This is a genomic window from Arthrobacter sp. UYEF3, from assembly GCF_040546245.1.
In the GTDB taxonomy this organism is placed as follows: domain Bacteria; phylum Actinomycetota; class Actinomycetes; order Actinomycetales; family Micrococcaceae; genus Arthrobacter.
Genome location: NZ_JBEPNK010000004.1, coordinates 113800 through 169180 on the forward strand (window position 1 = coordinate 113800; position 55381 = coordinate 169180).

At 68.2% G+C, this 55381-nt stretch carries 58 protein-coding genes (2 of these 58 running past the window's edge); 44 read left to right on the forward strand and 14 right to left on the reverse strand.

Going from position 1 to position 55381, the window contains the following annotated elements; translation table 11 throughout:
- The 4 genes from ABIB14_RS04205 to ABIB14_RS04220 all read left to right on the forward strand — a co-directional run.
- Window positions 1–98: the final stretch of a GNAT family N-acetyltransferase gene (locus ABIB14_RS04205; RefSeq protein WP_354234432.1), read on the forward strand. The gene continues 799 nt to the left of window position 1, outside the view; the window shows 98 of its 897 coding nt (coding positions 800–897); its start codon lies off the left edge, out of view; its stop codon occupies window positions 96–98.
- A 375-nt stretch (window positions 99–473) separates the two neighbouring features.
- A complete protein-coding gene (locus ABIB14_RS04210; protein ID WP_354234283.1) occupies window positions 474–2285 on the forward strand; it encodes a proline--tRNA ligase in 1812 nt (603 codons plus the stop codon).
- A gap of 22 nt (window positions 2286–2307) precedes the next feature.
- Entirely contained in the window at window positions 2308–3102 is a 795-nt protein-coding gene (locus ABIB14_RS04215) for a sulfite exporter TauE/SafE family protein (protein ID WP_354234284.1), read from the forward strand.
- 71 nt (window positions 3103–3173) lie between these two features.
- Window positions 3174–4619: a pyridoxal phosphate-dependent decarboxylase family protein gene (locus ABIB14_RS04220; RefSeq protein WP_354234285.1), complete on the forward strand. Its 1446-nt coding sequence runs from the start codon at window positions 3174–3176 to the stop codon at window positions 4617–4619.
- On the opposite strand, the gene ABIB14_RS04225 is transcribed toward ABIB14_RS04220, so the two are convergent.
- From ABIB14_RS04225 to ABIB14_RS04235, 3 genes are all read right to left on the reverse strand, one after another.
- Window positions 4616–5716 carry an aminoglycoside phosphotransferase family protein gene (locus ABIB14_RS04225; RefSeq protein ID WP_354234286.1) on the reverse strand — a complete coding sequence of 367 codons (1101 nt, stop codon included), beginning with the start codon at window positions 5714–5716 and terminating at the stop codon, window positions 4616–4618. The genes ABIB14_RS04220 and ABIB14_RS04225 overlap by 4 nt on opposite strands.
- Window positions 5717–5814: 98 nt before the next feature.
- Window positions 5815–6546, reverse strand: a complete 732-nt coding sequence (locus ABIB14_RS04230; RefSeq protein WP_354234287.1) for a VIT1/CCC1 transporter family protein — start codon at window positions 6544–6546, stop codon at window positions 5815–5817.
- A gap of 79 nt (window positions 6547–6625) precedes the next feature.
- Entirely contained in the window at window positions 6626–7744 is a 1119-nt protein-coding gene (locus tag ABIB14_RS04235) for a ferritin-like domain-containing protein (protein ID WP_354234288.1), read from the reverse strand.
- Between the two features lie 106 nt (window positions 7745–7850).
- On the opposite strand from ABIB14_RS04235, the gene rimP reads away from it, so the two are divergent.
- The 6 genes from rimP to trxA all read left to right on the forward strand — a co-directional run bounded on the left by rimP (window position 7851) and on the right by trxA (window position 14432).
- The gene (gene rimP, locus ABIB14_RS04240) at window positions 7851–8465 is read left to right on the forward strand and encodes a ribosome maturation factor RimP (protein WP_354234289.1); all 615 of its coding nucleotides are present in this window, start codon (window positions 7851–7853) and stop codon (window positions 8463–8465) included.
- Window positions 8465–9445 (forward strand): transcription termination factor NusA, encoded by a 981-nt coding sequence (nusA, locus tag ABIB14_RS04245; protein WP_354234291.1) that lies wholly within the window; start codon window positions 8465–8467, stop codon window positions 9443–9445. The genes rimP and nusA overlap by 1 nt, the downstream gene beginning before the upstream one ends.
- A 240-nt stretch (window positions 9446–9685) precedes the next feature.
- A complete protein-coding gene (locus tag ABIB14_RS04250) occupies window positions 9686–10027 on the forward strand; it encodes a YlxR family protein (protein WP_354234292.1) in 342 nt (113 codons plus the stop codon).
- Window positions 10028–10179: 152 nt separating this feature from the next.
- Entirely contained in the window at window positions 10180–13077 is a 2898-nt protein-coding gene (gene infB, locus ABIB14_RS04255) for a translation initiation factor IF-2 (RefSeq protein WP_354234294.1), read from the forward strand.
- Window positions 13078–13312: 235 nt separating this feature from the next.
- Complete coding sequence (gene rbfA, locus ABIB14_RS04260) at window positions 13313–13822, forward strand: 30S ribosome-binding factor RbfA (RefSeq protein WP_354234295.1); 510 nt, start codon at window positions 13313–13315, stop codon at window positions 13820–13822.
- Between the two features lie 160 nt (window positions 13823–13982).
- Window positions 13983–14432, forward strand: a complete 450-nt coding sequence (trxA, locus tag ABIB14_RS04265) for a thioredoxin (RefSeq protein ID WP_354234296.1) — start codon at window positions 13983–13985, stop codon at window positions 14430–14432.
- A gap of 16 nt (window positions 14433–14448) precedes the next feature.
- Here the strand turns inward: trxA and ABIB14_RS04270 are convergent, their stop codons facing one another.
- Window positions 14449–14646, reverse strand: coding sequence for a hypothetical protein (locus tag ABIB14_RS04270; protein WP_354234297.1), 198 nt, complete (start codon window positions 14644–14646; stop codon window positions 14449–14451).
- 65 nt (window positions 14647–14711) lie between these two features.
- Window positions 14712–15905 (reverse strand): pyridoxal phosphate-dependent aminotransferase, encoded by a 1194-nt coding sequence (locus ABIB14_RS04275; protein WP_354234298.1) that lies wholly within the window; start codon window positions 15903–15905, stop codon window positions 14712–14714.
- Window positions 15906–15974: 69 nt separating this feature from the next.
- Between ABIB14_RS04275 and truB the strand changes: the two genes are divergently transcribed.
- From truB to ABIB14_RS04295, 4 genes are all read left to right on the forward strand, one after another.
- Window positions 15975–16928, forward strand: coding sequence for a tRNA pseudouridine(55) synthase TruB (truB, locus tag ABIB14_RS04280; protein WP_354234299.1), 954 nt, complete (start codon window positions 15975–15977; stop codon window positions 16926–16928).
- 2 nt (window positions 16929–16930) lie between these two features.
- Window positions 16931–17284, forward strand: coding sequence for a hypothetical protein (locus ABIB14_RS04285; RefSeq protein WP_354234300.1), 354 nt, complete (start codon window positions 16931–16933; stop codon window positions 17282–17284).
- Between the two features lie 22 nt (window positions 17285–17306).
- Window positions 17307–17789, forward strand: a complete 483-nt coding sequence (locus tag ABIB14_RS04290) for a hypothetical protein (protein WP_354234301.1) — start codon at window positions 17307–17309, stop codon at window positions 17787–17789.
- 284 nt (window positions 17790–18073) lie between these two features.
- The gene (locus tag ABIB14_RS04295; protein WP_354234302.1) at window positions 18074–18505 is read left to right on the forward strand and encodes a MarR family winged helix-turn-helix transcriptional regulator; all 432 of its coding nucleotides are present in this window, start codon (window positions 18074–18076) and stop codon (window positions 18503–18505) included.
- A gap of 99 nt (window positions 18506–18604) precedes the next feature.
- Here ABIB14_RS04295 and ABIB14_RS04300 read toward each other — a convergent pair whose 3' ends face one another.
- A complete protein-coding gene (locus tag ABIB14_RS04300) occupies window positions 18605–19204 on the reverse strand; it encodes an NUDIX domain-containing protein (RefSeq protein ID WP_502909602.1) in 600 nt (199 codons plus the stop codon).
- A gap of 111 nt (window positions 19205–19315) precedes the next feature.
- Here ABIB14_RS04300 and ABIB14_RS04305 point away from each other — a divergent pair, with 111 nt between their 5' ends.
- Window positions 19316–19771 (forward strand): hypothetical protein, encoded by a 456-nt coding sequence (locus ABIB14_RS04305; protein ID WP_354234303.1) that lies wholly within the window; start codon window positions 19316–19318, stop codon window positions 19769–19771.
- An 81-nt stretch (window positions 19772–19852) separates the two neighbouring features.
- Window positions 19853–21508, forward strand: coding sequence for an HNH endonuclease (locus ABIB14_RS04310; protein ID WP_354234304.1), 1656 nt, complete (start codon window positions 19853–19855; stop codon window positions 21506–21508).
- 19 nt (window positions 21509–21527) lie between these two features.
- Here ABIB14_RS04310 and ABIB14_RS04315 read toward each other — a convergent pair whose 3' ends face one another.
- On the reverse strand, window positions 21528–21980 hold the full coding sequence (locus ABIB14_RS04315) for a hypothetical protein (RefSeq protein WP_354234306.1): 453 nt from the start codon (window positions 21978–21980) through the stop codon (window positions 21528–21530).
- A gap of 280 nt (window positions 21981–22260) precedes the next feature.
- On the reverse strand, window positions 22261–22512 hold the full coding sequence (locus tag ABIB14_RS04320) for a hypothetical protein (protein WP_354234308.1): 252 nt from the start codon (window positions 22510–22512) through the stop codon (window positions 22261–22263).
- Window positions 22513–22757: 245 nt separating this feature from the next.
- Between ABIB14_RS04320 and ABIB14_RS04325 the strand changes: the two genes are divergently transcribed.
- The 4 genes from ABIB14_RS04325 (at window position 22758) to rpsO (ending at window position 26357) form a co-directional block, all read left to right on the forward strand.
- Window positions 22758–23750, forward strand: coding sequence for a bifunctional riboflavin kinase/FAD synthetase (locus ABIB14_RS04325; RefSeq protein ID WP_354234309.1), 993 nt, complete (start codon window positions 22758–22760; stop codon window positions 23748–23750).
- A gap of 19 nt (window positions 23751–23769) precedes the next feature.
- Window positions 23770–24624, forward strand: a complete 855-nt coding sequence (gene kynA / locus ABIB14_RS04330) for a tryptophan 2,3-dioxygenase (protein ID WP_354234310.1) — start codon at window positions 23770–23772, stop codon at window positions 24622–24624.
- Window positions 24621–25895, forward strand: a complete 1275-nt coding sequence (locus ABIB14_RS04335) for a kynureninase (RefSeq protein WP_354234311.1) — start codon at window positions 24621–24623, stop codon at window positions 25893–25895. Before kynA ends, ABIB14_RS04335 begins: the two co-directional genes overlap by 4 nt.
- Before the next feature lie 192 nt (window positions 25896–26087).
- Window positions 26088–26357 carry a 30S ribosomal protein S15 gene (gene rpsO / locus ABIB14_RS04340; protein WP_354234312.1) on the forward strand — a complete coding sequence of 90 codons (270 nt, stop codon included), beginning with the start codon at window positions 26088–26090 and terminating at the stop codon, window positions 26355–26357.
- A gap of 6 nt (window positions 26358–26363) precedes the next feature.
- Here rpsO and ABIB14_RS04345 read toward each other — a convergent pair whose 3' ends face one another.
- Window positions 26364–26579, reverse strand: coding sequence for a hypothetical protein (locus ABIB14_RS04345; RefSeq protein ID WP_354234313.1), 216 nt, complete (start codon window positions 26577–26579; stop codon window positions 26364–26366).
- 22 nt (window positions 26580–26601) lie between these two features.
- On the opposite strand from ABIB14_RS04345, the gene ABIB14_RS04350 reads away from it, so the two are divergent.
- The 3 genes from ABIB14_RS04350 to ABIB14_RS04360 all read left to right on the forward strand — a co-directional run bounded on the left by ABIB14_RS04350 (window position 26602) and on the right by ABIB14_RS04360 (window position 30946).
- Window positions 26602–28851, forward strand: coding sequence for a polyribonucleotide nucleotidyltransferase (locus tag ABIB14_RS04350; protein WP_354234434.1), 2250 nt, complete (start codon window positions 26602–26604; stop codon window positions 28849–28851).
- Window positions 28852–28971: 120 nt separating this feature from the next.
- A complete protein-coding gene (locus ABIB14_RS04355; protein ID WP_354234314.1) occupies window positions 28972–30315 on the forward strand; it encodes a M16 family metallopeptidase in 1344 nt (447 codons plus the stop codon).
- 145 nt (window positions 30316–30460) lie between these two features.
- Window positions 30461–30946, forward strand: a complete 486-nt coding sequence (locus ABIB14_RS04360) for a DUF1579 domain-containing protein (RefSeq protein WP_354234315.1) — start codon at window positions 30461–30463, stop codon at window positions 30944–30946.
- Window positions 30947–31063: 117 nt separating this feature from the next.
- Here ABIB14_RS04360 and ABIB14_RS04365 read toward each other — a convergent pair whose 3' ends face one another.
- On the reverse strand, window positions 31064–31345 hold the full coding sequence (locus tag ABIB14_RS04365; RefSeq protein ID WP_354234316.1) for a hypothetical protein: 282 nt from the start codon (window positions 31343–31345) through the stop codon (window positions 31064–31066).
- A 172-nt stretch (window positions 31346–31517) separates the two neighbouring features.
- On the opposite strand from ABIB14_RS04365, the gene ABIB14_RS04370 reads away from it, so the two are divergent.
- Window positions 31518–32654 (forward strand): response regulator transcription factor, encoded by a 1137-nt coding sequence (locus ABIB14_RS04370; RefSeq protein WP_354234317.1) that lies wholly within the window; start codon window positions 31518–31520, stop codon window positions 32652–32654.
- A 37-nt stretch (window positions 32655–32691) separates the two neighbouring features.
- Here the strand turns inward: ABIB14_RS04370 and ABIB14_RS04375 are convergent, their stop codons facing one another.
- Complete coding sequence (locus ABIB14_RS04375) at window positions 32692–32961, reverse strand: MoaD/ThiS family protein (protein ID WP_354234318.1); 270 nt, start codon at window positions 32959–32961, stop codon at window positions 32692–32694.
- Window positions 32962–32968: 7 nt separating this feature from the next.
- Window positions 32969–34105, reverse strand: coding sequence for a GTP 3',8-cyclase MoaA (gene moaA, locus ABIB14_RS04380; RefSeq protein ID WP_354234319.1), 1137 nt, complete (start codon window positions 34103–34105; stop codon window positions 32969–32971).
- Window positions 34106–34171: 66 nt separating this feature from the next.
- Between moaA and ABIB14_RS04385 the strand changes: the two genes are divergently transcribed.
- From ABIB14_RS04385 to ABIB14_RS04415, 7 genes are all read left to right on the forward strand, one after another.
- Window positions 34172–35800 carry a molybdopterin-dependent oxidoreductase gene (locus tag ABIB14_RS04385; protein WP_354234320.1) on the forward strand — a complete coding sequence of 543 codons (1629 nt, stop codon included), beginning with the start codon at window positions 34172–34174 and terminating at the stop codon, window positions 35798–35800.
- Between the two features lie 26 nt (window positions 35801–35826).
- A complete protein-coding gene (locus ABIB14_RS04390) occupies window positions 35827–37044 on the forward strand; it encodes a molybdopterin molybdotransferase MoeA (protein ID WP_354234322.1) in 1218 nt (405 codons plus the stop codon).
- Between the two features lie 113 nt (window positions 37045–37157).
- Window positions 37158–37616 carry a cyclic pyranopterin monophosphate synthase MoaC gene (gene moaC / locus ABIB14_RS04395; RefSeq protein ID WP_354234435.1) on the forward strand — a complete coding sequence of 153 codons (459 nt, stop codon included), beginning with the start codon at window positions 37158–37160 and terminating at the stop codon, window positions 37614–37616.
- Window positions 37613–38140: a MogA/MoaB family molybdenum cofactor biosynthesis protein gene (locus ABIB14_RS04400; RefSeq protein WP_354234323.1), complete on the forward strand. Its 528-nt coding sequence runs from the start codon at window positions 37613–37615 to the stop codon at window positions 38138–38140. Before moaC ends, ABIB14_RS04400 begins: the two co-directional genes overlap by 4 nt.
- A complete protein-coding gene (locus ABIB14_RS04405; RefSeq protein ID WP_354234324.1) occupies window positions 38130–38597 on the forward strand; it encodes a molybdenum cofactor biosynthesis protein MoaE in 468 nt (155 codons plus the stop codon). Before ABIB14_RS04400 ends, ABIB14_RS04405 begins: the two co-directional genes overlap by 11 nt.
- Before the next feature lie 52 nt (window positions 38598–38649).
- Window positions 38650–39408, forward strand: a complete 759-nt coding sequence (gene dapB, locus ABIB14_RS04410) for a 4-hydroxy-tetrahydrodipicolinate reductase (protein WP_354234326.1) — start codon at window positions 38650–38652, stop codon at window positions 39406–39408.
- Window positions 39408–39896 carry a hypothetical protein gene (locus tag ABIB14_RS04415; protein WP_354234327.1) on the forward strand — a complete coding sequence of 163 codons (489 nt, stop codon included), beginning with the start codon at window positions 39408–39410 and terminating at the stop codon, window positions 39894–39896. Before dapB ends, ABIB14_RS04415 begins: the two co-directional genes overlap by 1 nt.
- A 68-nt stretch (window positions 39897–39964) precedes the next feature.
- On the opposite strand, the gene ABIB14_RS04420 is transcribed toward ABIB14_RS04415, so the two are convergent.
- Complete coding sequence (locus ABIB14_RS04420) at window positions 39965–41215, reverse strand: heparan-alpha-glucosaminide N-acetyltransferase domain-containing protein (protein WP_354234328.1); 1251 nt, start codon at window positions 41213–41215, stop codon at window positions 39965–39967.
- 100 nt (window positions 41216–41315) lie between these two features.
- Between ABIB14_RS04420 and ABIB14_RS04425 the strand changes: the two genes are divergently transcribed.
- From ABIB14_RS04425 to ABIB14_RS04455, 7 genes are all read left to right on the forward strand, one after another.
- Complete coding sequence (locus tag ABIB14_RS04425; protein ID WP_354234329.1) at window positions 41316–41744, forward strand: hypothetical protein; 429 nt, start codon at window positions 41316–41318, stop codon at window positions 41742–41744.
- Between the two features lie 58 nt (window positions 41745–41802).
- The gene (gene dapA / locus ABIB14_RS04430; RefSeq protein ID WP_354234331.1) at window positions 41803–42711 is read left to right on the forward strand and encodes a 4-hydroxy-tetrahydrodipicolinate synthase; all 909 of its coding nucleotides are present in this window, start codon (window positions 41803–41805) and stop codon (window positions 42709–42711) included.
- 60 nt (window positions 42712–42771) lie between these two features.
- Window positions 42772–44460, forward strand: a complete 1689-nt coding sequence (locus tag ABIB14_RS04435; RefSeq protein WP_354234332.1) for a ribonuclease J — start codon at window positions 42772–42774, stop codon at window positions 44458–44460.
- Between the two features lie 215 nt (window positions 44461–44675).
- Window positions 44676–47609 carry an FtsK/SpoIIIE family DNA translocase gene (locus ABIB14_RS04440; protein ID WP_354234333.1) on the forward strand — a complete coding sequence of 978 codons (2934 nt, stop codon included), beginning with the start codon at window positions 44676–44678 and terminating at the stop codon, window positions 47607–47609.
- Window positions 47610–47634: 25 nt separating this feature from the next.
- On the forward strand, window positions 47635–48273 hold the full coding sequence (gene pgsA / locus ABIB14_RS04445) for a CDP-diacylglycerol--glycerol-3-phosphate 3-phosphatidyltransferase (protein ID WP_354234334.1): 639 nt from the start codon (window positions 47635–47637) through the stop codon (window positions 48271–48273).
- Entirely contained in the window at window positions 48270–48812 is a 543-nt protein-coding gene (locus tag ABIB14_RS04450) for a CinA family protein (RefSeq protein ID WP_354234335.1), read from the forward strand. The genes pgsA and ABIB14_RS04450 overlap by 4 nt, the downstream gene beginning before the upstream one ends.
- A 138-nt stretch (window positions 48813–48950) precedes the next feature.
- A complete protein-coding gene (locus ABIB14_RS04455; RefSeq protein WP_354234336.1) occupies window positions 48951–49391 on the forward strand; it encodes a helix-turn-helix domain-containing protein in 441 nt (146 codons plus the stop codon).
- 85 nt (window positions 49392–49476) lie between these two features.
- On the opposite strand, the gene ABIB14_RS04460 is transcribed toward ABIB14_RS04455, so the two are convergent.
- Window positions 49477–49995, reverse strand: a complete 519-nt coding sequence (locus ABIB14_RS04460; RefSeq protein ID WP_354234337.1) for a MarR family winged helix-turn-helix transcriptional regulator — start codon at window positions 49993–49995, stop codon at window positions 49477–49479.
- 41 nt (window positions 49996–50036) lie between these two features.
- Here ABIB14_RS04460 and ABIB14_RS04465 point away from each other — a divergent pair, with 41 nt between their 5' ends.
- From ABIB14_RS04465 to dapF, 6 genes are all read left to right on the forward strand, one after another.
- The gene (locus tag ABIB14_RS04465; RefSeq protein WP_354234338.1) at window positions 50037–50255 is read left to right on the forward strand and encodes a DUF3046 domain-containing protein; all 219 of its coding nucleotides are present in this window, start codon (window positions 50037–50039) and stop codon (window positions 50253–50255) included.
- Window positions 50256–50480: 225 nt separating this feature from the next.
- Entirely contained in the window at window positions 50481–51530 is a 1050-nt protein-coding gene (recA, locus tag ABIB14_RS04470; protein WP_354234339.1) for a recombinase RecA, read from the forward strand.
- Window positions 51531–51684: 154 nt separating this feature from the next.
- Complete coding sequence (locus ABIB14_RS04475; protein WP_354234437.1) at window positions 51685–52191, forward strand: regulatory protein RecX; 507 nt, start codon at window positions 51685–51687, stop codon at window positions 52189–52191.
- Window positions 52192–52251: 60 nt separating this feature from the next.
- Window positions 52252–53814, forward strand: a complete 1563-nt coding sequence (miaB, locus tag ABIB14_RS04480) for a tRNA (N6-isopentenyl adenosine(37)-C2)-methylthiotransferase MiaB (protein ID WP_354234341.1) — start codon at window positions 52252–52254, stop codon at window positions 53812–53814.
- An 82-nt stretch (window positions 53815–53896) separates the two neighbouring features.
- Window positions 53897–54778, forward strand: a complete 882-nt coding sequence (gene miaA, locus ABIB14_RS04485; RefSeq protein WP_354234439.1) for a tRNA (adenosine(37)-N6)-dimethylallyltransferase MiaA — start codon at window positions 53897–53899, stop codon at window positions 54776–54778.
- Window positions 54779–54829: 51 nt separating this feature from the next.
- Window positions 54830–55381 carry the 5' portion of a diaminopimelate epimerase gene (gene dapF, locus ABIB14_RS04490; protein WP_354234342.1) on the forward strand. The gene runs 405 nt beyond the window's last position, so only the first 552 of its 957 coding nucleotides appear in the window; the start codon lies at window positions 54830–54832; its stop codon lies off the right edge, out of view.

Below are 55381 nucleotides of genomic sequence, written 5' to 3' on the forward strand. Positions count from 1 at the left end.
CGAGCCTGTACGTCAACGACTTCAACACCCGCGCCCGGGCCAGCTATGAACGGGTCGGGTTCCGCCAGGTGGGCACCTTCGCTACCGTACTTTTTTAGTCATCTTATTGACAGAAAGTTTGTCAGAAATCTGGTTGAAGACTCTTGTTTTGGTGGTACGGATCACATAGGTTCTAGCTAGCCGCGCCGAGCAGGTGCGAGCGCTCTCAGGAATGAAACCGCCCCTTGGCTGCAGGTCCGCTTTACGGCGGGACCGGCTAAACCGGCAGCCGGGGAACGTGCGGCTCCGGGGTCGCGGGAGCCACGCCATCACGGGATGACCAGCCGGAAACGGCCAGGGGCTTCCGCGTCATGGCGTGGCTCTTCCCTTTCCGCCGGGGAATGCGCCCGCCGGCAGACGGTAGATTGGTAGCTGGACAATTTTCGTAAATATCCAGTACGCCCCGCACTTCCTCAGAAACGGATACCTCTCCAGTGGTCCTTCGACTCTCCAAGCTGTTCCTGCGCACCCTGCGTGAAGACCCCGCCGACGCCGAAGTTGCCAGCCACCGGCTGCTGGTCCGTGCCGGTTACATCCGCCGCGCGGCCCCGGGCATCTACACCTGGCTTCCGCTGGGACTGAGCGTACTGCGCCGGGTCGAACAGATCATCCGTGAGGAAATGGCCGCCATCGGTGCGCAGGAAGTCCATTTCCCGGCGCTGTTGCCCAAGGAACCCTATGAGGTGACCAACCGCTGGACCGAATACGGCGAGGGCATCTTCCGGCTTAAGGACCGCAAGGGCAACGACTACCTGCTGGCCCCCACACATGAGGAAATGTTCACCCTGCTGGTCAAAGACTTGTACTCCTCGTACAAGGACCTGCCGCTGAGCATTTACCAGATCCAGAACAAGTACCGCGACGAGGCCCGTCCCCGGGCCGGCCTGTTGCGCGGCCGCGAATTCATCATGAAGGACTCCTACTCCTTCGACGTCGACGATGCCGGCCTGGACGCCAGCTACGCCGCGCACCGCGGCGCCTACCTGAAGATCTTTGAGCGCCTCGGCCTGGACGTCGTTCCGGTCGCGGCCACGGCCGGCGCCATGGGCGGCTCCAAGAGCGAGGAATTCCTGCACCCGACCGAGGTCGGCGAGGATACCTTCGTCCGTTCGCCCGGCGGCTACGCGGCCAACGTCGAGGCCGTGACCACCGTGGTGCCCGCGGCCATCGACTTCAGCCACGCCCCGGCCGCAAAGGTCCGGGACACCCCCGACACCCCGACGATCGGCACGCTCGTCGACGCCGCCAACGCCCTGGTTCCCCGCAGTGAGGCCGACGGCGGCGCCTGGACCGCCGCGGACACGCTCAAGAACGTCGTCCTCGCCGTCACGCTGCCGACCGGTGAACGCCAGATCGTCGTGCTCGGCGTGCCCGGGGACCGCGGCGTGGACCTCAAGCGCGTCGAGGCCAACATCGGCGCCTTCCTGCCCATCGGCGGTGAAATCGTGCTCGAGGCAGCCAACGAAGAGGACCTCAAGAAGCAGACGCTCCTGGTCAAGGGCTACATCGGCCCCGGCCTGTCCCTGGATGCCCCGCTGCTCGGGGCCGAGGGCGCCTCGAAGCTGCTCTACCTCGTGGATCCCCGCGTCGTCAGCGGCTCCGCCTGGGTCACCGGCGCCAACGAGGCCGGCAAGCACGTCTTCGGCCTGGTCGCCGGCCGGGACTTCGGCTGGGACGGCGTCATCGAGTGCACCGAGGTGCGCGAGGGCGACGAGGCCCCGGACGGCTCCGGGCCCCTGGAAACCGCCCGCGGCATCGAGATGGGCCACATTTTCCAACTCGGACGCAAGTACGCCGAAGCCCTGGAACTGAAAGTCCTGGACCAGAACGGCAAGCAGGTCGTCGTGACTATGGGTTCCTACGGCGTCGGCGTCACCCGCGCCGTGGCCGCCCTGGCCGAGTCCAACCACGATGACAAGGGCCTGATCTGGCCCCGGGCCGTTGCACCGGCCGACGTCCACGTCGTCGCGGTCGGCCGCGGCGAGGAGATCTTCGCGGCCGCCGAAAAGCTGTCCATGGAACTGGAGGCCGCCGGCCTCGAGGTCATCTACGACGACCGCCCCAAGGTATCCCCGGGCGTCAAGTTCGGCGACGCCGAACTGGTGGGCGTCCCGACCATCCTCGCCGTCGGGCGCGGGCTGGTGGACGGCGTCGTGGAGATCAAGGACCGCCGCAGCGGCGAGGCCGAGAACATCGCCGTGGACAAGGCGGTTGACCACGTGGTCAACGCCGTCCGCAACAACTGACGCGCCACGGGCGTCGCAGAGTATGGTCTCCGGCCTTGAAACGATACAGCTCGCCACGCTGATCCTCGTGGTGGTCGCCGGCTTCGCCGCCGGCTGGGTGGACGCAGTGGTGGGCGGCGGAGGACTGATCCAGCTCCCGGTCATGCTCCTGGTCCCCGGGATCACCCCGGTGCAGGCCCTGGCAACGAACAAGATGGGGTCCATCTTCGGCACCACCACCAGCGCGGTGACGTTCTACCGGCGCGTCGGGCCGGACCTGCGCACCGCCGTGCCGATGGCGGTCATTGCGCTGGCCGGCAGCTTCGGCGGGGCCGTGCTGGCAGCGACCCTGCCGGCGAGCGTGTTCAAGCCGATCATCGTGGCGGCGCTGGTCGCCGTCGCACTGTTCACCGCCCTCCGGCCCAACGTGGGCGGGCTGACCCGGTTGCGGCACGACGGCCGACGGCACTATCTCGTGGCCTGCCTGATCGGCGCCGTGATCGGCTTTTACGACGGCATGATCGGCCCGGGAACCGGATCGTTCCTGATCATCGCGTTAGTGTCCGCGATGGGCTACGCCTTCCTGGAAGCCAGCGCCAAGGCGAAGATCGTCAACATGGCCACGAATGCCGGTGCCCTGCTGTTCTTCCTGCCGCACGGTTCGCTGCTCTGGGGCCTCGGACTGGTCCTGGGCGCCGCGAACATGGCAGGCGGCTACCTCGGCGCCCGGACGGCCGTCAGCCGCGGCAGCAAGTTCATCCGGGTCGTGTTACTCGTCGTGGTGGGGGCCCTGATCATCAAGCTCGGCTCCGACGTCTGGCAGGACGCCTTCGGCTAGTCCCGGAAATCCTGCAGGAACTGCCCCAAAATGGACTGCCCTGCGCATGGCCGCGGGCGTAGCATGCAGCTATGTCAGCACCCCAAGAGCGTTACGGCGATGCCCTGGCCGCCGCGTCCCGGCACGCACTCCAGTGGCTGGACAGCCAGGGAACACGTCCCGTTGGGCCGCGGGTGAGCGCGGCCGACCTCGCGGCCGACTTCGGCGGCCCGCTGCCCCGGGACGGCACCCCGGCAGCGGAGGTGGTGGACTATCTGGCAACGAAGGCCGATCCCGGGCTGATGGCGATGCCGTCCGGACGGTTCTTCGGCTGGGTCATCGGGGGCACCCTGCCGGCCGCGCTGGCCGCGGACTGGCTGGTCAGCGCCTGGGACCAGAACGCGGGGCTGCGCTTCGCCACCCCCGCCACGGCGGCCATCGAGGAAGCCGCCGGCAAATGGCTGCTGGACCTGCTGGGGCTGCCCGAAAGAGCCGACGTCGGCTTCGCCACCGGCGCCACGATGGCCAACTTCACCGGCCTCGCCGCCGCACGCTGGCGGCTGATGGCCGACGCCGGTTGGGACCTCGACGCCGATGGCCTCGCCGGCGCGCCCCGGATCCGCTGCTTCGTGGGCCGGGAACGGCACGACACGATCGACCTCGGCCTGCGGTACCTGGGGCTGGGCCGGCCCACGGTCGTACCCGCTGACGCGCAGGGCCGCATCGACCCCGCGGAACTGGACCGTGCGTTGGACCGCGCCGTGGACCAGGGCCCCACCAACGCCCCCGGCGGTGCTGGATCGGTCCGCCCACCGCTGCTGGTCTGCCTGCAGGCCGGGAATCTGCACTCCGGCGCCTTCGATCCCTTCGAAGAAGCCATCGCCGTCGCCAAAGCCCACGGCGCCTGGGTCCATGTGGACGGTGCGTTCGGACTGTGGGCCGCCGCCGTGCCCGAGCTCGCGGCGCTGACCGCCGGACTGCAGGGCGCCGACTCCTGGGGCACGGACGCGCACAAGACCCTCAACGTCCCCTACGACTGCGGGATCGCCGTGGTCCGTGACGCCCAGGCGCTGCGGGCGGCCATGGGCGTGCACACCAGCTACCTGATCCAGGATGCGGACGGCGCGGCCGACCCCTTCGAGACGGTTCCGGAGCTGTCCCGCCGGGCCCGCGGGGTGCCGGTCTGGGCCGCGCTGAAATCGCTCGGCCGGGACGGCGTGGCCGGCCAGGTCCGCGGGCTCGTGCTGCACGCCAGAGAACTGGCGCAGCAGCTGTCCGCACTGGACGGCGTCGAGGTGCTCAACGACGTCGACTACACCCAGGTCTCGCTGGCCTTCGGCGATGATGCCACCACCCGCGCGGTGACGGCCCGGATCATTGCCGACGGCCGGGTCTGGATGTCCGGTTCACGCTGGCAGGACCGGGACATCCTGCGGATTTCGGTGAGCAACTGGAGCACGGACGACGCCGACGTGGCAGTCGCCGTCGCCGCCGTGAGCGACGCGGTGGCTGCGGTCCAGGGACACGGAAAGAGTTAGCCCGACCTTTTGGCACCTTCCCCGGGCGCCGGCAGGTCCTGCGGGGCAGGCAGGCCGGGGAGCGTGTTCCCGGCGAGGGTGCTGGCCACCCACAGCGAGCGGGCCAGATCAGCGTCGTGGTTGCGGTTCGCCGCGTACCACAAGGCGTTCTCCACCCCGCGGGCCAATGCCCACTGCCGGGCGGTCTCGCCGTCGAGTCCGGCGGCGGCGCTGAAGTCCAGGCAGCGCGCGCGGAGGGCCTCGGCGGGGCGGGTGCGCGGCAGCTCGGCCAGCCGGTTCCATAGCAGCGGGGCCACGGAAAACTCCGCTTCGCCGAGCATGGGCCGCGGGTCGATCGCCTTGAAGTCGGCGGCCGTGAATTCTGCGCCGTCGAAGCCTCCGGGGCCGGGCCCCGCCGGGACGTCCGGCCGGGCGAGGACGTTCAGGAAGTGCAGATCCGTGTGCACCAGGACGTCCGTGCCGGACCGGCGGCCGACGGCGCCGCGGGTCTGGCAGACCTCCAGCGCCGCCTCCAACAGCCAGCGCGGGAACGGCCGACCCAGCAGCTCCCAGCTCTCCGGCAGTTCGTCGCTCCACTGCTCGGCGCGGGCTGCCATCTGGCCGAACTCGCTCCACTGCGGCCGGCTGTCCGGCGGAATGCTCAGTTGGCGGACCAGGCCGCCCCAGACGTGAGCGGCGGCGTCCAGCGGCACGTCCTGCAGCGAGCTGCCGCCGTCGAGCCGCTCGAGCAGCAGGGCGCCCGCGTCCTGGTCGGCTTCAAAGACCTGTACGGCGCCAAGGCCGCCCCACAGCTCCAGGGCGTGGCGTTCGGCCAGTGCCTCCGGGTGCGAAAAGGCGAGCTTTAGGACCGCCGTCCCGGCATGCCGCTCCCGGTTTCCCGCAAAGCTCCCCGCGGCGCGCCCGCTGACCGGGACCACGACGGCGCCGTGTCCGTGCCACGGCAGGGCGCCGCGAGCCGGATCAGGCACGAGCCGCCACTGCTCCAGGCAACGATCGATCAGCCGGGGGAGGGACGCAAGCCAGGCCCGGCCCTCGGCGCTGCCGCCGTAGCGGCGGGTAAGCTCGGGCGGGATCGGGACGGCTGCTGGCATTGTCATCGCCTCCAGCCTAGTTCCAGCGAAGGTACGGCCCAGTTCCAGCGAAGGTACGGCCCAGTTCCAGCGAAGGTACGGCCCAGTTCCAGCCGGTCAGCCGGTCAGGCGGCGATGCCGCTGGCGCCGAGCCAGCTGCCGATCAGGAAGGTCGCCACGAGCGCCACGGCCCCGCCGATGACCACCCGGACGGCCGCCTTCAGCTGGGAGCCGCCGCCGATCCAGGCGCCGATGGCTCCGGTAGCCGCCAGTGCTATCAGCACCACCGCGAACGTCAGCGGAACGCGGATGTTTTGTGGCGGCAGCAGGATGGCGAGCATCGGCAGGATGGCGCCGATGAAAAAGGCGATGGCGGAGGCGAAGGCCGCATGCCACGGGCTGACGATGTCCGTCTCGTCGATGTGCAGTTCGGCGGACAGGTGGGCGCCGAGGGCGTCGTGTGCTGTCAGTTCCGTGGCCACCCGCTGGGCGGTTTCCGGGCTGAGGCCCTTGCCCTGGTAGATGGCGGCGAGCTCGGCCAGTTCCTCTTCGGGTTGTTCGGCCAGTTCGCGGCGTTCCTTCTCGATCAGCGCCTGCTGGCTGTCTTTCTGGCTGCTGACCGAGACGTACTCGCCTAGGGCCATCGAGATGGCGCCGCCCACGAGGCCGGCGGCGCCGGCGATGAGGATCGGGCCCGAATCGGTGGTCACGCCTGCGACACCGACCACGATGGCGGCGACCGAGACGATGCCGTCATTTGCGCCCAGCACGCCGGCGCGGAGCCAGTTCAGCCGCTGCGCAATGTCGTTGTGGTGGGGCTCGTTGTTATGAAAGGCTGCTGTGCCGGTGGTCTCCATGACTCCAGCAAATCACCAGGGTGCCCGGCTTGCCAGCAATCCAAGGCTAAGCAAGGTAAGCCGGACCTTGGGGACGGTGTCAGCCGGCGGGCAGGGCGGGCAGTGATGCCGGGTCCACGGCCAGGCCCGGCATGGGGCCGGGAGCCGCGCCCCAGATGGCGGTCCGGCGGGCGGCGCCGAGCAGCCCCGCGATGGCCCATTGGCGGGTGTCACCGTCGCTGAGGGCCACGAGGTCGCCGTAGGCGGGCAGCGATGTGGACTCCAATGCGGCCAGGCCGGGGCCGGGCGAGGCCAGGAACGCCGGGTCCAGGGCGTAGCCGGGCTCCTGGGGCGGGATCGAGGCGCAATGCGAGCGGCTCAGGGATTCCACGCCGGCGAGGAGCGCCTCGTGGTGTGCCAGTTGCTCTGCGGCCGACTTTGCGGCGGCGCCGTCCAGGCGTGTCAGCGCCACCTGGTAGCCGTAGATGGTTTCCGACTCGCTGCTGACCAGCGCTGCCAAGGCACCGGGCAGCCCTGCGCTCCCGGAGGGAGTCCCGGCGCTAGCGACGGGGGCGGACGACGGCGAACCGCCCGCCGTCGGGCAGGATCCGGCCGCCGCGGTCGGGACGGCCGGTCCCGGGTCAGGCGGTCCGCTCGCCGGGTCAGGGGCGCCGGCAGCGGCGGCGAGGGCGGTGGACTGAAGCAGCTGGGCGGTTCCGACAGCGGCTAGGAGCCTGGCCGTCCCGCCGTCGGCCGCGCCGGCGTCGGCGAGCCGCTGCCGGCCGCTGCTGGCCAGTGCCGAAGCCAATCCGGCGGCGGTGGCCGGAGCGGAAGCCGGCGACGGTGTCGACGAGGCGGCCGCCGGAGCCTGGCCGGGACGGAGCAGGGCCCGGGCATGGGTTGTCAGCAAACTCACAGTCTGCATCAGGACCGTCCGGGCGCTCCCTGCCGGGGCGCCCGCCGCGGGAGCGGAAACGGCCGGGCCCCCGGCAGCGGCCCCCAGTTGTTCGCCGGAGTCCCGCAACTGCAGGGCATCGGCCAGTGCGGCTGCTCGGGTCCGTTCGGACACCGTCAGTTTCAGCGGTTCCGGCGGATTGCCGGGCTTGAACACCAGACCCAGGCTGATCACCAGGAGGGCGAGGCAGACGAGGAGGGCGATGCGCGGAAGGTGAGCCGGGAGCCGGACCCGCGATCGCATTACCCCGCTGTCGTCTTTCACAACAGACCATGTTGTCATGCCGGCCGGGAACTGGAGTGCACCACGAAGCCGGGAATATCGCTAGGCTAGTAGGCACAACATCATCTAGCGGGAGACGGGCGGCATCATGACCAACGCAGAAGCCACGACTTCGACAGACCGGACCGGGACGGGGAAGGCTGAGGCCGTACCCGCTCACAATCCGGAGGCCGAACGCCTGCACACCCTGCTGGAGCCTGCAGTCCTGGCGAACAGGCTGTACCTGGAGGATGTTTCCATCCACATCGCCGGCGCCAACCGGGTGGTCCACGTAGTGGTGGACCTGCCGCAAGAGGAGACCGGCGGCGTCAGTCTTGACGTCATCGCCGAGATTTCCAGGACCCTCTCCGACGTCCTGGACAACGATCCGAGCACAGACTCCCGCCCCTACGACCTCGAGGTTTCCTCACCCGGGGTGGGGCGGCCGCTCACGGAGGAACGGCACTGGCACCGCGCGCGAGGACGCCTGGTCACAGTCAACGTGATCCAGGACGACAACGTCACCGGACGGATCCAGTCCGTGGACGGCGGCGGCGTGACCCTGGTCCCGGAGCTGGCCGCCAAAAAGGGGATGAAGCCCAAGCAGGGCGAACCCGTCAAGCTTCCTTTCGACAGGATCCGCAGTGGAAAAGTCGAGATAGAGTTCAGCCGCCTCGAAGAGGCCGGCCTGGAGAACGACAATGGACCTTCCGAGGAGGCCTAATGGATATTGACATGAGCGCACTGAGGCTCCTGGAGCGTGAGCGCGAAATCCCGCTGGATCTCCTGATCCCGACCATCGAGCAGGCCCTGCTGGTGGCCTACCATAAGACGCCCGGGGCCTTCGAGAAGGCCCGCGCGGAACTGGACCGCAAGAGCGGCCACGTGACCATCTGGGCGACCGAGATTGACGACGACGGCGCGCCCATCGGCGAATTTGAGGACACCCCTGCCGGCTTCGGCCGGATCGCGGCGAGCACGGCGCGTCAGATCATCCTGCAGCGCCTCCGCGACGCCGAGGACGACAACGTGCTGGGCCAGTTCAAGGGACGCGAGGGCGAACTGGTGGCCGGCACCATCCAGCAGGGCAACAACCCGCACATGATCCAGGTGAATCTCGGAACTGTGGAGGCGTTGCTGCCGCCGCCCGAGCAGGTTCCCGGTGAAAAGTACACCCACGGCAACCGGCTTCGCGCGTTCGTGATCGACGTGCACCGCGGCACCAAAGGTCCCTCCATCACGCTGTCCCGGTCCCACCCGGGGCTGGTGCGGAAGCTCTTCGAACTCGAAGTTCCGGAAATCGCCGACCGCTCGGTCGAGATTGTGGCGCTGGCCCGCGAGGCCGGCCACCGCACCAAGATCGCGGTGAAGGCGAACGTCCCCGGCGTCAACGCCAAGGGCGCCTGCATCGGCGAAATGGGCTCACGCGTCCGCGCCGTGATGACGGAGCTGAACGACGAAAAGATCGACATCGTCGACTACAGCGACGAACCGGCCGCGTTCATCGCCAGTGCCCTGTCGCCGTCGCGCGTGAATTCGGTCACCATCACGGACGAGGCCACCCGGTCCGCCCGCGTGGTCGTGCCGGACTACCAGCTGTCCCTCGCGATCGGCAAGGAGGGCCAAAATGCCCGCCTGGCCGCTAAGTTGACCGGCTGGCGGATCGACATCGTCTCCGACGCCGCGGACAACCGCGACAAGTAATCCCGACAAATTGGCGCGGGGAGGCCGCCCGGCGGCGTCCCCGCCCTGTGCCCTGTGCCCTGCCCTTTCTATGCCGTGTTCGCCCGGTTTCGGGCGGCGGCCCCAGAGCGGCCCGGAAAAGGGGCTAGAATAGACACGACCGCGCCTAACGGCCGGTATCCTCGTGTCTCCAGTGCGTCCGGGTTTGTGCTCGGAAGCAGCGGGGCCGGCAGATTGCGTACTGGCAGGAAGATACTCGTAGTGGCAGAAGTGCAACACCTCGGGAATCAGCCGCACCGCACCTGCATCGGATGCCGGAAGAAGGGTCTGCGGTCGGAGCTACTCCGGCTCGTCGCCGACGCCCGCGGTTCATCCGCTGTGGTGCTTGATGAACGACGCCGGATGGCTGGCAGGGGAGCATGGCTGCACCCCAGCGAAAAGTGCCTGGCACTGGCGGTCAAACGTCGAGCGTTCGGACGCGCCCTCAACGGCGCTGCCCTGACCCCCGACGTCGAACGCCGGATCATGACAGGCACGCGGGCTGTGGACACCCCGGTGGCCGCAGCAACAACCGACCAACCTGAAAGCGGGTCAGAAAACTGATGGAAACCCGATGAGTTCCCAGCGATGAGTGCGCAACGATGACAACTTTGTTGCGCTCTGCAATGGGCCTTTCAGCTGCACTCGCGGCGGAGGCCCGCATTAAGAAGTAGACGGTTCGTGCCTGGCTCGGTGCGGACCGAGACAGGAGAAATGTGGCCAAGGTCCGCGTACATGAGCTTGCTAAAGAGCTCGGTATTACTTCCAAAGATGCAGTAACCAAACTGCAGGAACTGGGCGAATTTGTTCGCTCCGCCTCTTCCACCATTGAGGCCCCCGTTGTGCGAAAACTCCGCAACGCCTTCCCCGACGCAGCCGCCGCTCCGAAGTCTGAAGCGCCCGCGTCCGCCCCTAAGGCAAGCCACGCAGCGACCCGACCGGCGCCCGCGCCGGCTCCCGCCGCGCCCAAGGCCGCCGAACCCAAGACCGAAGCCCCGGCTCCGGCGGCAGCGTCTTCCGTGGCGCCCGCCGCTCCGGTTGCCCAGGCCCCGGCAGCACCGGCCGACCAGGCCCCTGCGGCACAGGCCCCGACGGCTCCCGCCGCTGGCGCCAAGCCCGGCGCGCGTCCGGCACCGAAGGCCGAGGCCCCGGCCGCCCCGGCACGCCAGGGCGGCTCTGCACCGCGTCCGGGCGGTCCCCGTCCGGGCAACAACCCGTTCGCCACGTCCCAGGGCATGCCCCGCGGCCGCGGCGGCGACAACGAACGTACGTCCCGTCCGGGCAACAACCCGTTCGCTCCATCCCAGGGCATGCCGCGTCCGGGCGGAAGCCGTACCGAGGGCGAACGCCCCGGTGGCCCCCGTCCCGCGGCAGGTGCTGGTGGTCCCCGTCCGGGTGGTCCCCGTCCGGCAGCCGGCGCAGGCGGCCCCCGCCCCGGCGCACCGCGTCCGGCCGGCGCTCCCGGCGCCCGTCCCGGAGCCGGCGGAAACCGTCCGACTCCCGGCATGATGCCTAACCGCACCGAACGTCCGGCACCCGCTGGTGCAGGCCGTCCCGGTGGCAGCGGCCGTGGTCCGGGACGCCCGGGTGGCGCTCCCGGCACCGGTGCTCCCGGTGCAGGCGGCGGCGGCGCTCCGGCCGGCGGTGGCTTCGGCAAGGGTGGCCGCGGTCGCGGTGGCACCCAGGGTGCCTTCGGTAAGGGCGGCGCAGGCCGCGGCAAGCAGCGCAAGTCGAAGCGCGCCAAGCGCCAGGAACTCGAGCAGATGAGTGCCCCGTCGCTGGGTGGCGTGAGCGTACCCCGCGGCGACGGCAACACCATTGTCCGGCTCCGCCGCGGCTCGTCCATCACGGACTTCGCCGACAAGATCGAGGCAAACCCCGCCGCGCTCGTGACGGTGCTGTTCCACCTCGGCGAAATGGCCACGGCCACGCAGTCGCTGGACGAGGAAACCTTTGCCCTGCTGGGCGAGGAGCTGGGCTACAAGCTCCAGGTCGTCTCGCCGGAGGACGAGGAGCGCGAGCTGCTGTCCGGGTTCGACATTGACTTTGAAGCAGAACTGGAAGCCGAAGGCGACGAAGACCTCGAGGCCCGTCCTCCGGTTGTCACCGTCATGGGTCACGTTGACCACGGTAAGACCCGGCTGCTCGATGCCATCCGCAAGTCCGACGTTATGGCGGGCGAACACGGCGGCATCACGCAGCACATCGGTGCCTACCAGGTCACGCACAACCACGAAGGCATCGATCGCCGGATCACCTTCATCGATACCCCGGGCCACGAAGCGTTCACCGCCATGCGTGCCCGTGGTGCGAAGGTTACCGACATCGCCATCCTGGTGGTCGCAGCGGACGACGGCGTCATGCCGCAGACCGTTGAAGCCCTCAACCACGCCCAGGCGGCCAACGTGCCGATCGTCGTGGCAGTGAACAAGATCGACAAGGAAGGCGCCAACCCGGACAAGGTCCGCGGCCAGCTGACCGAGTACGGCCTGGTTCCGGAAGAGTACGGTGGCGACACCATGTTCGTGGAGGTCTCTGCCCGCCAGAACCTCAACATCGACGAGCTGCTCGAGGCTGTCCTGCTCACCGCGGACGCTGCCCTGGACATGCGCGCCAACCCGAACAAGGATGCCCGCGGTATCGCGATCGAAGCCAACCTGGACAGGGGCCGCGGTTCCGTGGCCACCGTCCTGGTCCAGTCCGGTACGCTGCACGTCGGCGACACGATCGTGGCAGGCACGGCCCACGGCCGCGTCCGCGCCATGTTCGACGACGACGGCAGCGTCCTGACCGAGGCCGGCCCGTCCCGCCCCGTCCAGGTGCTGGGTCTGTCCAACGTCCCGCGTGCCGGTGACACCTTCTTCGTGACCGCTGACGAGCGCACCGCCCGCCAGATCGCCGAGAAGCGTGAAGCCGCCGACCGCAACGCCGCCCTGGCCAAGCGTCGCAAGCGCATCAGCCTTGAAGACTTCGACAAGGCCGTCGCCGAAGGCAAGATCGACACTCTTAACCTCATCCTCAAGGGTGACGTGTCCGGTGCGGTTGAAGCCCTCGAAGACGCGCTGCTCAAGATCGACGTCGGCGAGGGTGTCCAGCTCCGCGTTATCCACCGCGGTGTCGGTGCGATCACGCAGAACGACGTCAACCTGGCAACTGTCGACTCCGCCGTCATCATCGGCTTCAACGTCAAGCCCGCCGAGCGTGTTGCCGATCTGGCAGACCGCGAAGGCGTGGACATGCGCTTCTACTCCGTCATCTACGCAGCAATCGATGACATCGAAGCAGCTCTCAAGGGCATGCTTAAGCCGGAGTACGAAGAAGTCCAGCTTGGCACCGCCGAGGTCCGCGAAGTGTTCCGTTCTTCCAAGTTCGGCAACATTGCAGGCTCGATCGTCCGCTCCGGTGTTATCCGGCGCAACACGAAGGCCCGCATCAGCCGCGACGGCAAGATCATCGGCGACAACCTCTCCGTTGAGACGCTCAAGCGCTTCAAGGACGACGCCACCGAGGTCCGCACGGACTTCGAGTGTGGTATCGGTCTTGGCTCGTACAACGACGTCAACGAAGGTGACATCATCGAGACCTTCGAGATGCGCGAAAAGCCGCGCGTCTAGGGTGTTGCTTCGTGGTGGGGCCGTCGGAATGTTCCGGCGGCCCCACCCCTACGCCGGGAAGCACTGGATCTGCGATCCAGTGCTTCCCGGCTCCGGTAGGCCCGATGCCACTCCCAGGCCGCCGGAAAAATTCCAACGGGAGTCCGTCGTTGACTCACCGTAGTGCGTGGCAGAAAACTGAAACGAGCGACCCGCCTGAGAGGCGCCGTCGTACCCCAAGAATTTAGGAGTGGAAATGGCTGATCCCGCACGGGCTGCCAAGTTGGCGCAGCGGATTAAGGTTGTGGTCGCTGAGGCTTTGGGCCGGAGGGTGAAGGATCCCCGGTTGGAGGGCGTGACGGTGACCGATGCGCGGGTGACCAATGATCTGCAGCACGCCACCGTTTACTACACGGTCTTCGGCGACGAGCTGGCACAGGCCGATGCCGCCAAGGGCCTGGAGAAGGCTAAGGGTGTGCTGCGTCAGGAGGTCGGCCGGAGCATTACTGTCCGGCTGACGCCGACGCTCGAATTCGTCGCCGACCAGATTCCGGTGGTGGCCTCGAATCTCGAGCAGCTGCTGCGCGAAGCCAAGAAGCGCGACGCCGAGGTGGCAGCCCTTGCGGCCAGCGCCCAGCACGCCGGCGACGCCGACCCGTACAAGAGCGATGTTCCTGAGGATGTCGAACTCGACGAGGACGACTTCGACGAAGAAAACAAAGACCTCACTGTTGACACCAACTTCGACGAAGACAGCAACAAATAGCACGACAGCACCACCAGAACCGGCCGGCCCCGGACACGGGCCCGGTCGGTTCCGTATTTGCCGGGCGGCGGGCCATAGGACTTTTGGCTCTACGTCCGGCCGCGGCCGGAGTGTCCCATGGAGTCATGGCTGCGGGCGGGCGGAACGGTGGGGGCCGGCAGTGACGACTGTCTTGATCAAATGCCCCCAGTGCGGCACCACCAACCGCATCCCGGTTGTGGCGGCCGGCCACCCGCGCTGTGGCAAGTGCCGCCGCGACCTGCCGTGGGTTGTAGAGGCCGGCGACGCCGACTTCGCCGCGGTCGCGGAGCAGTCCCCGGTCCCGGCCCTGGTCGACTTTTGGGCCGCGTGGTGCGGTCCGTGCCGCATGGTCAGTCCGGTGCTGGCCAAACTGGCCCAGGAACGGGCCGGGCGAGTCAAGTTGGTCAAGGTGGACGTTGACACGTCGCCGGCGCTGTCCCGGCGCTTCGATGTGCAGGCAATACCCACGCTGCTGGTGATTAGGGACGGAAAAGTGGTGGCGCGGCAGGCCGGAGCGCCGCCGGCGGCCGCGTTGCGAAGCTGGCTGGACGCTGCGCTGACGGACCACTCCGAGGAAAGCCGGCAATGAATTAGAGACCGCCGTGTCAGCGCCGCCGTCGGGCGCCCAGTCCGCCCAGCAGCGGTGAACCCATGCCCAGCAGGAAGCCGAAGTCATACCAGTTGCCGGCCCGCCCTGTGTTGTAGAAGGGGAACTCCTGCCAGGCCCCGAAGACGTGGGCGATCAGCACGACCCAGGCCGTGATCCCGTTCCAGATGCCCCACAACAAGTCCTGCCACCACATCCGGTCCTCCTCCAACGCCGTCCGCAGCAGGGCCGTGAATCCGCGCGCCCCCGCGTGTGGTCAGGCTACTGCCTGGCGCGCTCAAGCGGTAGGGACCGGAGGGCTGCGCCGCGGCCGGGAAGCCTGCCCAGGCCTTCGACGAGGTCCGGCTGGGCGCCGCACAAGGCAATGCGGATCCAGCCCTCACCGATGGAGCCGAATGCGGTGCCCGGGGCGAAAGCCACGCCCGCGTCAGCGAGGAAGCGCCGGACCCAGGCCCGGACGTCGCCGCCGCTGACGTGCGAGACGTCCGCCCAGAGATAAAAGGCCCCCTGCGCGCTGAGGAACGGGATGCCCTTGGCCGCCAGCACGGCGGACGCGGCGTCCCGGTTGGCGCGGTAGTGCGCGTGCGCGTGGCTGACATAGTCCTGCGGCCCGGTCAGGGCGGCCAGGGCCGCATACTGCGAGGGCGACGCGACGCAGGAAACGATCGCCTCCATCACGTTGTTCATCTTCTGCTCGAGTCCCGGCGGGCAGATCAACGCCCCGATCCGCAAGCCGGTAAGCCCGTAGGTCTTGGACAGGGTCAGCGAGGTGAACACCCGCGCCTCGCCGGGGACGCCGCTGTCGAACCGGGCAGGGCTGACGTGCGGGACGTCGTAGGTGAAAGCCTCGTAGCATTCGTCCGAGATGACCCAGAGGTCGTGGCGTACGGCCAGGTCCACCAGGCTGCGGGTCAGTTCCTCGCCCAGCACGGCCCCGAGCGGGTTGGATGGCGAGTTGAGGACCAAGACCTTGGTTCGCGGCGTGATCAGAGCTTCGATGTCCCCGAGCCGGGGCTGGAAGTCATGGTCCGGGTATAGCGGATACCGTACCGGGACGGCGTGCAGCAGGCTGGAGGTCATCGCAAATGTCGGGTAGCCCGGGTTGGGGATCAGGACTTCGTCGCCGGGGGAGAGTAGCAGGCTCATCGCGAGGTGCAGTCCCTGCTGCGCGCCGTCGACGACGTACACCCGGTCCGCACCCACCGGCGTCGCGTTGTGCTCGCGGAACCTCGCTGCGAAGGCCTCCCGCAGTGCCGGAATGCCGGCGTTGGGGGTGTAGTTGGTCTCATCCCGGTCCAGGCAGGCCATACCGGCCTCCAGGACATGCCGGGGGAGGGCGAAGCCCGGCTCACCAATGCTCAGCACGATCGAGCCCGGGGTATGCCAGGCGGCTTCGGTGATCTCGCGGATCTGGTTGACGGCGACGTCGCGGACGTGGGCGGCTAGCTCTGGCATGTCAGCCATACTAGCGGCCGGCGGCCGGCGGGCGCAGGGCGCCGTCCCCGCGCGGATATACTGGGAGGCGTGCTTTCTGGACTGGTGATAGTGGATAAGCCGCAAGGCTGGACCAGCCACGATGTGGTTGGACGGATGCGGCGGCTCGCCGGTACCCGGAAGGTGGGCCATGCCGGAACCCTGGACCCTATGGCGACGGGCGTGCTGGTAATCGGCATCAACAAGGCCACCCGCCTGCTCACCTACATCGTGGGGACCTCCAAGACCTACACCGCCACCATCCGCCTGGGCGAGTCGACCGTCACGGATGACGCCGAAGGCGAGGTGACCTCAACGCACAGCGCCGCCGGGGTCCTCGAGGAAAGCGTCCGGGCCGGTGTCGCTGCCCTGACCGGGGAGATCCAGCAGGTGCCCAGCAGCGTCAGCGCCATTAAAGTCAACGGCGAGCGTGCCTATGCCCGCGTCCGTTCCGGCGAAGAGGTGACACTCGCGGCGCGGCCCGTAACGATCCACCGCTTCGACATCCACGAACTACGCCGCTCGCAGGGCGGCGAAGCCCTGGACCTGGACGTGACCGTTGAGTGCTCCTCCGGGACCTACATCCGTGCCCTCGCCCGGGATCTCGGCGAGGCCCTCGGCGTCGGCGGACACCTCACTGCACTGCGCCGGACGCAGGTTGGGCCCTACACCTTGGACCAGGCCCGCACGCTGGAGCAGTTGGCCGGAGGGCTGGACGTCCTGGAGATTTCCCAGGCGGCCCGGGCGCTGATGCCCAACCGCGATCTCACCGCTGAGGAAACCACGGAACTGTCCTTCGGCCGTCGAATCCCGGCCGGTAGTGCCGCCGGCACGCCGGACGCCGCGACCACGGAGAAGCCGGCGGCCGCCTTCGGGCCCGACGGCACGCTGGTGGCGCTGCTGGCCGACGCCGGCAACTACGCCAAGCCCGTACTGGTCTTCGCCCCGGACAATGAGAAGCACCTTCCCGGGAAGCCGCCTGCTGCCGAGAAGCCGGCGGGCTAGCCGTGGACGGGTACTTCTACATCATCCTGGTGGTCGGACTGCTGTCCACCCTCCTTTGCGCCGGCGCCGGCATCCTGAGGAAGGCGCCCAACGATGCGACCATTCTGTCGGTGGCCGCCGTCGAACTGTCCCTGCTGGTCTACCTGGTCGGTTCGATTGTCCGGGTTGCGTCGGGGGAACGGATCGCCGGGGAGCCCTGGGAGTTCTGGGGTTACTTGTTCACGGCGCTGCTGCTGCCGGTGGGTGCGGTGTACTGGGCCATCCTGGAACGAACCCGGTGGAGCAACTTCGTGCTGGCCGCCGTCGGCGTCACCGCCCTGGTGATGGCCGCCCGAATGAATCAAATCTGGTACTGACGTGGAAGAGGCAAAGAAGAACATGACGGCTTCAGAGCAGCGCACCGGCGACGCCGGAACCGGCGGCAGTGGGACCGGTGGCGCCGCCGCAGATTCGACGCGGCGGGACACGCGTAATACCGGACCCGGCCGGCTGCTGATTGCCGTCTACGCTGTGTTTGCACTCTCGGCCACCGCACGGGCCGGCTACCAGATCCTCACCAAATTCTCCGAGGCGCCTTTCGCTTACCTGTTGTCCGCTTTCGCCGCTGTCGTCTACATCGTGGCAACCGTCTCCCTCGCGAAGGCCGGCCGGACCTGGTTCAAGGTGTCAGTAACGGCCATCTTGGTCGAGTTGGTCGGGGTCCTGGTGGTCGGCGCGCTGAGCCTGTTCGACGCGGCCAACTTCCCGCACGAGACTGTCTGGTCCCTGTTTGGACGCGGCTACGGATTCATCCCGCTGCTGCTGCCCATCCTGGGCTTGCTCTGGCTGTACCGGCGCCGTCCCGCGCGCAAACAAGCCTGACCCGGCGTCCCCGTTGCCCCTGTGCCTCATTGCCTGGAGGAGGGGACCCGCCGCGCCTTAGGGTGGCAAACACGAATGTGCCTTGCTGCGGCAAACAGTAAGTAGACTTGCCAAAGTTATAGTAAGCATGCTTATTGTGGAGCATGGGCGCGGACAGCGCGAGCGGCGCACCCCACATTTTTCCACCGGAACGAGGGAGGCATCATGAGCTTTATGACCGCCGTTCCCCGAGCAGTACGGGAAGCGAAAACAGCCGCCGCGGGTTGCCGGCGCGGGTCGCGCGGATGATGGCCTGGCAGGAATCCGAAGGATGGCGGACAGACCAGTTGCTGTCCATGGCTGCCAGAGTGGTGGAGCGCCGCAAGGATCAGGCGCTGGCGGCCCTCGGCCTGACGCATGCCGCCGTCATCGCCCTCCAGGGGCTTCTCGCCGGGCCGATGAACCAAGAGCAGCTGGCCCGCCGAATCGCGGTGCAAAGCCAGTCGTTGGGAAGGGTGCTGGGCCGGCTGGAAGAGTCAGGCCTGGTCACGCGAACCAAGGATCAGCACGACAGGCGGCAATTCACCGTGGCCTTGACGCCGTCCGGCAGTTCCGCACTGGCGACCGCACACCAAATCGAGCGCGACGCGCTGCCTGAGGACCTGGAAGGCTGGACCACGCTGCAGCGGGACCTGGTCAGGATCCTGACCGCTTTTGAGGTGCCCGGCCGGTTCTGAGGTTCCTGGCCGGCACTGAGGGCCGGCCGGTTCTGCCAGTTGTGCGCAGAGCCAGATCGATCGGGTCTCAAGCGACGGCGGCCGCCGTCGTCGTGGGTGTTACTCCGCGTCTCCGTGCCCGTCCTGGAGTCTGCGTCGCAACCCGGGCCAGGCAGCCGCAAAGCCTGGATGCAGCTCCTTGTCGCTCACGCCGTCAAGTCGCACCCACTGTAATTCCAGGCTCTCGTGGTCGCTGATTTCAGGTTGGAAGGGCTCCACAACCCGGGCGGCGACCGTCGTGTAGGACCAGTATCCGACGTCGAACACCGAGGTGAACAGCACGCGGACCGACCCCGGCGGGACGGCGGCTTCCTCATGGGCTTCCCTGAGTGCGCCGTTGACGGCGTCTTCTCCCTGGTGCAGGGCGCCGCCGGGAAGCCCCCATGTTCCGCCTTGGTCGCTCCAGGTCGCCCGGTGTTGCAGCAGGATTCCCCTGGCGGCATCGTGAACCAGCAGGCCCGCGGATCCGAAACGGCCCCAGAACCGGCCCTGTTCACCTTCCACCCAGGCATCCCCGGGGTCACGGGGTCCAAGCGGCCGGCGCGGGTCGTTGTATGGGCTGTGCGGCGGCTCCTCGCTGACTTCCCCAGGGGACATTCCGGCGGGCTGGGTTCCGGCACGGTGGGTTTCGGCTGGCTGCGCGACGGCTGAGCTGTCCATCCCGCTAGTCTGCCACGCTCTTCGGCGAGTGCTCCCGGGTGTGGCCGTTTTGCTTAGCGTTTGCTGGCGCCGGAGGTTTTTGTCCGAAATCCGTTGGGGTAAGGTGCGGACATGGCACGCGGCCGGAACAGCTTGGGCACGCTATGCGTCGGAGTCGTCGTCGCGGCATTGATGTCGACGGCGTCACTCGCTGCCTGCGGGCAGCAAACCGGAGCGCAGCCTCCTGCTGCGCAGCCCAGCATGAAGCTTCTGCCACAGCCGGGGATTTCGACGATCACTCCGGAGTTCACCGAACTCCGTCTGGACCAGACCTCGCAACCTGCTGAGACTGTGCCCTGGCATCTGATCCGAACGGACTTGAAAGAGAATCGGGTATACCTCTCGGCGTCCTCGGTGGGCTGCACGACGCCGCAGAAAGTGCGGCTCTGGAAGTCTGCTTCCGAGATCAGGATTTCCGTGACCGGGCCGAGAATCGGCGAACCCTGCACAATGCAGAACATCACCCTGGCCGGTTACGTCCAGATTGACTCCATCGGCGAACGACAGGTTACCGGAAACAGCAGCTAAAGCGGGAGTCCCGCTCACTTTCTTGGCGTATGGGGACCAGCCGCGGCTCATAATGTCATAGCCTGGGTGTTGGATTGATTCATGGGAACCACTGCAGCTCTCACCGCCCGTCCGGCCGTTGGTCCGGCCGTTAGTCCGGCCACCCGGCCGGCCGGTGATGAGCGCACGACTCCGTCGCTGGTGAGTGTTTTGGGCCAGTTGCGGGAGTTGACTGCGACGGCGGCCTCAGACGCGGCGTTGCTGGGATTCGGCGACGCCGCTGACTACGCGGCCGGGGTCGAGGAGATCTCCCGCGCCATGGACTACCTGCAGCTGGTCGCGGCCGCGGCCGTGGACCGCACCCGCAACGAACCCACCGGAGCGGCCGGTACTTGCGGGGTACCGGCCGGCGACGTCGGTCCTGCCCGGGGCCGGGCCGGCGATGACGGGTTCCGCAGGACCGAAGAGTTCCTGCGGGCCCGGCTGCAGATCAGCGTCGCCGAGGCCCACCGCCGGCTCTGCCTGGCCCGGGCTGTGCTGCCCCGCACGGGCATGACCGGCCAGCCGCTGCCGCCGCTGCACGAGGAACTCGCCGCCGCCGTGGCCGCCGGGGCCGTCCCGTCCCCGTCCGCGACCCTCATCACCCTGGCCCTGGACCGGGTCCGGCCGCTCTGCGACGCGGAGACCGGTGCCCGGATGGAACACGCCCTGACCCGCACCGCGATCGAGCACGACCCGGATTTCCTGGCCCGGATCACCCGGCGCTGGCTGGACGCGATCGACCAGGACGGCGCCGAACCGGCCGAGGAAGTCCTGCGACAACTCCAGGGCGCGTTCCTCCGCCGTCCCCGCCACGGCCTGCAGCACCTGGAAATCTTCGCGACCACCGAGCAGTTCGAACACCTCCTGACCGTGATGAACACCGCCACCAACCCCCGCACCACACCGGCCCAAGGAATCGACGAAGGAGCCCGGGCCGGCACCGGCACAGCGGAGTGCGCCGGGGAGACGGCACGGGGCCGGGAGACGGCAGTGGCCGGGGGCCCTGGCCCGGTAGAAGTCGGCCCGGCGGAAGTGGGCCTGGACTGGCGGTCCCGGCCGCAGAAACTCCTCGACGGCCTGGTCGGTGCCTGCAAGCTCGCCCTCGCCTCCGGCGGCCTGCCCGGCACCGGCGGACTCCGCCCCCAGATCATGGTGACGATCGACTACCGCGACCTCCTGACCCGCCTCGGCCCCACCCGCGGCACAGGCCCCGGCCGCAAGCCTGACACCGCCGCCGGCACCGCCGCAGGCCAGGCTCGAGAACCGGGGGCCGAGCCCGGCCCTAACCCCGACACCGGCACCGGGACCCTGGCGTTCACCGGCCCGGTCACCGCCGCGACGATCCGCAAAATCGCCTGCGACGCGGACATCCTCCCCGTCCTGCTCGGCAGCCAAGGCCGGATCCTGGACATCGGCCGCACCAGCCGGATCTTCCCGCCACACCTCCGCAAAGCCATCACCGCCCGCGACCAGGGCTGCGCGTTCCCCGACTGCACCATCCCCGCCCCCTGGTGCGAAGCCCACCACATCGACTACTGGTCCCGCGGCGGCACCACCAGCACCGACAACGGCACCCTGCTCTGTTCCCACCATCACCACCTGATCCACAAAGAACACTGGACCATCCAGCCCCGGGCCGGCATCCCCTGGTTCATCCCGCCACCCCACCTCGACCCACACCAACAACCCCGCCGCAACCACTACTTCCGATCGTGAGTTGGTTCCTATTGGGGGGTCAGCCGGTCTTGAAGGGGAGCGGGGTGCCGGCCGGGAACTGGACGGTGCCCTGGTCCGGCGTCATCGTGAACCATTCGCCGTTCTGGTCTGTGAGGAACATGAGTTTCCGGCTGCCGTCGTCGAGCGGGTCGCCGGCGGGGTAGGTTTTTCCGCACGTCACCGGCCTGGCGGCGACGCGGACGGTTCCGAGCCCGAGGCCGCCCTTGAGTACTTGCTCGACTGCCACCTCGTGAACGTTGGCCTGGTAACCGTAGCTCCGGGTCTCTCCGTCCCGCTTCAGCGGCGTACCGATGACCACCGCGCCAGCGTGGTCGAAGCGCTGTTGCATCGTCTCGAAACTGACCCAGTCGACGCAGACATCTGTCCGGACGGCGCCCGGATTCAACCAGCACCCGCTAAGCACTGCACCGGACAGGCCGCCCATCATCGCTGCCGCCACCAGTCTGCGCATGCTCAGACCATAACTGCTCCCCGGAAGGAGATCCATAGAAAGTTGTCTGTTGGAGCGCCAGTTCGGCGAAGCCGCCGGTGGGGGAGTTGGCGAAGTCAGCGGAACCGTGGGGAACCGCGGTACGGGCCGAAGCCCGCTCATAGACTGGACTATGCACGGTGGCTTTCGCTGCTACGGCTGCTACGGCTGATCCGCCGCTCGCTCCGCCGGGTCGTCGCGCCGGAAGAAGTCTGCAACGGCAACCGGGAATCGTTCAAACGACTCTTCGCCCGCGACTCGATCATAGGATGGCATTTCCGCTCGTTCGGCCGTAAACGACGGGTGATGCGCTCACTGCGAAAAGCTCCAGGCAATGCGGAGATCCTGATCTTCCCGCACCCATGCCGCCGAGCTCCTGCCCGCCGCCACGCAGGTCGCCAAGGCTGGCCGCCGCAGCCTCCACCGCGGTCTGGGCGGTCTGCCGGTGAGTTCCAAGCATGTCGACAAGCTGGTCGACCGGGATCTGCCCGAGGATGTCCTGGAGTTCACTCATCGTGTTCTCCTTCAGCCGCGGGCCGGCCCGCCGCTGGCGTCGGCTCCGCGGCCGGTCGTCGGCCGCATCGGCGTCGCAGGACTGCTGCTCTTGCAGCGTAGCGTCGGGGAGTCAGAGCCGGAAGGGCTCCGCTGAGGCGCCGGGCGCCGTCCGTGAACCGGGATGATTGCAGGTAATCTTAGAGAGTTCCGGAGCCGGCCCGACCCCTCCGGAGGATTCACGGCAGGCAGCAAAAGGCGAGGTAGATGGTCCACATCTGGAACGATTTGTCCGAGGTACCGGCTGGCTTCGGCCCGTCCGTGGTCACGTTCGGCAACTTCGACGGCGTGCACCGCGGCCACCAGCAGGTGCTCTCGCAGCTCATCCGTACCGCCCGGCTGAACCAGGCGCGCGCCGTCGCGATCACTTTTGACCCGCACCCGGCGCAAGTGCACCGCCCCGAATCAGCCCCCGAGTTGATTATGGGTCTTGAGGACAAGCTTGTTGCCCTCGGCGAACTGGGTCTGGATGCTGTCCTGGTGATGAAGTATTCGCTCGAACTTGCCAGCCTCACGCCGGAGGAATTCGTTTCCGCCGTGCTCGTCGATGCGCTTAAGGCCAGCCATGTGGTGATCGGCCACGACGCCCGTTTCGGCCGCGGCAACTCCGGGGACCTGGAAACGATGAAGGAGTTGGGGGCAAAGCTCGGTTTCGCGGTCCAGGTGATCAGTGAGTTTGGCTCCGAAGGCTACCCGCTGCATGAGGACCACGACGGCGGCCCGGGCGACCGCCGTTGTTCCTCGTCCTGGGTGCGGGAAGCGCTGCGGCAGGGCGACGTCGCCACCGCCGCCGCCGTCCTGGGCCGGCCGCACCGGATGCGCGGCGAGGTGGTCCACGGTGCCGCCCGCGGCCGCGACCTCGGATTCCCCACGGCCAACCTTTCCGCCGCCGCCAGCGGCTACATCCCGGCCGACGGCATTTACGCAGGCTGGCTCGTGGACCAGGCCGGTACCCGGTGGCCGGCGGCCATTTCCGTCGGCTCCAACCCGACCTTCGACGGCGTCAGCCGGCAGGTCGAGGCCCACGTAATCGACCGCCCGGAAGAGGCCGTCGAAGACTTCGACCTTTACGGCCAGAGCGTGGTGGTCGAGTTTGTGGCCCGTTTGCGCGGCATGGTCGCGTACCGTGGCCCTGAGGCGCTCGTCGAACAGATGCGCCTGGACGTGGTCCAGGCCCACGGCCTCCTGTTCGCCGGCTAGCGCCAGGAAGGCAAGAGACATGACGATCGAGAAAAATACGCGTGAGCTGGACCAGGACATTGTCCGCGATTTCAGCTCCCGGATGAGCTACGCCTCGTACCTGCAACTGCCGACGTTGCTCAGCGCCCAGCAGCCGGTCAGCAAGCCGGAACACCACGATGAGCTTCTGTTCATTGTCCAGCACCAGACCACGGAACTGTGGCTCAAGTTGATGCTGCACGAGCTCCGCAGCGCGGCCGCATGGCTCCGCACCGACGACCTCGGCTCCGCGCTCAAGGCCATCGCCCGGGTCAAGCACATCCAGAAGACCCTCACCGAGCAATGGTCAGTGCTGGCCACCCTGACACCAACCGAGTACTCCCAATTCCGCGGGTTCCTCGGCAACTCGTCCGGGTTCCAGTCCAGCCAGTACCGGGCGGTGGAATTCCTGCTCGGCAACAAGAACCGCAAGATGCTGCCCGTCTTCGAATCGGACCCCGAAGCCCACGCGACGCTGTTGGAACTGCTGGAATCCCCAAGCATCTACGACGATTTCCTCGCCTACCTCAAGCGCCAGGGCTTCGCAGTGCCGGCCTCGCTGCTCAACCGGGACGTCAGCCAGGCCCACGTGTTCTGCCCGGACCTGGTCCCGGTGTTCAAGGACATCTACGAAAATGCGGCCAGCAACTGGGGCGCCTACGAGGCCTGCGAAGAACTCGTGGACCTGGAGGACAACTTTCAGCTCTGGCGCTTCCGGCACCTGCGCACCGTGCAACGCACCATCGGCATGAAAGGCGGAACCGGCGGATCCAGCGGCGCCGCCTTCCTGCAGAAAGCCCTCGAGCTGACCTTCTTCCCCGAGCTGTTCGCGGTCCGCACGGAGATCGGGCAATGAGCGCCGGTCAGTCGGCCCCGGCCGGTCAGTCGGAATCGGCGGGCGGCGACACCCTGTGGCGTCGCGCCGTCGGACTCGATGCCGCGGACCCGCTCGCTGCCTACCGCGCCCACTTTGTCGGAACAGACACGGAGCTGTCCTACCTCGACGGCAACTCACTTGGCCGCCCGCTGAAGCGGACCGCCACCGACATCGCCGCCTTTATCCAGGACAGCTGGGGTGGCCGCCTCATCCGGGGCTGGGACGAGGAATGGCTGGAACTGCCGCAGGCCATCGGCGACCAGCTCGGCCGAGCCGTGCTCGGTGCCGCACCCGGGCAGACCATCATCGCGGATTCCACCACCGTGGCGCTTTATAAGCTGATCCGCGCAGCGCTGGCCGCAGTGACCGATCCGGACCGCACCGAGATTGTGCTGGACACGGACAATTTCCCCACCGACCGCTACCTGGTCGAAGGCATCGCCCGCGAAGAAGGCCTCACACTGCGCTGGATCGACGCCGATCCCGCCGCCGGCGTCACCGCCGGACAGGTGCGCGCCGCCACCGGCCCGGCCACCGCCGTCGTGGTCCTGAGCCAGATCGCCTACCGCTCCGGGTTCCTCGCAGACCTGCCGGGCATCACCGCCGCCGTGCACGACGCCGGCGCCACGGTGGTCTGGGATCTGTGCCACTCCGCCGGGTCGGTGGAGATCGGACTGGACGCCGCGGGCGTCGACTTCGCCGCCGGCTGCACCTACAAGTACCTGAACGGGGGACCGGGCTCGCCCGCGTTCGCGTACGTCAATGACCGGCACCTGCCGGGCCTGCAGCAGCCGATCTGGGGCTGGATGGGGCGCAAGGACGCCTTCGAAATGGGGCCCGGCTACCAGGCGGCGCCGGGCATACGGGGTTTCCTCAGCGGCACGCCGGCCGTCTTCGGCATGCTTGCCATGCGCGGCACGCTGGACCTGATCGAGGAAATCGGCATGGCAGCCGTCCGGGAGAAGTCTAGGCTGCTGACCGCGTTCGCCGTCGAACTCCATGACGCCTGGCTGGAGCCGGCCGGGGTGCGGCTCGGAACCCCGCGGAACCCGGAGCTTCGCGGCAGCCACGTCACCGTGGACCACCCGGCGTTCCGCGAAATGACGGCGGTGCTTTGGGAACAGGACGTGATCCCGGACTTTCGTGCGCCGCAAGGTATCCGGATCGGGCTTTCGCCCTTGAGTACCTCGTTCACCGAGCTGTACCGGGGCGTCGCGGCGATCCGCGGTCTGCTGCCCGGCTCCGAATAGACGGCGGCCCCCGCCCACGGTTTAGACAACTTCGACGGCGTTCCAGTAAACTAATGGTTGGATCCGGCTGCAGTCCGTGGCGGCTGGTTCTTGTTGTGCAGCGAAGACCGTCCCTCGGGCGGGTATTCCGGCGCGGCACCCCCGGCAGTGCATTACTGACTCGGGCCTCACGGCACATCTCTAGGAGTTATTGTGGCACTTGAAGCCGCTGTAAAGCAGTCCATCATGAAGGAATACGCAACGTCCGAGGGCGACACCGGTTCGCCGGAGGTCCAGGTTGCGGTCCTGACCCAGCGGATCAAGGATCTGACGGAGCACATGAAGGAGCACAAGCACGATTACCACACCCAGCGCGGTCTGCTGGCCATGGTCGGTCGTCGCAAGCGCATGCTCACCTACCTCAAGAACACTGACATCAGCCGCTACCGTGCGCTCATCGAGCGCCTCGGCCTGCGCCGCTAGTCAGCTTTAAAGGGCGGCCTTTTCCATCGGGAAAGGGCCGCCCTCTTCAAAAAAACTCAACAGGAGGATCAACCGCATCGCGCATTCGCGGTCCTCGGTAGTGATCTCCGGGAACGGCGTCAAGGATTGACGCCGTAGCCCGTGGGTCTCGATCGATGACCGGGTGTAGTGCAGGCCAGTCGACAGATGCTGGCCTGGGTTGATGCGGCTGGACTCCGTCAACCAGGAAACGGAGGTGACTCTCTTGGAGGGTCCCGAAATCCAGTTCTCAGAAGCCGTCATTGACAATGGCCGCTTCGGCAAGCGGGTTATCCGCTTTGAAACCGGCCGTCTTGCCAAGCAGGCAGCCGGCGCAGCCATGGTCTACATCGACGAAGAGACCGCGCTGCTCTCCGCCACCACCGCAGGCAAGCACCCGCGCGAAGGCTTCGACTTCTTCCCGCTGACCGTCGACGTCGAAGAGCGCATGTACGCCGCCGGCCGCATCCCGGGCTCGTTCTTCCGCCGCGAAGGCCGTCCCTCCACGGAGGCAATCCTTGCCTGCCGCCTGATGGACCGCCCGCTGCGCCCCGCGTTCGTCAAGGGCCTGCGCAACGAGGTCCAGATCGTCGTCACCGTGCTCTCCATCAACCCGGACGAGCTGTACGACGTCGTCGCGATCAACGCGTCCTCGATGTCCACCCAGCTCTCCGGCCTGCCTTTCTCCGGTCCGATCGGCGGCGTCCGCGTTGCCCTCGTCGCCGACGAGCACGGCTCGCAGTGGGTTGCGTTCCCGAAGCACTCCCAGCTCGAGAACGCCGTCTTCAACATGGTCGTTGCCGGGCGCATCAAGAACGATGACGTCGCGATCATGATGGTTGAAGCCGAAGCCACCGACAACTCCTGGAACCTCATCAAGGAACAGGGCGCCACCGCCCCGACCGAAGAGGTTGTTTCCGAAGGCCTCGAGGCTGCCAAGCCGTTCATCAAGGCCCTCTGCGAAGCCCAGTCCGACCTGGCGGCCCGCGCTGCCAAGCCGACCGTCGAGTTCCCGGTGTTCCTGGACTACCAGGACGACGTCTACGCCGCTGTTGAGTCCGCTGCCGCCGAGAAGCTGGCCGCTGTCTTCCAGATCGCCGACAAGCAGGAACGCGACGCCGCTTCCGACGCGCTCAAGGACGAGGTCACCTCCTCCCTGGCCGGCCAGTTCGTCGGCCGTGAGAAGGAGCTGTCCGCAGCCTTCCGCTCCGTCACCAAGCACGTTGTCCGCCAGCGCATCCTGACGGACCAGATCCGCATTGACGGCCGCGGCCTGACGGACATCCGCCAGCTCACCGCCGAGGTTGAAGTTCTGCCCCGCGTCCACGGCTCGGCCATCTTCGAACGCGGCGAGACTCAGATCATGGGTGTCACCACGCTGAACATGCTCAAGATGGAACAGCAGATCGACTCGCTGTCTCCGGTGACGCGCAAGCGCTTCATGCACAACTACAACTTCCCGCCGTACTCCACCGGTGAGACCGGCCGCGTCGGTTCTCCGAAGCGCCGCGAAATCGGCCATGGCGCCCTCGCGGAGCGCGCCATCATGCCGGTGCTGCCGTCCCGCGAGGAATTCCCCTACGCGATCCGCCAGGTCTCTGAGGCGCTCAGCTCCAACGGTTCGACGTCGATGGGTTCCGTTTGCGCCTCCACGCTGTCCCTGCTCAACGCAGGTGTGCCGCTGAAGGCGCCCGTTGCCGGTATCGCCATGGGCCTGGTCTCCGACCAGGTTGACGGCCAGACCCGCTACGCCGCCCTGACCGACATCCTCGGCGCCGAAGATGCCTTCGGTGACATGGACTTCAAGGTTGCCGGTACCGCCGAGTTCGTCACGGCCATCCAGCTGGACACCAAGCTCGACGGTATCCCCGCCTCGGTCCTGGCCGCCGCGCTGAAGCAGGCCCGCGAAGCGCGCCTGCACATCCTGGACGTGCTGAACTCCGCGATCGACACCCCGGACGAGCTCTCCGAGTTCGCGCCGCGCGTCATCGCGGTCAAGATCCCGGTAGACAAGATCGGCGAGGTCATTGGCCCGAAGGGCAAGATGATCAACCAGATCCAGGAAGACACCGGAGCCGACATCTCGATCGAGGACGACGGCACCGTCTACATTGGCGCCACCAACGGCCCGTCTGCCGACGCAGCACGGTCCGCGATCAACGCCATCGCCAACCCGCAGATCCCGGAAATCGGCGAACGCTACCTGGGCACGGTCGTCAAGACCACCACCTTCGGTGCCTTCGTTTCCCTGACCCCGGGCAAGGACGGTCTGCTGCACATCTCCGAGCTGCGCAAGATCGCCGGCGGCAAGCGCGTGGACAACGTCGACGACGTCGTCTCCGTCGGCCAGAAGATCCAGGTGGAAATCACCAAGATCGACGACCGCGGAAAGCTCTCCCTCTCCCCGGTTGTGACCGAAGAGGCAGGCTCCGAGAACGCTGCCGACGCTGAGGTCTCCGAGGAGTCCGGCGAGTAGTCTTCCTGACCCAAGCGGCGGGGCCGGTGGATTGCTCCACCGGCCCCGCGGCCGTTAAAGGCAGGTAGGATTGCAGGCAGATTTGGCACATTTTTGTGACGTTTTTTTGGAAAGGCCTTGATGACTGTCGTCCCCCTGCCGCTTGAGCAGAACCAGCACGCTGACACCCTCATTCACGGAGCCGACGGCGGCTCGGAAGTGCGGCGCTCCGTGCTCCCTGGCGGTGTCCGGGTGCTAACCGAGGCCATGCCGGGGCAGCGGTCGGCGACCATCGGTTTCTGGGTCGGCGTCGGCTCGCGCGACGAAGCCCCCGGGCAGCACGGCTCCACCCACTTCCTGGAGCACCTGCTGTTCAAGGGCACCAAGCGGCGTACGGCGCTGGAAATCGCCTCCGCCTTCGACGAAGTGGGCGGCGAATCGAACGCCGCCACCGCCAAGGAAAGCACCTGCTACTTCGCCCGTGTGCTGGACACGGACCTGCCGATGGCGATCGACGTGATCGCGGACATGATTACCGGCGCCGTGCTGGACCCGCAGGAGATGGAGCAGGAACGCGACGTCATTCTCGAGGAAATCGCCATGGACAGCGACGACCCGACCGACGTCGCCCACGAACACTTTGTTGCCGCCGTCCTCGGCACCCACCCGCTTGGACGGCCGATCGGCGGCACCCCCGACGCGATCCGCGCCGTCGCGCGCGACTCCGTCTGGGACCACTACCGCCGCTACTACCGCCCGGACGAGCTCGTCATCACCGCCGCCGGGGGATTGGACCACGACGTCGTCTGCGGACTCGTAGTGGGCGCCCTGGATGCCGCCGGCTGGGACCTCGAGCACGACGCCGCCCCGGTGCAGCGCCGCTCCACCGACCGCGCCGCGATCACCGGCACCGCGGGGTTGCATGTGGTCAAGCGGCCGGTGGAACAGGCCAACATCATCATGGGCTGCCCGTCGCTGGTTGCCACGGACGACCGACGCTTTGTGATGAGCGTGCTCAACGCTGTCCTCGGCGGCGGCATGTCCTCCCGGCTGTTCCAAGAGGTCCGCGAGAAGCGCGGGCTGGTGTACTCCACATACTCCTTCGCCTCTTCCTACGCCGACGCCGGCTACTTCGGCATGTACGCCGGCTGCACACCGTCAAAGGTCCGACAGGTCCTGGACCTCCTCGGCGCCGAACTGGACAAGCTGGCCGAAGGCGGCATCTCCGAGGAGGAACTGCACAAGGCCGTCGGCCAGCTCAGCGGCGGGATCGTCCTGGCCCTGGAGGACACAGGCTCGCGGATGTCCCGGCTTGGCCGCGCCGAGCTGGTTTCCGGCGAATACCAGGACATCGACGAGACGCTGCGACAGATCAAGGCGGTCACCGCCGCCGACGTCCAGGAGCTGGCGCGCGAGCTCGCGACGGCCCCGCGCACTGTCACCGTGGTCGGTCCCTTTGAGGAATCCGAGACCTTCGGCCTCTAAGCCGGGGCCGCCGTCGGAGCCTGTGAGCAAAATCCCCGGCCGGGCCGAACCTTTACAGCCGGGCGGTGCGGCGTGATGATGGTGGCGGGGCCACACAGGAGGGCCACACAGGAGGGCCACACGGTAGGGCCACCTCGGAGGAAGCATGGACCGACCGCTGCCAGGCAGCGCACACGAGGCGCTCGAGGGGTTCCTCGGGCACTGGAGCGGCAGTACGCAGTGGGAAGCCACGGCCTGGGGCCCTGCCCGCACCGCCGCGGCCGAGGTCGTCTTCGCCCGCGCCGCCGCTGGCCTCGCCGTGACCATGAGTTACCGCCACTTCGACTCCGACGGCTCCAAAACTGAAGGCGTAGGCGTTTTCACCGCGGACCGGTCCCACCCCGACACGCTGTGGTATCACGTGAACAGCATGGGCCTGCCCCCGGAAGCTCCGGCGAGGGCAAGCTGGCACGAAGGCGCGCTGACCATCGAGCGGCGCAGCGACCGCGGCACGGCCCGACACACGCTCCGGGTCCGGGACGGCCGGCTGATCTACGCGGCCGGGCTCCGGCTGGGCCGCGCGAGCGAGTTCAGCCCGTTCATGACCACCGTCTGCCGCAGGGTCCCGGAAACCTCCGCCGTCCCCGCCTGAGCCGGGGCAGCGCCCGCGCGTCGCGCGGGTTGCTCAACGAGCAGGCCCGGCGCGGCCCGGAGTTGGACGGCACCGGGTGGAGGGTGACGGCGCCGGGTGCCGCGTGGTGCCGGCGGATCAGGAATCGGCCGCCAGGATCCTCGTTTTCGGCGCACCTTGGAGGGCGGGGGACGCGGCGGCGGAATTCCAGACGGTTGCCTTAAGGTGCGCGAGGAGTGCTTCCGCCTCGGGCCGCTGCTCGAAATCGAGCTCCACGACGACGTAGTGCGGATCGTCCACGGGGCGGCTGATCCGGTGCGCGGTCACCCCCGCCGCGGCCCGGTTGACCGGATCACGGTCGAACGCAGTCTTCCACATCCCGAAATCCTTGATGGCATGCTCAATCTGCAGGGTGTACATGGCAATCGCTCCTTCTAATTTCCCGTTCGGTGCTGATGACTGACGTTAGGCGCGGCCGTCAGGTGCCCGCTATCCCAGAATTCTGGGTGGCCGCCGGCCTCCCAGCACGGGTGCGGCAGGCATTATCTCCTCTGAGATTCAGCTGGTACGGGGCAAGGGCCATACTGATTCCATGACCACCAGTAGGGCGCTGGGCCGGAGCGTGGAACGCATCGGTCAAATCTGCCGGGACGTGCACGACGACAAGGAATTGCGCCGCGGAGTCCTTGCGGAAATTGGGGCGGTGGTGCCGTTCAGTGCCTATGCCTGGCCGTTGTCGGACCCCGAATCGGCTACCGGCATCTCACCGATGGCCAGGACTCCCTGTCCGGTTGAGCTGCCGGAGCTGATCCGGCTCAAGTACCTGACGCCGCACTGCCGCTGGACCCGCCTGATGGCTGAGCGCAGGCCGGCCATGACCCTGCTGATGGTCACCGGTGGGCACCCGGAGCGGAGCCCCCTCTGGAACGGGCTGCTGAACCGCTACGGGGTGACGGATGTGCTGTCCGCAGTCTTCGCGGACAAACATGGGTGCTGGGGCTGGCTGGACCTGTGGCGTGACAGGGAGGACGGTACGTTCTCCGGGACGGAGACAGACTACCTCGCCGCGGCCGCCCCGCTGTTGGCAGCCGGCCTGCGGCAAAGCCGGGCGGCGCAGTGGCGGCGGGACACGGAAGTCGGCGGTCCGGGTTTGCCGGCCGTTCGGAAGTCCTTGCCGCCGCAGGCCGTGCTGGTCCTCGACGAGCGGCTGGCTCTGGTGGGACAGACCACATCGGCCTGCAACTGGCTGGAGCTGCTTCAGCGCGGGCCGCGGCCCTATGAGGGTATTCCGGCGGAGGTCCTCAACGTCGCCGCCCAACTATTGGCCCGGGCGGCCGGGGTGGATGTCCACCCGGCCATGTCCCGCGTCCCGCTGGGAGACGGGGCCTGGGCACTGCTGCGCTCCACCCGGCTGAATACCGGACAGGACAGAGCATCGCCCCCGCTCGCTGTGACTATCCAGGAATGCCCAGCGGCGGACCGGCTTGAGGCGTTTGCCCGCAGCTTCGCGCTGACTCCCCAGCAGCACCGGTTGCTGGGACTCGCCGCCAGCGGACTGGATACGGCGGAGCTGGCGGCGGCCCTGCAGATCCGCCCCTACACCGTGCAGGACCAGTTCAAGGCCGTCTTTACCGCCTGCAGCGTCCGGAGCCGGACCGCGCTGCTGGGCATGGCACTCGGAGCCAGGCTGATTTCGGGAGATGCCGCCGCGGGAGCAGGCGGTTTATGAGGAGCCGGCGGATTGTGAGGAGCCGGAAAATCGTTGCCTAGCCGCCGGCAAACGGCGGCAGCACGTCGACTACGTCGTCCGGGCCCACGGCCGCGGCGGACAGGTTCCGGGCCGCGACCTCGTTGATCAGGAAGCTGGAGCGGGACAGGATGCGGGCCAGCGGCGGGGTGCCCTCGGGCGGGTCGGGGCGCTCGACGGCGAGGATCGCCGCCAGCAGGGCGGGCAGGGTGGCGCCGTCGGCGAGGTCGAATTTTTCCTCGTCCATGCCGGCGGCGGCGCGCGCGGCAGCGAAGTAGCGTACGTTCACAGGGGTGTCAGCCTCCGATGGCGCTCATGCTGCGGTCCGGCTGGACGAAGTCCGGGGCGCCCAGCCCGACGTGGTCCATGCCGTGGGCCCGGGGCTTGAGCCACATGGCATCCTGCCAGCGCCCGGCGAGCTGGTCGTCGCTGGCGCCGCCGCGCAGCAACCCCAGCAGATCGGTCTCCTCGCGGGAGAACAGGCAGCTCATGATCTTGCCCTCGGCCGTGATCCGGGTCCGCCGGCAGTCCGCGCAGAACGGTTCGGTGACGGACGCGATGATCCCCACAGTTCCAAGCACCGGACCGGTGGCGGCGTCCGTTCCCGGCACGCGGGCCCGGACCTCGAAGCGCTCGGCCGGGGCGCCGTCGCGCTCCCGCGGATCGGTGCTAAGCACATAGTCCGCGGTGAGCAGTTCGCGGATCTCTGCAGCCGTGATCATGTTCCGGCGGGTCCAGCCGTGGTCGGCATCGAGCGGCATCTGTTCGATGAAGCGCAGTTCGTAACCGCGGTCCAGCGCCCAGGCCAGCAGAGCGGGGGACTCGGCGTCGTTGATGCCGCGCATCAGCACGGCGTTCAGTTTCACGGGGCCCAGCCCGGCGGCCCAGGCGGCGTCCACGCCGGCGAGGACCCGGTTCAGGAAGGGACGGCGGGTCAGCTTGGTGAAGGTCTCTTCGTGCAGGGAATCCAGGGACACGTTGATCCGGGTGAGGCCCGCGGCCTTCAGCCCGGCCGCCTTCTTGTCCAGCCCGACGGCGTTGGTGGTCATGGAGATGGGAAGGTCGGGGTGGGCCTGGCGCAGGGCGGCAATGATGTCCAGCAGGTCGGCCCGGACCAGGGGTTCGCCGCCGGTGAGGCGCAGTTCGCGGACGCCGAGCATGTCGACGCCGATCCGCACGATCCTTACGATTTCAGCCGCCGTCATGACCGCCTGCTTGGCCAGCCACTCGAGGCCTTCGGCGGGCATGCAGTAGCTGCACCGCAGATTGCACTTGTCCGTCAGCGAGAGCCGCATGTCGGTGGCGTGCCGGCCGTAACGGTCTACCAGCCCGGCGGGCAGTCCGTCGGGGCGTCCGGCCGGCTGCGGCGCCGGGACGCCCGCGCCGGGGGCGCTGTCCGGGCGGGGCCGGGGCATGCCAAGCTGAACACTCATACCGTCAGGCTACGCCACTGCGGGCCCGGCATCACGCCCGGACTGTTGCGAACCTATGCTGGAGGTATGAATATCTCCCGGGTCGCTCCGGATACGGCCCTCAGTGGAACGCCTCGGCCGGCCGGCCGGCGCACGGTGTGGTGGGCCGCCGCGGCCGGGGTGGGAGCCGTCGGCGCCGGCGTCGTCCTGGGTGAGCTCGCCGCCGGGCTGCTCAGCCCCTCGGTGTCGCCGGTGACCGCGGTCGGTGGAGCCGTGATCGACGCCGTCCCGCCGGGCGTCAAGGACCAGGTGATCTCTCTTTTCGGCACGGCGGACAAGCTGGCGCTGCTAACCGGCATGGCGCTGGTCATCGCAGGGCTGGCGGCGCTGGCCGGGGTACTGGAATGGCACCGGCGCTTCGCCGGGGTGGCCGTGATCGCCGTCTTTGGGCTGGCGGGCCTCGCCGCCGTCCTGAGCCGGGCCGAGGCCACCGCCAATGCCGTCCCCGTTCCGCTGCTGGCCGCCGTGATTGGCATGCTGTTGCTGCGCTGGTTGATCCGCCGGCTCGGGGAGTGGCGTGAGGCCGCGGGTCAAGAGGCCGGGTCGCGTGAGGCCGCGGGTACGGAGGCCGGGTCGCCGGACCGGCCGGCACGCCGCCGTTTCCTGCAGTCCCTGACCGTCACCGGGGCCATTGTGGCCGTGGGCGGGGTACTGGCGTCCACCCTGCGCGGCGCGGCGGCTGCCGTCGCCGAACTGCGCAGCAAACTGCGCCTGCCCGGCCCGGCGTCCGCTGCCCCGGCCATCCCCGCCGGGGCAGAGTTCGGCCTGCCCGGGCTGTCGCCCCTGGTGACTCCGAACAAGGACTTTTACCGGATCGACACCGCACTGCGTGTCCCGCTCGTGGATCCGCGCGAATGGAAGCTCAAAGTCACCGGCCTGGTGGACCGCGAGATTGAACTGGACTTCGAGGCCCTGCTGGCCAAGCCCCTGACCGAGCGGCACATCACGATTGCGTGCGTCTCCAACGAGGTGGGCGGTGACCTAATCGGCAACGCGTGTTGGCTCGGCTGGCCGGTCCGGGAACTCCTGGCCCAGGCGGGCCCGAAGCCGGGGGCGGACATGGTGCTCTCGCGCAGCGTCGACGGCTGGACGGCCGGGACCCCGCTGGAGGTGCTCACGGACACCCGGGACGCGCTGCTGGTGGTGGGGATGAACGGGGAACCGTTGCCGTTGGAGCACGGCTTCCCGGTCCGGCTCATCGTCCCGGGGCTCTACGGCTATGTCTCGGCGACCAAATGGGTCACCGAACTGAAGGTGACCCGGTTCGCGGACGACGTCGCGTACTGGACCCCGCGTGGCTGGAGCGACCGCGGGCCGATCAAGACGTCGTCGCGGATCGATGTGCCCCGGGGCGGGCGGAGTGTGAACGCCGGGACGGTGAACGTTGGCGGCGTGGCCTGGGCCCAGCACCGCGGCATCGGCAAAGTGGAAGTGCGCGTCAACCGCGGCGACTGGAAACAAGCCGAACTGGCGCCCGCGCTCTCCACCGACACCTGGTGCCAGTGGAAGATCGACCTGCCGCTGGGTCCGGGACACTACGAGGTGCAGGTCCGCGCCACCGATCTGGACGGCGTCCCGCAGGTGCAGGACAGCGCCCCGCCGGCCCCCAACGGGGCCACCGGCTACCACACGGTTACAGTGGACGTGAAGTCCTAGTCCGCCGAGCCAAAGGTCACTAACGTATGCACCGCACCGCGCACAGGCCCGTTACCGTGGAAGCGCACCGGGACAAGTTCCGCGCCCTGCTGGCACCCTTGGCCGCCCGCATCCAGACGGTCCCTCTCCGGGAGGCCTTGGGCCGCGGACTGGCCGCCGACGTCACGGCTCCGCTGGACCTGCCGCCCTTCGCTAACTCGCAGATGGACGGCTTCGCCATCCGCAGTGCGGACGTCCGCGACGGCGGCGCGGAACTGCGCGTCGCCGCCCCGATCCCGGCCGGCACCCAACCCGCCGCACTGGCCCCGGGCAGCGCCGCTCCGATCATGACGGGAGCCCCGATCCCGGCCGGAGCCGACGCCGTCGTCCCGATAGAACTGGCCGTTCCGGATTCCTTTCCCGAACCCGGAGCGGACGCCACGGTCCGCCTGCCGGCCGCCCCGGCAGGGAACTTCGTCCGCGACGCCGGCAGCGACATCGCCGCCGGGCAGACGGCGCTGGCCGCCGGGACCTTCCTGGGTCCCGGCCAGCTCGGTCTGCTGTCCGCGCTGGGCCTCGCCGAGGTGCCGGTGCATGCGGTGCCGCGGGTCCTGCTGGTCACGACCGGAGACGAGGTGGTGGAACCGGGCAGGCCGCTGCAGCCCGGCAAAATCTACGACGCCAACGGCACCCTCCTCGACTCGGCGCTGCGCCAGGCGGGCCTGAACGTGACGCGGACCGGCATCTCCGCAGACGACCCCGGAGAACTCGCGCGGCTGCTGCAGACCCACGCGCCGGAGGTGGATCTGATCGTCACCACCGGGGGAGTCAGCAAGGGCGCCTACGAGGTGGTCCGGCAGGCGCTGGCGGGGCACGACGTCGAATTCGGTGCCGTGGCCATGCAGCCGGGTGGCCCGCAGGGCATCGGAACTTTCGACGGCGTCCCCATCCTCGGTTTCCCGGGGAACCCGGTCAGCTGCCTCGTCTCCTTCGAGATGTTCCTCCGGCCGGTGCTCGCCGAATTGTTCGGCTCGCCGGCGCCCCGCACGACGGTCCGGGCCCGGCTTGCCGAGGCCCTGTCCTCCCCGGAAAACAAGCACCAGGTCCGGCGCGGCTCGCTCGGCCCGGACGGCACCGTCCGGCTCGAAGGCGGCCCGGGCTCCCATCTGGTGCACGCCCTGGCCCGGGCCAACGCCCTGGTGCAGATCCCGGTGGGAACCGCAGCGCTCGCCGTCGGCGATGAGGTGGAAGTATGGGTGCTGTGAACGCAACAGGGAACAACGCACAAGGTAACAACGAACCAGGTAACAATCCAACACGGAGCAGCCCAACACGGAACAGCCCAACACGGAACAGCGGCGGCTCCGACAAACCGGTCCTGACCCATCTCCGGCAGGACGGCACCGCCCAGATGGTCGACGTGTCCAACAAGGCCGAGACCACGCGGGAAGCCACGGCCACCGCCACGGTCGACAGCACCGCCGAGGTCCTGGCCCTGCTCGGTGCCGGCGAGCTGCCCAAGGGCGATGCGCTGGCCGTGGCGCGGGTCGCCGGAATCCTGGCCGCCAAGAAAACCCCGGACCTCATCCCGCTGTGCCACCCGCTGCCGCTCACCAAAGTCACCGTCGACTTCGAGCTCGGCGCCGACTCGGTCACCGTGTTCGCCACGGTCAAGACCAGGGGCGTGACCGGGGTGGAGATGGAAGCCCTCACCGCAGCCTCCGTCGCGGCCCTCAGCGTGTACGACATGATCAAGGCCGTGGACAAGCATGCGGTACTGACGGACATCAAGGTGCTGGCCAAGAGCGGCGGCAAGAGCGGGGATTGGACACTGTGACCCTTCCAGGAATAAACCAGCCCGAACCACACCGCCACGGCGAAGCCACCGGCCGGAAAGCCGGCATCGTGATCGCCTCCACCCGTGCCGCCGCCGGCGTCTACGAAGACCTCACCGGCCCCGTCATCGCCGACTGGCTCACCGAACACGGCTTCGAGCCGTTCCCCGCGCTGGTGGTGCCCGACGGCGCGCCCGTCGGCGGTGCACTGCGCGCGCTGCTGACCCAGCACCCGGCTGTCATCATCACCAGCGGCGGGACCGGGCTCAGCCCCACCGACGCCACCCCGGAAGAGACGCTGCCGCTGCTGGACCGGGAAATTCCCGGCATCATGGAAGGCCTGCGGAGCGCCGGGACGGCCAAGACGCCGATGGCCATGCTGAGCCGCGGCCACGCCGGCGCCGCCGGAAGTACCTTCATCATCAACCTCCCCGGATCCCCGAAGGGCGTCATGGACGGCCTGAGCGTGCTGGACCCGATCATCGGACATCTTTGCGACCAGCTGGAAGGCAGCCATGGACACTGAGGCCGGCTTTGAAATCGTGCATGCAGTCCTCAGCGCCGAGCCCATCTCGGTGGGCCAGGCCGTCGCCGCCGTCGAGTCGGACACGGCCGGGGCGGTGGTGAGCTTTAGCGGCGTCGTCCGGAACCACGACGGCGGCAAACTGGTGCGCCGGCTCAGCTACTCGGCGCATCCGACGGCGCACCAGGTGATGGCCGACGTCGTCGCGCAGCTTGCCGCCGAGCACGCACCCGCCGCCGCGGACGGCACCGCCCAGCCGGTACGGATCTGGGCCGCGCACCGGATCGGCATGCTGGAGATCGGCGACCCCGCCCTGGTCTGCGCCGTCTCCGCCGCGCACCGGGGGCAGGCCTTCGCGGTGTGCTCCGAACTCGTGGACCGGATCAAGGACCAGGTTCCGGTCTGGAAGGAACAGTTCTTCGCCGACGGCACCGTCGAGTGGGTGGGTGCCGGCGGGTAACGCCAGGGTCCCGGTTCCAGCCGGGGTGTGCCGCGGCGGTAGGGTTGACGGCATGACCGAACAACTCGCCGTCGCCGTTCTGGGCGCCAACGGACGCATGGGCGCCGAGGCCGTCAAGGCCGTCGAAGCCGCCGAAGACCTCAAACTCGTCGCGGCCCTGGGCCGGAACGATTCACTCGACGCGCTGGTGGACTCCGGTGCCCGCATTGTGGTGGACCTGACCGTTCCCGACAGCACCGAAGCGAACGTCGCGTTCGCCGTCGAACACGGCATCCACGCAGTCGTTGGCACCACCGGCTGGGACCCTAACCGCCTCTCGCGGCTTGAGGCGCTCCTCGAGGACCGGCCCGGCGTCGGTGTCCTGATTGCCCCGAATTTCGCGCTCGGCTCGGTCCTGGCTTCCGCCTTCGCCGCGAAGGCGTCCCGTTACTTCGAGTCGGTCGAAATCATTGAGCTCCACCACCCGGACAAGGTGGATGCGCCCTCGGGCACAGCAGTGCGCACCGCCGCGCTGATTGCCGCGGAGCGCGCCGAGGCCGGCGTCGCGGCCAGCCCGGATGCCACCACCAGTGAACGCCCGGGGGCACGCGGCTGCGAGGTCGACGGCGTCCGCGTCCACAGCGTCCGCCTCCGCGGACTCGTCGCGCACCAGGAGGTCCTGCTGGGCGGCCCGGGGGAGCAGCTGACCTTCCGTCACGATTCCTTCGACCGGGCCTCCTTCATGCCCGGCGTGCTGCTGGGCGTGCGCAACGTCGCAGCGAACCCGGGCCTCACCGTGGGCCTGGACGGTTACCTGGATCTGGGCCTCTGATGGCCAACGTCCTGACAGCATTCAAGGCCAACCGCACCAAGATCTGGGTGGGTGCGGTGACGCTCCTGCTGGTGTTCTACCTGGTGGTGTCGCTGCAGCGCTCGGTACTGCTGCTATCCGATCCCAACCTGGTCGCGAAGGCCCTCGGAGTCGCGTACCTGCTGTTGCCGATCGTTGGTGCCTGGGCGCTCGTGCGGGAGCTGCTCTTCGGAGCCCGGACCGAACGGATGGCCAAGATCCTGGAGGCGGAAGGCGGCCTGCCCGAGGATACCCTGCCGCGTACGCCCGCCGGCCGGATCATCCGCGAGGCTGCGGACCTGGAGTTCGAGAAGTACCGGGCGGAAGCCGAGGCAGCGCCGGAGGACTGGCGCTCCTGGTTCCGGCTCAGCTGCGCCTACGACGCTGCCGGGGACCGCAAGCGTGCCCGCGCGTCCATGCGCGACGCAGTCCGTCTCTTCCGCGCCCCGTCGCCGGCGACCGGCGCTTAGCGGAGTCCGGCGCTCAGCGGAGGCGGGTCCGGCGGCCGCGGAGGCCGGCGCTCAGCGGAGGCGTGCGCTTAGCGGAGGCCGGCCCGGCCGCCGCGGCCCAGCCGGTTGGCCGCATGGCCCACCCACTCCAACGGTCCACGCCAGGCCAGCTTCGCGAACACACCGCCCAGGATCAAGACCACGACGGCCTGCGACCAATACACGCCTTCCGCGCTCCAGCCGCCAGGGAGCGGATGACCGTACAGGGACGCCATCACGCACAGGTGTGCCGTGTAGAGGCTCAGGGTCAAGGCGCCGGCGCCCCGCAACGGCAAGAGTAGATCCAGCTCCACCCAATCGGCGAGGCGTCTCAGGAGCAGACAAAGACCCACCACCGCGGCGGCAACCCCGGACGTGTGCAGCAGGTCCAGCGTGGTACCCGAATGCGGGGCGCTTGAAGCCAGCCACCACCCAGACCCGGACTGGTCGATCCCGGCGAGGTTCACCTGCAGCAGGCTCGCCAGGGGATACGACGGATCGCCCAGCTGCTCCTGCAGGGCCGCCCGTCCGCCCCAGTCCTCCATCATCACCGTGCTCAGCCATCTGGTACCAACCGCGGCAACTGTTCCGGCCGCCAGCAGGAGTGCCGGAACCGCCGCCGCCGTGAGGGCCAACCTGCCGATCGCCAGACCGATCAGCAGGTAGGCGAGCCATTGCAGGACGGGGTAGTAGCCGGTCAGGAACAAGTCGCCGAGCAACCGGGCGGGGGTGGCCAGGTCCTCCCAGCCGGGGTTGTGGCCAAGCCGCAAGGGCGGCTCGGCGGCCAGCAGCCACGGCCGGAGGAGGTAGGCCAGGACCGGCGTGGCCAGCAGCCAGGCCGCAGCCAGGCCCCAAAGGTGTTTCGGGCGCAGCCCGATGAACGGCAGCACGCAGAGGAACAGCAGCGCATAGTGGACCAGGATCACGGCGATGTTGAGTTTCAGGCCGCCAAGGGAGAGTCCGACGGCGCCCACCACCAGCGCCCGCAGCGCGATACCGCGGCGGGCCGCACAGAGCTCTGCGCCCTCCAGCGGGCGCGCCCTTCCCGTGGAGAGCGCCAGTCCGATCCCCGCGAGAACGGCAAAGAGTGCCGCCGCCCGCCCGGAAAAGGCCAGCCCGACCCAGGTAGGCGTGAGCTGTGCGTCGGACTCGAACGTGGGGAGCACATGCGTGGCCATCATGCCCAGCAACGCCAGCCCCCGGGCCGCGTCGACGCCGGTCAGCCGGGCCGCTGCCGCTTGCCCCCGGCCGTCCTGGAAGGTGTAGCCGTGCCGCGCGAGGTCATCATCCGATCGTCTCATGTCCGGCGTCCGCGCCGGGGTCGCCCAGGACCGGGGCGGCACAGGTCCTGACCAACGGCACCGCCTTGTATTCGAATATATGTTCGAATATTATGACAGCATGAACCACGCATCCGACCCGGCTCCCGACGCTTCCTACACGACAGACGGTTCCTTCAAAACAGGCGGTCCCCACGAAGGGGACGGCGTGCTCAAGGCCATGAGCCCGGGCGTCGTCGATTTCCTTTTCCGGCGGCTGGTTGCGGGGGAGCCTGCGGAAGACGTCCAGTGGCATCAGGAGGGCACCGCCCTCTCCGCCCAAGCGCCCGGCGCCGAGTTGGCACGCCGGCTCGCCGAGACGGATCTGGAGGCGCTCACCCCGACGGAGTTGTTCCACTACGTCCGAGCTGCCCAGCGGCTTACGGCATGGGCCGAAGCCCTGCGCGAAGACGCTGTGAGCCGCTATTGCGCCGCTCCGGCGCCGCATCCCGCCGCCACCGCGCCGCGCCCCGGCCGGCCGGCCACCGCGACGCAGGAGGGCCGAATTTGACGCGCATCACGCCAGCGCCATTGTTCTAACAAGCCGGTGACAGGGTAACGTTTTTCCTATGGCTGACTCTGACATTCGCTCCTACACGTTCGGAACCCTTGTGACCGCCATGGTCACTCCGTTCACCAACGACGGTGGGGTCGACTATCAGCGGTCCGCGGAACTGGCCAACAAGCTCGTCGACGACGGCAACGACGCCCTCGTCATCTCCGGCACCACGGGGGAAACCTCCACGTTGGAAGACGACGAAAAGGAACAGTTGTTCCGTGTCATCGTCGAAGCGGTGGGAGACCGTGCCAAAGTCATCGCCGGCACGGGCACCAACCACACCTCGCACTCGATCGAGATGGCCAAGCGGGCAGTCAAGGCAGGCGCCCATGGCCAGCTGATCGTCACGCCGTACTACAACAAGCCGAGCCAGGCCGGAATCCAGGCCCACATCGAAGCTGTCGCCGACGCCGCTGACCTTCCCGTCATGGTCTACGACATTCCGGGCCGGGCAGGTGTGCCGATCCTGCCGGAAACCATGATCCGGCTCGCGGACCACCCCCGCATCGTCGCCCTTAAGGACGCGAAGGCCGACTTCGCCGCCGTCACCCGCGTGATGGCGAATACTGACCTGGACGTCTACTCCGGTGATGACGGACTGACCCTGCCGTGGATGGCCGCCGGCGCCGTCGGCCTCGTCAGCGTCTCGGCCCACGTGGCCACCAAGCAGTTCCGTGCGATGATCGACGCCGCACTTGCAGGCGATTTTGCCACCGCCCGCACCATACATTTCGAACTGGACCCCGTGGTCCGTGCAGTGATGACCCATATCCAGGGTGCTGTTGCTGCGAAGCAAGTTCTTAAGTGGCAGGGAGTCCTGCCCAACTCGGTTGTCCGTTTGCCCCTCGTGGAGCCGGGCGAAGCCGAGATCGAAACGATCCGCGAGGACTTGGCGGAAGCAGGACTCGTCTTCTCCTGATCCGGCAGCCTTGCCGGATCAGGAGAAGACAACTCCTGCTCCGCTGGAAAGTAGTGCACTATGACCCAAACCGCCCTTCCCGGCCTCGTCACACCGCCGAAACTGCCCAAGAACACCCTGCGGATCGTGCCGCTCGGCGGACTCGGGGAGATCGGCCGCAACATGACGGTCTTCGAAATTGACGGCAAGCTTCTCATTGTTGACTGCGGTGTCCTCTTCCCCGAGGAAACCCAGCCCGGCGTCGATCTGATCCTGCCTGATTTCTCCTACATCAAGGACCGTCTCCAGGACATCGTCGCCGTCGTCCTGACGCACGGCCACGAGGACCACATCGGCGCCGTTCCCTACCTGCTGCGCCTGCGCAACGACATCCCGCTCGTGGGCTCCCAGCTGACGTTGGCCCTGATCGAAGCGAAGCTGCAGGAACACCGGATCAAGCCGACCACCATGATCGTGAGCGAGGGCCAGGTCCAGAAGTTCGGCCCCTTCGAATGCGAATTCGTGGCCGTAAACCACTCGATCCCGGATGCCCTCGCCGTCTTCCTGCGCACCTCGGGCGGCTCCGTCCTGCACACCGGTGACTTCAAGATGGACCAGCTTCCCCTCGACGGCCGGATCACCGACCTGCGCCACTTCGCCAAGCTCGGCGAAGAAGGCGTGGACCTGTTCATGTCCGACTCCACGAACGCCGACGTCCCCGGCTTCACCACCGCGGAAAAGGAAATCGGCCCCACCCTGGACCGGCTCTTCGGCCAGGCTTCCAAACGGATCATCGTGGCCTCCTTCTCCTCGCACGTGCACCGCGTCCAGCAGGTCCTCGACGCTGCCGCGAACCACAACCGCAAGGTGGCTTTCGTCGGCCGCTCCATGGTCCGCAACATGACCATCGCCGCGAAACTGGGCTACCTCGAGGTGCCGGACGGCATCCTGGTCGACATCAAGAACATCGACAACCTGCCGGACAACCGCGTGGTCCTGATGTCCACCGGCTCCCAGGGCGAACCGATGGCGGCGCTGTCCCGCATGGCGAACGGCGACCACCGCGTCGTCGTCGGCCAGGGTGACACCGTGATCCTCGCGTCCAGCCTCATCCCGGGCAACGAGAACGCCGTCTTCCGCATCATTAACGGCCTGCTCAAGCTCGGCGCCGACGTCATCCACAAGGGCAACGCCAAGGTCCACGTCTCCGGCCACGCCGCCGCCGGCGAGCTCCTCTACTGCTACAACATTCTGGAGCCGCTCAACGCGATGCCGGTGCACGGCGAGACGCGCCACCTGATCGCCAACGGCAAGATCGCGCTCGAATCGGGCGTTCCCGAGGAGAGCATCCTGCTGGCCGACAACGGCACCGTCATCGATCTCCGCGACCACCAGGCCGACGTCGTGGGCCAGGTCGAGGTCGGATTCGTCTACGTGGACGGTTCCAGCGTCGGCGAAGTTACCGAAGCCGACCTCAAGGACCGCCAGACGCTCGGCGATGAGGGATTCATCTCCATCATCACCGTCATCCACCGCGCCACCGGCAAGGTGGTCTCCGGGCCCGAAATCCACGCCCGCGGCGTGGCCGAGGACGATTCGGTCTTCGACGAGATCATCCCCAAGATCAACGCAGCGCTCGAGGAAGCCGTCCAGAACCGGGACCACACCTCGCAGCAGCTCCAGCAGGTTGTCCGCCGCGTTGTGGGTACCTGGGTCAACCGCAAGCTGCGCCGCAAGCCCATGATCATCCCGGTGGTCCTCGAAGCCTAAGCGCCGCGCCCGGGCACCAGCACCTGGAACTAAGCAGCAGTTATAAAGCAACAACGCTACGGCCTTCCCCGCCGGCACCGTCCTCCGACGGCGGCCGGCGGGGAAGGCCGTTTTCTGTGCCGGACTCGAATTGGCGGCTCAGAGCCGCCCAACATGGTCCCCGTCCGGCCCGGACATCCACGGTTGAGGGCCCGGCGTCGGGTACCGTTGCAGCTATGGCGACACGCACCTCCTCCGCGCCTAGAGGCAACTCCAGCGGCAACTCCAGCGGAAACGGCCGGGGCAAATCCGGCAGCTCTCCGGCCCGGGGCTCCGGCGCAGCTGCGTCCAAGCCCAGCCGTTCGCAGGGGACCGCGCGCACCCGGCAGCTGGCCGCCGTCGAACCGCGGCAGCCCTGGCTTGCCCGGGTAGTTGCCGGCGCCTGGCTGGGGGTCGGCCACGTGGTCGGTGCCGGCATCCGCAGGATCGGCCAGGATGTCAGCGACCTGGACCCGGCCGACCGCCGCGACGGCGCCGCCCTGTTCAACCTCGCCCTCGGCGTCTTCATCGCCACGTTTGCCTGGTGGGGTTTCCAGGGCTGGTTCCCCGACCTGGTCTTCGGCATCGTCAACGGCACCTTCGGCTGGATGTCCCTGCTACTGCCGTTGATGCTGTTCGTCTGCGCCTTCCGGCTGTTCCGCCAGCCCGTGGACGGCCGCGGCAACAACCGGATCGGCATCGGCTTCCTCATCATGACGTTTGCCGGTTGCGGCCTGGCGCACATCATCGGCGGCCAGCCGACCGTCGCCGACGGCTTCGACGGGCTGCGCCATGCCGGCGGCATGCTGGGCTACCTGGCGGCCGCGCCGCTGGCCACCATCCATGCCGCCGTTCCGGTGGCGCTCTACGGTCTGCTGGCCTTCACCTCGCTGCTGATCGTCACCGCCACTCCGTTTGGCGCGATCCCGTCCCGGCTCCGCGACGCCTATGAGCACCTGATGGGCATCGACCTGCAGGAAGAAGCCGACCACGACGGCCACGACCGCAGCTACCTGTACGAAAATGAGGCCCCCGCGCCCAAGAAGAAGCGCAGGCGCCTCTTCGGCAAGAACCAGGACGACGACGCCCGGCTCGAAGGCTACGTCGGCGACGAAGCCTTCGAGCATGCCGTTGTCGACGACGAAGATCCCGGGGACACCGGGAGTGCCCACAGCGCCAAGGGTTCCAGGGCCGTGGCGCCAGGCGTGCGGCGGCCCACCCAGGCCGAGATTGCCATGGAGAAGATCAAGGCAGCCCAGGGCCTGGGCACGACGGCGGCCGGCGCGGCGGAGAACGCCACCGAGGCAATCCCGCTCGTCACCCCGGGCATGATCGCCGCCGGGTCGCTGAACCCCTCCCTGAGCGCCGGCGCCGCGGCAGCGGCCACGGTACCGGCAAATCCGGTCGCCCCGGCGCCGTTACCCACCCCGATCCCGCAGCGGACCGAACAGCTCTCGCTCGCCGGCGACGTCACCTACACGCTGCCGGCGTCGGACCTGCTGACCCCCGGCAGTATCCCCAAGGAACGTACGGAGGCCAACGACGCCATCGTCGCCTCCCTGACGGACACGCTGAACCAATTCAACGTGGACGCCCAGGTGACCGGCTTCAGCCGCGGCCCCACTGTGACCCGGTACGAGATCGAACTGTCCGCGGGCACCAAGGTGGAACGCGTCACCGCCCTGTCCAAGAACATCTCCTACGCCGTCGCAAGCTCCGATGTGCGGATCTTGAGCCCCATCCCGGGCAAGTCCGCGATCGGCATCGAGATCCCCAACTCGGACCGCGAGACCGTGTCCCTGGGTGACGTGTTGCGCAGCCAGAACGCCCGCCGCACGGACCACCCCATGGTGATGGGCGTCGGCAAGGACGTCGAGGGCGGCTACGTCGTGGCCAACCTCGCGAAGATGCCGCACCTGCTGGTGGCCGGTGCCACCGGCGCCGGCAAGTCATCCTTTGTGAACTCGATGATCACCTCGATCCTGATGCGCGCCACCCCGGACGAGGTCCGCATGGTCATGGTGGACCCAAAGCGCGTGGAACTCACGGCTTACGAGGGGGTCCCGCACCTCATCACCCCGATCATCACCAACCCGAAAAAGGCCGCCGAGGCGCTGCAGTGGGTGGTCCGGGAAATGGACGCCCGCTACGACGACCTCGCCAACTACGGCTTCAAGCACATCGATGACTTCAATAAGGCCGTCAGGGCCGGCAAGGTCCACCCGCCGGTGGACTCCAAGCGCGTGATCCGCCCCTACCCGTACCTGCTGGTAATAGTTGACGAACTCGCCGACCTCATGATGGTGGCCCCGCGTGACGTCGAAGACTCCATTGTCCGCATCACCCAGCTGGCCCGCGCCGCCGGCATCCACCTGGTGCTCGCCACCCAGCGCCCCTCCGTCGACGTCGTCACCGGCCTGATCAAGGCCAACGTCCCGTCCCGCATGGCCTTCGCCACCTCCTCGGTCACCGACTCCCGGGTGGTCCTGGACCAGCCCGGCGCCGAAAAGCTGATCGGCCAGGGCGACGCGCTCTTCCTGCCGATGGGCGCCTCCAAGGCGATGCGCGTGCAGGGCGCCTGGGTCACCGAGTCCGAGATCCACAAAGTGGTCGAACACGTCAAGGGCCAGCTCAAGGCCGTCTACCGTGACGACGTCGCCCCTGAGGCGCAGAAGAAACAGATCGATGACGACATCGGGGACGACCTCGAGGTGCTGCTGCAGGCCACCGAACTTGTCGTCACGACGCAGTTCGGCTCGACGTCGATGCTCCAGCGCAAGCTCCGCGTCGGCTTCGCCAAGGCCGGCCGCCTGATGGACCTGCTCGAGTCCAGGGGAGTGGTTGGCCCCTCGGAGGGCTCCAAGGCCCGCGACGTGCTGGTCAAACCGGATGACCTTGCCGCCGTCCTCGCCGCGATGAAGGGCCAGCAGGGACCGGTGGTCGCCGATTCGCAGACCGCCGCGCTGAGCGAGAACGCCAACGCGAACATCGCCCAGGGCGGCTACGCCGAGGACCTCGTGGCCGCCGATCTGGAGAACCGCACGCAAAGCATCGAATATTACGACGGCGCCGACGGTTCCGGCGAAGATGACGAGGGATCCGAGGACGCCTGGTCGCTCACCGGACGGTAGCCGGCGGAGACGGTAGCCTAGGAAGGTGACTAGCGCCGAAACCCACTCCGGATCCGCCCCGCGGATCTGGAACCTGCCCAACATCCTGACGATGCTGCGGATCGCGCTGGTGCCCTTCTTCGTCTGGTTCCTCGTTTCCGACGCTCCGGGCCTGCACGCGCAGAACGGCGCCTGGCGCTGGGCCGCCGTCGTCGTCTTCGCGGTGGCGATCTACACGGACAAGCTCGACGGCGACATTGCCCGCAGCCGCGGCCTGATCACCGACTTCGGCAAGATCGCGGATCCGATCGCGGACAAACTGCTGATCGGCTCTGCCCTGGTGATGCTCTCGCTGCTGGGCGAACTCCCGTGGTGGGTGACAGTCCTGATCCTGGTCCGCGAATGGGGCGTGACGGCGTTGCGCTTCTTCGTCATCCGCTACGGCGTGATCCCGGCCTCCCGCGGCGGCAAGCTCAAGACCCTGGTCCAGACCGCGGCGATCTTCCTGTACGTCATGCCGCTCGCCTCGTTCGCCCCGTGGCTCGGCGTCCTGGCGTTCGCGGTGATGATGGTCGCCCTGGCGATCACCGTGTGGACCGGCGCCGAATATGTTGTTGAGGCCGTCAAGCTGCGGGCCAGCGGCATCCGGGCCAGGAAACAGCAGGTCCAGGAGGGGACACCGTGAGTCTTCCGCAGTCCAGCCCCGAGCCCGGCGTGCACCCGGGTCTCCATCCGAATCTCCACCGATTGGCCGAGCACACGGTGGGCCGCGCCATTGAGAACGGGCTGACCGTGGCCACGGCGGAGTCCCTCACTGCCGGCATGGTCGCCGCCGTGCTCGCCGACACGCCCGGCGCGTCCGCGATGTTGCAGGGCGGCGTGGTTGCCTACGCGAATTCGGTCAAGGCCGATGTCCTGGGGGTGTCCCGCGACCTCCTCGGCGCCGTCGGCTCCGTGGACGGGCAGGTCGCCGCCGCGATGGCCGCGGGGGCGCGCGCAGCCTGCGGCGCCGACGTCGGCGTGTCCACCACCGGGGTGGCCGGACCGGAGCCGCACGACGGCAAGGCCGTGGGGACGGTCCATATCGGCCTCGCCACGCCGGCAGGAACGACGTCGTTCGAGTACCTCTTCGCGGGGAGCCGTCAGGAGATCCGGGCGCTGGCCTGTGGCGCCGCCCTTGAGCGGCTGCTCGAAAGCGTGACGGCGATCAGCTACCGCGGGTAAAGTTGCCGGGAACAAAAGTTGATTTCGAATAGTTGTTACATTGTGTCGCCCTCGAAGAAGGGTGACGCCTAGGATGAAGTCATCATACGGTTCGCAGTCAACGGCGAACCGAACAAGCGAGGGAGCAAGGCGATACAGATGGTAAAGCAGCCCGTATCCGTGAACGGCGTTGTCCGCTGGAAGGATGTGGGCCTCGCCGATCAGGCAAAGAGCGAACAGAAGGAGCGCAAGATGGTCGTACTGCGCCACGAAATCGGTGATGTCCTGCGCGATGTCCGCCAACGCCAAGGCCGTACCCTCCGTGAAGTCTCGCACAGCGCCCGGGTATCCCTCGGCTACCTGAGTGAAGTGGAACGCGGCCAGAAGGAAGCCTCCTCGGAGCTGCTCTCCTCGATTTGCTCGGCCCTGGAAGTCCCGTTGTCCATCATGCTCCGCGAAGTCAGCGACCGCGTCGCCGTGGCCGAAGGCGTAGCGGTACCGGACACGGTGCCCCAGGAATTCGCCCAGCGTTACGGCCGTGACCTGGATCGTGAATTGAATGACGAGCTGACCACGGGAATGCTCTCCGGGGCACGCTAGCCCCACCCCAATAAGTCCAAGAAAGGTCCCCGGCGGTGTGCCGGGGACCTTTTCGGTGTCCCCCGGACCTGCGCCGGCGGCGGGCTTACATAATCTCGTCCCGGAACCCGTCGCGTTCATAGCTGGCGTTGAGCTTCGCCATGTAGCGGGCAAAGTCCTCGAGTTCCCCGGCCGGCCACTCCGCCAGCCGTTCGCGGAAGACCTCGCGCCGGGCATCCTGGACCAGGTGCATCTTCTCTTCCCCCTTGGCCGTCAGGCTGATGGCCTGCGCGCGGCCGTCCAAAGGGTCGGCTTCCTTCGCTACCAGCCCCAGGCCCTCCAGGAACGCGACCTGCCGACTTACCGAGGGCTTCCCGACGCCGATGGACGAGGCCAGCTCGGTCAGCCGGATGGGGCCCCGGGTCCGAAGCACGGACAGCAGCCCATAGGCCGCCGGCTCCATCTCGGGATGGACCTGGCGGGAGAGCTGCTGCGACATGGAACGGGCACGCCGCCACAGCATGCTCAACTGGCGTTCGACGGCGGCCAGGGCCTCCTCCGCGGAGGCATCGCCGGGCCCGGAAACTAGCGCCGGTTCCGGGGCGGTGTCGCGTGGGTTGCTCATAGCAACCATTCTAGGGTCCGTGCCCGTGAGAGACTTTACCGGTGAGAATCAGCGACTTCTGGCGTCTAATGGACGACGAGTTCGGGGCGGGGTATTCCCGTGTCCTCAGCAGCTCCCTCGTGCTGGCCGGCGTGGGCGGCCGCACCGCCGACCAGGCCCTTAGCGCCGGGGTGCCCCCCAGGCAGGTCTGGGCGGCACTGTGCGATGTCCAGGACGTCCCGGCCGAGCGGCGGCTCGGCCGGGACGTCAAGCCGCGCTGAGCGCGGGCCTGGCCGCCCGGACCTGGCGGGCTACCGGGAGCCGCGGCTGACACGCCGTCCGATTGTTCGAATATCTGTTCGGGTCGGGCTATGCTTTTTCCAGTGCGTTTTCCACATACGCGACGACGGCGGCAACTTTGTCAGTGGCCGCCGCTAGCGTCAGTGATGAAATTACAACGGCCGTGAAGGCCACTCTCCAGCGAGAAAGTATTAGAGGTGCGAAACATGGCCGCAGCCCCGGATCGCCAGAAGGCGCTCGACGCAGCGCTTGCCCAGATCGACAAGCAGTTCGGCAAAGGCTCGGTCATGCGCCTGGGCGACGAAGTGCGTGCGCCCATTGAGGTCATCCCGACCGGTTCCATCGCGCTGGACGTGGCCCTCGGCATTGGCGGCCTGCCGCGCGGCCGCGTGGTCGAGATTTACGGCCCCGAGTCCTCCGGTAAAACCACCGTCGCGCTGCACGCCGTAGCCAACGCCCAGCGCTTGGGCGGCATCGCCGCCTTCATCGACGCCGAGCACGCCCTCGATCCGGAATATGCAGCCAAGCTGGGCGTCGACACCGACGCGCTCCTGGTCTCCCAGCCGGACACCGGTGAGCAGGCCCTCGAGATCATGGACATGCTGATTGGCTCCGGTTCGCTGGACGTCATCGTCATCGACTCCGTCGCCGCACTGGTGCCCCGCGCCGAAATCGAAGGCGACATGGGCGACAGCCACGTCGGCCTCCAGGCCCGGCTGATGAGCCAGGCACTGCGTAAGATCACCGGCCGGTTGAGCCAAACCAAAACCACCGCTATTTTCATCAACCAGCTGCGCGAGAAGATCGGGGTGTTCTTCGGCTCCCCGGAAACCACCACCGGCGGCAAGGCGCTGAAGTTCTACGCCTCCATCCGCATCGACGTCCGCCGCATCCAGACCCTCAAGGAGGGCGCGGACTCCGTCGGCAACCGCACTAAGGCCAAGATCGTCAAGAACAAGATGGCTCCGCCCTTCAAGATCGCCGAATTCGACATCATCTATGGCCAGGGCATTTCCCGCGAGGGCGGCATCATCGACATGGGTGTCGAGCACGGCCTGATCAAGAAGTCCGGTTCTTGGTTCACCTACGACGGGGACCAGCTGGGCCAGGGCATGGAGAACTCCCGCCGCTTCCTGCGAGACAACCCGGAACTGGCCGCCGAGCTCGAGCGCCTGATCAAGGAAAAGCTGGGTGTGGGAGTCAAGGCTGCCGAACCCGAGGAATCGCCGAAGCTGAAGGCCGTTGACGGCTTCTAACAGCCGGGGTTCCGCCGCGCGACGCCGCCAGGGGCCAGGATTCCCTTCCCGGAATCCTGGCCCCGGCGTCGTTGACGGCGACACAGTTCCCGATCACGCGGGACTCGATCACCCGGGCCCCGGAGGGGCCGCCCCGCCGGCACCGGAGCAGGACATCGACGCCGATCCTGCCGCACTAGCCCGTGCCGTCGTGCTGCGCCAGCTCACCAACTCGCCCAAGAGCAGGCTGCAGCTCGCCCGCAAACTGGCCGAACGCAACATTCCGGAGGACGTGGCCGGGGCCGTCCTCGACCGCTTCGAAGAGGTCCGCCTCATCGACGACGCCGAGTTTGCGCAGATGTGGGTGCGGAGCCGGTCCCAGACCCGGAAGCTGGCCAAGGGCGCCCTGCGCCGGGAGCTGGCAGAGAAGGGCATCGACGAGGAGACCGCTGCCGGCGCCCTCGAGCAGGTCAGCGACGAGGACGAGGAAGCCTTGGCCCGGGAACTCGTGGTCCGGAAGCTGCGGAACGCCCGGGGTCTCGAGGACCGCGCGGAGCGGGACAAGTCCGTGCGCCGGCTGGTGGCCATGCTCGCACGCAAGGGCTACCAGCCCTCACAGGCCTTCCGGATCGTCGGCGAAGCGGTGGCAGCGGCCCTCGAGGAAGCAGACAGCGATGCCTGACCTGGCCAGACTAAACATGGCCCGCGAAACGTGTCCGCACCGAACCGGTACCCTTAACAGGTGAGTCTGACCATTCCCTCCCCAGCCGAATCCTCCGCCGACAACGCGGCGGTCGGAACAGTCCTGCCGCCGGCGCCGGCCCGCACCTACCAGGTACGGACCTTCGGCTGCCAGATGAACGTGCACGATTCCGAGCGGATGTCCGGCATGCTCGAAGCCGCCGGCTACATCCGCTCCGACGGCGAGGTGGCCGACGTCGTGGTCTTCAACACCTGCGCCGTGCGGGAAAACGCCGACAACAAGCTCTACGGCAACCTCGGCATGCTCCGTCCGGTCAAGGACGCCAACCCGGGCATGCAGATCGCCGTCGGCGGCTGCCTCGCGCAGAAAGACCGCGAGACCATCCTCAAGCGGGCGCCCTGGGTCGATGCTGTCTTCGGAACACACAACGTCGGCGCCCTGCCCGCGCTGCTGGACCGCGCCCGCCACAACGACGAGGCGCAACTGGAAATCCTCGAATCGCTGGACGTGTTCCCTTCCACGCTGCCCACCAAACGCGACTCCGTCTACGCGGGCTGGGTCTCCATCTCGGTCGGCTGCAACAACACCTGCACGTTCTGCATCGTCCCCGCCCTGCGGGGCAAGGAAAAGGACCGGCGGCCCGGCGACATCCTCGCCGAGATCCAGGCCCTCGTCGACGACGGCGCGATCGAGGTCACACTGCTGGGCCAGAACGTGAACTCCTACGGCGTCGAGTTCGGCGACCGGCAGGCCTTCTCCAAACTGCTGCGCGCCTGCGGCGAGATCCCCGGCCTGGAACGCGTCCGGTTCACCAGCCCGCACCCGGCCGCCTTCACCGACGACGTCATCGACGCCATGGCCGAGACGCCCAACGTCATGCCGCAACTGCACATGCCGCTGCAGTCCGGTTCCGATAAGGTCCTCCGGGAGATGAAACGGTCCTACCGGTCCGCCAGGTTCCTCGGCATTCTGGACAAGGTGCGGGAGAAGATGCCGCACGCCGCCATCTCGACCGACATCATCGTCGGGTTCCCGGGCGAAACCGAGGAGGACTTCCAAGCCACGCTCGACGTCGTGGAAAAGTCCCGCTTCGCCACCGCGTTTACCTTCCAGTACTCCAAACGCCCCGGCACGCCCGCTGCGGAGCTCCCGGATCAACTGCCGAAGGCCGTGGTGCAGGAACGCTTCGAACGGCTCACTGCCCTGCAGGACCGGATCGCCGCGGAGGAGAACGCCCGGCAGCTCGGCCGCCGCGTCGAGGTCATGGTCACGGCCCAGTCGGGCCGCAAGGCGGAGGAAACCCACCGGCTCTCCGGCCGGGCCCAGGACCAGCGGCTGGTGCACTTCTCGGTGCCCGACGGCGCCGAAACACCCCGGCCCGGAGACCTCGTCACGGTGACAATCACCGAGGCCGCGGCGTTCCACCTGGTCGCAGACCCGGCGTCGGCCGCCGACTACAGCGTGCGCCGTTCCCGCGCCGGCGACGCGTGGGACAGGTCCCAGGCCGACTCCTGCGGCGCCCCGGCCGGCGGCAGCTCCGGGGCCGGCGGGACATCCGGCGTCTCACTGGGCATGCCGAGCCTGCCTGTCCGCGCCCGCTAGAGCCGTGGCTGGTCCTGCTCCCCACGCCACCGCCGGCAGTCCCGCGTCCCCGGAAGGCCCGGCCGCCGGATCCGCGCCGCCGGTGATCGCCGTCGTCGGACCCACCGGATCCGGAAAGTCGGAGCTCGCGGTGTCGCTGGCGCTGGCCCTCGGCGGCGAGGTCGTTAACGCCGACGCCCTGCAGTTCTACCGCGGGATGGACATCGGCACGGCGAAGGTCACCGAGGCCGAGCGGCGCGGCGTGCCGCACCACCTGCTCGACATCCTCGACGTGACCGAAGAGGCCAGCGTCTCGGATTTCCAGCAGCAGGCCCGCGCCGCGATCGCGGACATCCACGCCCGGGGGAAACGGGCCATCGTGGCTGGCGGGTCGGGACTGTACGTCCGCGCCGTTCTCGACGTGCTCGAATTCCCCGGCACTGACCCCGCCGTCCGGCGCCGCCTTGAGGCGGAGGCGGAAGCAGCCGGGCTTGCACCGCTGCGGGCGCGGCTGGAACGCGTGGATCCGGTGTCCGCCGGGCGGCTGGGCGACGCCCGCCGTGTCATCCGGGCCCTCGAAGTCTTCGAACTGACCGGGCGGCCCTTCAGCTCCTTCATGCCCTCCCGGGAGTACTTCGGGCCGGCCCTGCAGATCGGGCTTGAGGTGGACCGGGAACAGCTGCGCGAACGCCTCGCCGCGCGGGTCCACACGATGGTGCTGCGGGGGCTGCCGGCGGAAGTGCAGCGCCTGGACGCGGCAGGTTTGCGGAGCGGCAGGACAGCCTCACGCGCCCTGGGCTATGCCCAGTTCCTCAAGGTCCTGGCGGGCGAGTCGGACCTGGAACAGGCAGCGGAAGCGACCATCGTCGCGACCCGCCAGTTTGCCCGCCGCCAGCTCACCTGGTTCCGCGCCGACCCGCGGATCCACTGGTTTGACTGGCAGGACCCGGAGCTGGCGGCGAAGGCCGCGGCGCTGTGCCGGTGAGACCCGCTTCGCCCGTCCTTCCCGGCCCGGCCGGAACGGTAACCTTGAAGTATGGACGAAACCCTTGCCGCGGCCGCTGACCACCGCACTGCCGAAGACATCACCGGACTCGGCGGTCTGAAGTTTTCGAAGGGCCACGGGACCGGCAACGACTTTGTCCTGATTGCGGACCCGAATGGTGCCCTCTCCGTCACGCCCGAGCAGGTCGCGGCCCTCTGCGACCGACACCGCGGCATCGGCGCCGACGGCCTCATCCGCGCGGTGCCCTCTCGGTCGCTCCCCGAGGGCAGAGAGCTGCTCACCGCCCACCCGGCCGCCGAATGGTTCATGGATTACCGCAACGGTGACGGGTCGCTTTCGGAAATGTGCGGCAACGGTGTGCGCGTCTTCGTCCACTTCCTGATCGCCGAGGGCCTCGTGGACCTTCCCGCCGGCCAATCGTTGACCATCGGAACCCGCGGCGGCGTGAAGACCATTGTCCGCACCGCTGCCGGCTACGCCGTCGACATGGGTCCCTGGGAGTTCATCTTCCCGGGCGAGGCCACCGCCCGCGCCATGGATTCGCTGGTCAGCGCCGACGGGCTGGAGGTCGCCAGGCCCGCG

What these genes read in the sequence shown, in the direction of transcription:
- ABIB14_RS04215 (WP_354234284.1), top strand. Translation starts at nt 2,308, where the DNA reads ATGGTCTCCGGCCTTGAAACGATACAGCTCGCCACGCTGATCCTCGTG.
- ABIB14_RS04220 (WP_354234285.1), top strand. Translation starts at nt 3,174, where the DNA reads ATGTCAGCACCCCAAGAGCGTTACGGCGATGCCCTGGCCGCCGCGTCC.
- ABIB14_RS04225 (WP_354234286.1), bottom strand. Translation starts at nt 5,716, where the DNA reads ATGACAATGCCAGCAGCCGTCCCGATCCCGCCCGAGCTTACCCGCCGC.
- ABIB14_RS04230 (WP_354234287.1), bottom strand. Translation starts at nt 6,546, where the DNA reads ATGGAGACCACCGGCACAGCAGCCTTTCATAACAACGAGCCCCACCAC.
- rimP (WP_354234289.1), top strand. Translation starts at nt 7,851, where the DNA reads ATGACCAACGCAGAAGCCACGACTTCGACAGACCGGACCGGGACGGGG.
- nusA (WP_354234291.1), top strand. Translation starts at nt 8,465, where the DNA reads ATGGATATTGACATGAGCGCACTGAGGCTCCTGGAGCGTGAGCGCGAA.
- rbfA (WP_354234295.1), top strand. Translation starts at nt 13,313, where the DNA reads ATGGCTGATCCCGCACGGGCTGCCAAGTTGGCGCAGCGGATTAAGGTT.
- ABIB14_RS04270 (WP_354234297.1), bottom strand. Translation starts at nt 14,646, where the DNA reads ATGTGGTGGCAGGACTTGTTGTGGGGCATCTGGAACGGGATCACGGCC.
- ABIB14_RS04275 (WP_354234298.1), bottom strand. Translation starts at nt 15,905, where the DNA reads ATGCCAGAGCTAGCCGCCCACGTCCGCGACGTCGCCGTCAACCAGATC.
- ABIB14_RS04290 (WP_354234301.1), top strand. Translation starts at nt 17,307, where the DNA reads ATGACGGCTTCAGAGCAGCGCACCGGCGACGCCGGAACCGGCGGCAGT.
- ABIB14_RS04295 (WP_354234302.1), top strand. Translation starts at nt 18,074, where the DNA reads ATGATGGCCTGGCAGGAATCCGAAGGATGGCGGACAGACCAGTTGCTG.
- ABIB14_RS04300 (WP_502909602.1), bottom strand. Translation starts at nt 19,204, where the DNA reads ATGGACAGCTCAGCCGTCGCGCAGCCAGCCGAAACCCACCGTGCCGGA.
- ABIB14_RS04305 (WP_354234303.1), top strand. Translation starts at nt 19,316, where the DNA reads ATGGCACGCGGCCGGAACAGCTTGGGCACGCTATGCGTCGGAGTCGTC.
- ABIB14_RS04310 (WP_354234304.1), top strand. Translation starts at nt 19,853, where the DNA reads ATGGGAACCACTGCAGCTCTCACCGCCCGTCCGGCCGTTGGTCCGGCC.
- ABIB14_RS04315 (WP_354234306.1), bottom strand. Translation starts at nt 21,980, where the DNA reads ATGCGCAGACTGGTGGCGGCAGCGATGATGGGCGGCCTGTCCGGTGCA.
- ABIB14_RS04320 (WP_354234308.1), bottom strand. Translation starts at nt 22,512, where the DNA reads ATGAGTGAACTCCAGGACATCCTCGGGCAGATCCCGGTCGACCAGCTT.
- ABIB14_RS04325 (WP_354234309.1), top strand. Translation starts at nt 22,758, where the DNA reads ATGGTCCACATCTGGAACGATTTGTCCGAGGTACCGGCTGGCTTCGGC.
- kynA (WP_354234310.1), top strand. Translation starts at nt 23,770, where the DNA reads ATGACGATCGAGAAAAATACGCGTGAGCTGGACCAGGACATTGTCCGC.
- ABIB14_RS04335 (WP_354234311.1), top strand. Translation starts at nt 24,621, where the DNA reads ATGAGCGCCGGTCAGTCGGCCCCGGCCGGTCAGTCGGAATCGGCGGGC.
- ABIB14_RS04355 (WP_354234314.1), top strand. Translation starts at nt 28,972, where the DNA reads ATGACTGTCGTCCCCCTGCCGCTTGAGCAGAACCAGCACGCTGACACC.
- ABIB14_RS04360 (WP_354234315.1), top strand. Translation starts at nt 30,461, where the DNA reads ATGGACCGACCGCTGCCAGGCAGCGCACACGAGGCGCTCGAGGGGTTC.
- ABIB14_RS04365 (WP_354234316.1), bottom strand. Translation starts at nt 31,345, where the DNA reads ATGTACACCCTGCAGATTGAGCATGCCATCAAGGATTTCGGGATGTGG.
- ABIB14_RS04370 (WP_354234317.1), top strand. Translation starts at nt 31,518, where the DNA reads ATGACCACCAGTAGGGCGCTGGGCCGGAGCGTGGAACGCATCGGTCAA.
- moaA (WP_354234319.1), bottom strand. Translation starts at nt 34,105, where the DNA reads ATGAGTGTTCAGCTTGGCATGCCCCGGCCCCGCCCGGACAGCGCCCCC.
- ABIB14_RS04385 (WP_354234320.1), top strand. Translation starts at nt 34,172, where the DNA reads ATGAATATCTCCCGGGTCGCTCCGGATACGGCCCTCAGTGGAACGCCT.
- ABIB14_RS04390 (WP_354234322.1), top strand. Translation starts at nt 35,827, where the DNA reads ATGCACCGCACCGCGCACAGGCCCGTTACCGTGGAAGCGCACCGGGAC.
- ABIB14_RS04405 (WP_354234324.1), top strand. Translation starts at nt 38,130, where the DNA reads ATGGACACTGAGGCCGGCTTTGAAATCGTGCATGCAGTCCTCAGCGCC.
- dapB (WP_354234326.1), top strand. Translation starts at nt 38,650, where the DNA reads ATGACCGAACAACTCGCCGTCGCCGTTCTGGGCGCCAACGGACGCATG.
- ABIB14_RS04415 (WP_354234327.1), top strand. Translation starts at nt 39,408, where the DNA reads ATGGCCAACGTCCTGACAGCATTCAAGGCCAACCGCACCAAGATCTGG.
- ABIB14_RS04420 (WP_354234328.1), bottom strand. Translation starts at nt 41,215, where the DNA reads ATGAGACGATCGGATGATGACCTCGCGCGGCACGGCTACACCTTCCAG.
- ABIB14_RS04425 (WP_354234329.1), top strand. Translation starts at nt 41,316, where the DNA reads ATGAACCACGCATCCGACCCGGCTCCCGACGCTTCCTACACGACAGAC.
- dapA (WP_354234331.1), top strand. Translation starts at nt 41,803, where the DNA reads ATGGCTGACTCTGACATTCGCTCCTACACGTTCGGAACCCTTGTGACC.
- ABIB14_RS04435 (WP_354234332.1), top strand. Translation starts at nt 42,772, where the DNA reads ATGACCCAAACCGCCCTTCCCGGCCTCGTCACACCGCCGAAACTGCCC.
- ABIB14_RS04440 (WP_354234333.1), top strand. Translation starts at nt 44,676, where the DNA reads ATGGCGACACGCACCTCCTCCGCGCCTAGAGGCAACTCCAGCGGCAAC.
- ABIB14_RS04455 (WP_354234336.1), top strand. Translation starts at nt 48,951, where the DNA reads ATGGTAAAGCAGCCCGTATCCGTGAACGGCGTTGTCCGCTGGAAGGAT.
- ABIB14_RS04460 (WP_354234337.1), bottom strand. Translation starts at nt 49,995, where the DNA reads ATGAGCAACCCACGCGACACCGCCCCGGAACCGGCGCTAGTTTCCGGG.
- recA (WP_354234339.1), top strand. Translation starts at nt 50,481, where the DNA reads ATGGCCGCAGCCCCGGATCGCCAGAAGGCGCTCGACGCAGCGCTTGCC.